The following is a 57,671-nucleotide window of genomic DNA, read 5'->3' on the forward strand; positions in this document are numbered from 1 at the left end:
CCAGGTCGGCCACGCGCAGGGTGCTGGGCTGCAGCTGCTGATCGTTACGGCGCAGCAGGCTGCGGATACGCGCCAGAAGTTCAGGGAATTCGAAGGGCTTGAGCAGGTAGTCGTCGGCGCCCAGGTCCAGGCCTTTGACCCGGTCGGCCAGGCGACCGTGGGCGGTCAGCATCATGATGCGCGTGGCCGATTCGGCGCGCAGCCGCTGCAGCACGGTCCAGCCATCGATTTCCGGCAGGTTGACGTCGAGGATGACCAGGTCGTAGGGCTGTTGGCGGGCCAGGTGCAGGCCGTCGGTGCCGGTGTGTGCGCAGTCGACCACGTAGCCGTTTTCGCGCAGGCCCTGTTGCAGGTAATCGGCGGTACGCAGTTCGTCCTCGATGATCAGTAGGCGCATGGGGGAGCTCGGTGTAAGGAAAGGGGGCGATTCTCGACCCTGTAGTGACATCAGGGTCAAGGGGCAGGATGTTACGGCATGCCTATGGCGCTGCGGCGCAGATAACGGATTTGTAATCCTGCTGTTATCTGGCTGTCTGTCAGGGCCCTTTCGCGGGTAAACCCGCTCCCACAGAACGGCACAGCGTTGAGATCTGTGCGAAGAGGCCCCGACAGGCAACACAAGGCCACATTGCAGGACTGTAATCCGCGCCTCACCTTGCTGTTAGCCGCCCCTCGCTAGGATGGCCGCATCTGATCGGTTATCACGAGGCAAACACGATGAACCTGACCAAATACCTGCTGCTGGCCACCTTGGCCCTGGGCAGTGCCAGTGTCTATGCCGAGGGCGGTGCTGAGCGCTCGAAGCAGTTCTGGCAAGCGTTCCGCGAAGACCAGCAGCGCCTGCACGGTGACAAGCAACAGGCCGTTGCCGAACGCCAGCGCAAGGCGCAAGAGAAGGCCCGTGAGGTGGCCAAGGACTGAGGTAACAACACCTGCGCCGCGACAGCTCCTCGTCGCAGGTGTATTCAGGCGCCCAACCGGGCGCCTTTTTTATTTGCGCGCCAGCAGGGTGGCGCGGCGTGGGGCAGGCAGGCCTTCGATGGTCTTGCTGTGGTCGTTCGGGTCGAGGAAGTCGCCCAGCGACTGGTAGCGCATCCACTCGGTGCTGCGCTGCTCCTCGATGCTGGTCACGCTCACATCGACACAACGTACATCGCTGAAGCCGGCACGACGCAACCAGCGCGCCAGGGCGGGTACCGACGGCAGGTACCAGACGTTGCGCATCTGCGCATAGCGGTCCTCAGGCACCAGCACCTGGTTTTCGTCACCCTCGATCACCAAGGTTTCCAGAACCAGCTCGCCTCCTTTGACCAGGCAGTCCTTGAGCGCCAGCAGGTGCTCGATGGGTGAGCGCCGGTGATAGAACACGCCCATGGAAAACACGGTGTCGAAGCCTTCCAGGTTGGCAGGCAGTTCTTCCAGGGCGAAGGGCAGGTGCCAGGCCGGCAGCTCCGGCAAGTATTGCTGGACGGCCTGGAACTGGCAAAAGAACAGCCAGTTGGGGTCGACGCCAATCACCATGTCGGCGCCGGCACCGAGCATGCGCCACTGGTAGTAGCCGTTGCCGCAGCCGACGTCGAGCACGCGTTTGCCCTTGAGGTCCAGGTGCGGGCCTACCCGCGACCATTTCCAGTCCGAATGCCATTCGGTGTCTACATGCACGCCAAACAGATCGAACGGCCCTTTTCGCCATGGCGACAGGCCCATGAGTGCCTGGCGCATCTGCGCGCGGGTAGCGTCGTCGCAATCGCAGTCCAGGCGCAGCCCGTTGACCAGGTCGATTTCGCTGGGTTGCAGGGCAGGCAGGGCATCGAGTGCACCGCGCCAGCGGTCGAGGTCGCCGTGGCCTTTCTCCAGCTTGGCTTGCAGTTGCGCTTGCAGGCCTTGCGACCAGGAAGCCAGGGGCGTGCCCGCCAGGCGGCGGACGAGGGGGGACAGATCGATCATGGCAGGGCTATCAACGAGGCGAAGTTAAGGCATTGGAACCAGGGCACCACTTTGCTGAAGCCGGCGGCGCGCAGGCGCTGCTGGTGGGCTTCGAGCGTATCGGGCCGCATCACGTTTTCGATGGCGCTGCGCTTCTGGGCGATTTCCAGTTCGCTGTAGCCATTGGCCCGCTTGAAGTCCAGGTGCAGTTCATTGAGCAGGTCCTGCTCTTGCTCATCGGCAAAGCGCAGTTTTTCTGAAAGGATCAGCGCACCACCCGGCAGCAGTGCCTGACGGATGCGCCCGAGCAGTTCCAGGCGTTGGTCGGGTGCGATGAATTGCAGGGTGAAGTTCATCGCCACGACCGAGGCGGGCTCGAAGGGCAGGGCAAGGATATCGGCTTCCAGCACTTGCACCGGCAGCAGCTCCTGGAACATCGAGTCCTGGGCGGTGAGGTACTGGCGGCAGCGCTCGACCATGGCGGCGGAATTGTCCACCGCGATCACCCGGCAGCCGTCGCTGCGCACATGGCGACGCAGCGACTGGGTGACAGCACCCAACGATGCGCCCAGGTCGTACAGTGCGGTGCCTGGTTGGGCGAAACGCGCAGCCAGTACGCCGAGGTTTTCGACGATGGTTGGGTAGCCGGGCACCGAGCGCTTGATCATGTCCGGGAACACGCGCACCACGTCTTCGTTGAAGACGAAGTCGGGCACTTGCTCCAGGGGTTGCGAGAAAAGGCGGTCGGGTTGTTTGCTCACGGCGAATCCAGGCGGCTGGTGATAGGCAGGGGGCGCATTCTAGCCAAACCGCAGCCTGGATGCATGGTCGGCTGACCAGCGCTGTGCGTTCAATTCACCCGGATGGCGCAATCGAAGGTCTGCACCGGGCGTACTTCCGGGGCCCAAGGTTGCTGGTAGACCAGCACCAGATGGCCTTCGCCAGCGGCGCGGGCCTGGAAGCGCCAGGTCGAAATACCCGAGCTGCCGACGATACCGGCGTCTTCCGGCGCGCTGTACACCTCGGGGCCAAGGCTTTGCAGCACGTTGGGTGCCGGGTTCTGAACCAGCCAGCGATAGCCGGTGGTCGGGTTGCTGGGCAGGGTGAGGGTCAGCATCTGACCGACCTGCAGGCGCTTTGGGCATTCACTTTCGGCGTCCAGTTCTACGGGCTGCGTGGGGTGTTGCGTGCAGGCAGAAAGCAGGGCGAAGCTCAGGGGAACGAGCAGACGAGGGGCGGTCATGTTGGCTCCGGGGGCTGACGATGACCTGAGGATAACCGATGATCGACGAGTTTTGTGTTGCCAGTGCCGGCCACTTCGAGGCCAAAGCCGCGAAGTGGCCGTTGCAGGCTAGAACAGGACTTTGGCCACGTCGGCAAAGCGCTTGGCAAAATGCACTGTCAGGCCTTCGCGCAGGTAGTCCGGCAGTTCTTCGAAGTCGCCACGGTTAGGCTCCGGCAGGATCAGTTCGAAGATTTTCTGCCGGCGCGCCGCAATCACTTTCTCGCGCACCCCGCCAATCGGCAGCACCTGGCCGGTGAGCGTCAGTTCGCCCGTCATGGCCACGCCTTTCTTGGGTGCCTGGTCGCGGGCAAGCGACAACAGGGCGCTTGCCATGGTGACGCCGGCACTCGGGCCATCCTTGGGCGTGGCGCCTTCAGGCACGTGCAAGTGGATGAACGCTTCGTTGAAGAAGCCAGGGTCACCGCCAAACTGCTTGAGGTTGGAGCTGACGTAGCTGTAGGCAATTTCGGCCGACTCCTTCATCACGTCCCCCAGCTTGCCGGTCAACTTGAAGCCGCGGTTGAGCGTGTGGATGCGGATCGCCTCGATCGGCAGCGTGGCGCCGCCCATGCTGGTCCAGGCCAGGCCGGTGATTACACCTTTGCCAGCCAGTACCTGCTCACTGCGGAACACGGGTATGCCCAGTGCGGCTTCCAGGTCCTTGGGGCCGATCTTCAGCTTGGCCTCGGGGTCTTCCAGTAGCTTGACCACGGCCTTGCGCACCAGTTTGCCCAGTTGCTTCTCCAGCTGGCGCACGCCGGCCTCGCGGGCATAGCCCTCGATCACCAGGCGCAGGGCGCTGTCGCTGATGCTCAGGCTGCTCTTGGAGACGCCAGCTTTTGCGAGTTGCTTGGGCCACAGGTGGCGCTTGGCGATGGCCAGTTTTTCCTCGGTGATGTAGCCGGACAGGCGAATCACTTCCATGCGGTCGAGCAGCGGCCCGGGGATCGAGTCGAGGGTGTTGGCGGTGCACACGAACAGCACCTTGGACAGGTCCAGGCGCAGGTCGAGGTAGTGGTCGAGGAAGTCGACGTTCTGCTCCGGGTCGAGGGTTTCCAGCAATGCTGAAGCCGGGTCGCCCTGGTAGCTCTGGCCCATCTTGTCGATCTCGTCGAGCATGATGACCGGGTTCATCACTTCGACCTCTTTAAGGGCCTGTACCAGCTTGCCGGGCTGCGCGCCGATGTAGGTGCGGCGGTGGCCTTTGATTTCGGCCTCGTCACGCATGCCGCCAACGCTGAAGCGATAGAACGGCCGGCCAAGGGACTCTGCAATGGATTTGCCGATGCTGGTCTTGCCCACCCCGGGCGGGCCCACCAGCAGCACGATCGAGCCGCTGATTTCGCCTTTCCAGGCGCCCACGGCGAGGAATTCGATAATGCGTTCCTTGATGTCATCGAGGCCGGCATGATGCTGGTCGAGGACTTTGCGGGCATGCTTGAGGTCGAGCTTGTCCTTGCCGTACACGCCCCACGGCAGGGCGGTGGCCCATTCGAGGTAGTTGCGGGTGACGGCGTACTCGGGCGAACCGGTTTCGAGAATGGCCAGCTTGCCCATCTCTTCATCAAGGCGCTTGCGCGCCTGGGGCGGCAGGGTCTTGCCTTCCAGGCGCTGTTCGAACTGTTCGAGGTCGGCGCTGCGGTCGTCCTTGGTCAGGCCCAGCTCCTGCTGAATGACCTTGAGTTGCTCCTTGAGGAAGAACTCACGCTGGTGTTCGCCGATCTGCCGGTTCACTTCGGCCGAGATCTCGTTCTGCAGGCGCGCGACTTCCACCTCTTTGCGCAGCATCGGCAGGACCTTTTCCATGCGCTTGAGCATGGGCACGCAGTCGAGCACTTCCTGCAACTGGTTGCCGGTGGCCGAGGTCAGCGCGGCGGCGAAGTCGGTGAGCGGTGACGGGTCGTTGGGGCTGAAGCGGTTGAGGTAGTTCTTCAGCTCTTCGCTGTACAGCGGGTTGAGCGGCAGCAGTTCCTTGATCGCGTTGATCAGGGCCATGCCGTAGGCCTTGACCTCGTCGGTCGGCTCGGCGGGCTGGCGCGGGTATTCGACTTCGACCAGGTAGGGCGGGCGGTGGTGCTTGAGCCAGTTGCGGATGCGTACGCGGGTCAGGCCCTGGGCGACGAATTGCAGCTTGCCGTTTTCACGGCTGGCATGGTGCACCTTGACCAGCGTGCCGTACTGGGGCAGGGCCGAGGTGTCGAAATGGCGGTGGTCTTCCGGCGGGGTGTCCATGAAGAACAGCGCCAGGCAGTGGTCCGGAGACTTGGCGACCAGGTCGAGGGTTTCGGCCCAAGGTTCTTCATTGACGATGACCGGCAGTACCTGGGCCGGGAAGAACGGGCGGTTGTGGATCGGGATCACGTAGACTTTGTCCGGCAGGTTCTGGCCGGGCAGGGCGAGGGCATGGCCGGGTTCGGCCGGGGTGGTGTGCTCGACTTCGCTGTCTTCGTCGGGGTGTTCCGGGAAATCCTGCTGGTTGCTCATGGGGCACCTGCGTGAATGGCTATGGTGCTTAGATGGGGCGCAGGGGAATCGGTTTCAATGGTAGATGAAGGCAGCAGCCCAGGGGTTTCATCTTTGCTTGCCTGCCCCGGCCTCATCGCCGGCAAGCCAGCTCCCACAGGTAACTCACTATTTTCAAGGGCTGTGGAATATCTGTGGGAGCTGGCTTGCCGGCGATGAGGCCGGTACAGGGGAATGAGCCCCGCAAGCAGGGCTCGATACTTAAGTCAGTAACTTACTCAGCCAATTTGTAAGCGATGATGTAATCGCCCATCTTGGTGCCCAGCGAGCCATGGCCGCCGGCGGTCACCAGCACATACTGCTTGCCATCCTTGCCGGTGTAGGTCATCGGCGTGGCCTGGCCACCCGCTGGCAAGCGAGCACTCCACAGTTCCTTGCCGTTGTTCACGTCATAGGCGCGCAGGTACTGGTCCAGGGTGCCGCTGAGGAAGCCGACGCCACCGGCGGTCACGATCGAACCGCCCATGCTCGGCACGCCAACCGGCAGGCCGATCGGTACCGGGGTGCTGTCGCGGGTGGTGCCGTTCTTGTGTTTCCACACCACCTTGTTGGTGAACAGGTCGATGGCGGCGACATAGCCCCAGGCGGGCGCCTGGCACGGGACGCCCAGCGGCGACATGAACGGGTGCATGGTGACCGCGTACGGCGCGCCGGTATTGGGCTGCACGCCGCTGGTCTCGCTTTCGCGCTTGCTGCCTTCGGCTACCTGCTCGCGCGGGACCATCTTCGACACGAAGGCCATGTAGTTGGGCGAGGTGAACAGCAGTTGGCGCACGGGGTCGACGGACACGCTGCCCCAGTTGAATACACCCACGTTACCCGGGTAGATCAGCGAACCCTGCTCGGAGGGCGGGGTGTACTGGCCTTCGTAGCGCAGTTCGCGGAACTGGATGCGGCACAGCATCTGGTCGAACGGCGTAGCGCCCCACATGGCCTGTTCGGTCAGCTCAGGGCCGAGCAGGTTAAGGTCGGAGCGGGCCTGGGTCGGCGAGGTGTGGTCGCCCTTCACTGCGCCTTGCGGGGTGGGGATTTCGCGGATCGGCACGATCGGCGTACCGTCGCGGCGGTCGAGCACGTACAGGCTGCCTTGCTTGGTTGGCACGATGACCGCAGGCTTCACGCCATCGTCAGTCTTCAGGTGGACCAGGGTCGGCTGGCTGCCCACGTCCATGTCCCACAGGTCGTGGTGGGTAAACTGGTAGTTCCAGCGGACCTTGCCGGTGGCCAGGTCAAGGGCGACCACGCCGGCACTGTACTTCTCGGCACCGGGGGTGCGGTCGGCGCCCCACTGGTCAGGGGTCTGGTTGCCCAAAGGCAGGTAGATCATGCCGAGGTCTTCGTCGACGCTGGCAATCGACCACATGTTGGCTGAGTTGCGGCTGTACATCTTGCCGGCGGCCAATGGCTTGGTGTCGTCCGGGTTGTTGCTGTCCCAGTTCCACACCAGGTGGCCATCGTGCACGTCGTAGGCGCGGATCACGCCTGACGGCTCGTTGGTCGACTCGTTGTCGGTGACGTGGCCACCAATGATCACCAGGTCACGGGTGATAGCGGCGGGCGAGGTGGAGTAGTAGCCGCCGGCAGTGAACGGGCCGATGCCGGTGGTGAGGTCGATCACACCCTGGTTGGCAAAACCTTCGCAGACCTTGCCGTTGTCGGCGTTGATGGCGATCAGGCGGGCATCTGCGGTAGGCAGGTACAGGCGGCGCGGGCAGGCCTGGGCCACGGCCTGTCCAGCGTCGGTAATTTTCGGTACCGGGCTGCCGTCGCGGCTGACGTAGCGGTTTTCGTCATAGTACGAAACGCCGCGGCAGGTCATGTGGGCAAAGCCCTTGAAGGTACCGGTCGGGCTCTTGACCTGCGGGTCGTAGCGCCAGATTTCCGCGCCGGTGTCCGGGTCCAGGGCCAGCAGGCGGCTGTGTGCGGTACAGGCGTAGAGCATGCCGTTGACCTTCAGCGGGGTGTTCTGGTTGGTCAGCTCCACCGGGTCGTTTTCGGTCGGCAGGTCACCCGTTTGAATGCGCCAGGCTTCTTCCAGGCGATAGGCATTCTGCGGGGTGATCTGGCGCAGTGGCGAATAGCGGTCACCATGCTCGGTGCGGCCGTAGGCCTGCCACTCGCCATCGGGCATGGCCGGGGCGGCGCTGGCCATTTCGCTGCTTTCGCGGCCCAGCTCGCCGAACACTTCGCCGGGGTGGGTGAACTGGCTGCCCAGGGCACATGCGCCCGAAGCAACCACGGCAACGCCCAGCAGTGCAGTGTTGGCCTTGCTGGCCGGGCCGATCAACGGGCGACGTGCCCACGGCAGCAGCAGCACCACGCCGATGGCAAACCAGATGGCCAGGCGTGGCACCAGTTGCCACCAGTCCAGGCCCACTTCAAGCAGGGCCCATACGGTGCTGCCCAGCAGCACCAGGCCGTACAGGCCCAGGCCAATGCGGCGCTGGGCCAGCAGCAGGATGCCCGAAAGGGCAAAGCCGATACCGGCGATCAGGTAGTACAGCGATCCGCCCAGCTGGCTCAGCTTGATACCACCGGCCAGCAGGGCCAGGCCCATCAGCAACAGCAGCGCGCCGATCAGGCGAGGTAGCCAGCGGCTTCCTTGGTTGGCACCTTCAGTGCTCATCGTAGGTTCTCCGTCAGGTCAAAAAGGGGGTTAGAAACTGCTCTGGATCTTCAGGCCGCCGACCAGGGCGCCATCGACCTGCGACACCCCGCCCGGGTGGCGGATGTACTGCAGGTTGGGGCGTACCGTGAGCCAGTCGGCCAAATGGATGCCGTAGTACAGCTCGGCGCTGTACTCGGTGTCCTGCACGGGCAGGAAACCGGGGTTGTCGTAGTCGTGGAGGCCGGCGGCCTGGTTGGCCAGGCGGGCGTTCTTGCGGTAGGCAGGGTTGACGTGCACGCGTGCCAGGGCGAAACCGATGTCGTCCTTGGCGCGGGCGTCGAAAGGCCCTTTGTATACCAGTCCTGCCTGCACATAGTTGTCGATGGCATTGGTCTTCTTGTCATGCACTGTGGCGTTGGCGAACAGGCTCAGGCCACGCGACTGGTCGGAGGCCAGCGAGGTTACCTGCTGCTGGGCGCCGAGCCACATGCCGTGCTTGCTCGAACTGCTGCGGTAGGCGGCGCCGCTGAGGGCGGCCGGCTGGCCGTTGCTGTCCTTGAGAACATCCTGTGCCTTGGCATTACTGTAGTAGTAGCCGGCGCGATATTCCCCTTTCAGGCCTTGGATACGTGGGGTCCATACCAGTTCGACCGGTATTACCGCGCCCTGGGTGCCGCTGCCGCTGAGCTTGAAACCGTTACCAGATTCGAGGTTGGAGGGGTTCTGCTCGAACACGCCGACCTGGGTGTAGAGCGTGTCGCTGAGGTTATAGCGCACGCGCAGGGCCCACTGGCTGACCGGCCAGTTGTACCAGATGCCACCCACCCAGTTGCCCACCTGCGAGCCGCAGAAGGCCAGGTTCTGGAAGTCGCAAGGGAAGCTGTTGAAGTCCTCGCCTTCGCCGAAGCGGCCGAATTTCACGTCCAGCGCACCATCGAAGTACTTCTGCTTGATCCACATCTGCGTCAGCCGCCAGGTTTCGCCACGGCCCCAGACTTCCTGGGCCGAGGTGAAGCCGCCAACGCGGGGGTCGTTGATGCGATCGTTGCTGATGTTGTCGCCGTGGCGCTCGGTGATGGTCAGCTGGAATTCGGCGTCTTGCCAGCCGAGGATCTTGTCCAGGTCCAGGTGGCTGCCAAAGGTGAACTGGTCGCTGTAGCGCGCGGTACGGTCGTGGTCGTAGCCACCGTGCAGGTTGCTGCCCATCTCCCCGGTGTAGCCGAGGGTGAAGTCGTAGCCTTTTTCCAGCAATTCGCTGCGCGTGCCGCCCCAGTCGCCGAGCATCCATGGGGAGTCGCTGGCGAACATTTCGCTGGCGCTGACGGGCATCGCCAAGGCACTGAGGGTAAGGCCGATGTAACAGGTTTTGGGCAGTTGGAGCATGAGATAGCGCTATCTTTTGATTATTGAAAAAACGGCAAGCGCACCGAAGGGCATGCCCTTCAATGGATATGGCGACAAGATGGTTTCAGTGAAGCGATTCAGCTTCAGGGGGGAGGATATAGCGGAAGTTGTAAGAAAAAAAGACAAATTGTCGCAGGGGATTGTTGTTCAGCGGGTAACAATGGTCTGAAAGGGGCTGCTTTGCAGCCCATCGCCGGCAAGCCAGCTCCCACAGAATTGCGCTAGCACTGAGGACAGTGCAGTACCTGTGGGAGCTGGCTTGCCGGCGATTGGGGCGCAAAGCGCTCCCGCGATTTCAGAAGGTGGTACGCAACCCCACTTCCACACTGCGCCCCGGTGCCGGTGCGATATCGCGCAGGATCGAGCTGGCATAGCGCACGGTCTGGTCGGTGAGGTTTTCGCCGCGCACAAATGCCAGCCACTGGCTCTGGCCAATGTCGAAGCGGTAACCAACGCTAGCCCCCAGCGTGGTGTAGCCATCGGTGCTGGTTTCGTTGGCCGGCTTGCGGTGCTGCGATGCCGCATGTTGCACATCTACCCGCGCCTGCCAGCGGTCCAGTTCCCAGACCAGGCCGCTGTTCAAGCGCAGCGGGGCGATGCGTGGCAAAGGTTCGCCACTGTCGAGGTTCTTGGCCCGGGTGTAGTCACCGGACAGTTCCAGCGCGAAGCTGCCGTAACGGTTCTCGACCAGCTGCCAGCGGTCCTGGGCCTCGATGCCATAGAAACGCGCCCGCACGCCCTGGTACTGGTATTCCGGGAAACCATCGTGGTCATGATCGTGGTCGTGGTCATCCTCGCCATGGTCGTGGTCATGCCCGCCCTCGCGCAGGTTGCCGGTGCCGATCAGCCCGATGTAGTTGCGAAAGTGGCTGTAGAACACCCCGACACTGCCTTTGTGGGTGCCATTGTCGAAGCGCAGCGCCAGGTCGGCGGAAATGGCCTTTTCCTTGTTCAGGCTGGCGTCACCCACTTCAAAGGCGCCGGTGGCCACATGCGCGCCATTGGCATACAGCTCGTAGAAGGTCGGGGCACGCTCGGTGTAGCCGAGGTTGGCGGCCAGCGACCAGATCGGGTCGAGCTGGTACACCGCACCGGAGGACAGGCTGAAGGCGTTGAAGCTGCTGGCGCTGTCGGCATCGACGAAGTTTTCGTTGCCTTTGGCGTCCGGGTCTACCCGGGTGTGTTCCAGGCGTGCGCCCAGGCTCAGGTTCAGCCGCTCTGTGGCCTGCCATTGCTCCAGCATGAACAGCGCCAGGCTGTCGGTATTGGTGTGTGGGACAAAGGCTTCCTCGCCCAGGGCAGAGAATTCGTTGCGGCTGACCTGGGCACCGATCACCCCCTCTACCGGGCCGAGCGGCTGGTGGCGGGCTTCGATACGTGCTTCGTAGCCCTTGTTCTTGAAGGTGGTGTGCACCTCGCCTTCTTCGATCTCGCTGTGTTCGTAATCTGTATAGCCAGCATCGACCTTGACCGAGCTGAACGGGCCGTCCAGGTCGCGCAGCTCGGAGGCGAAGGCGTAGTGGTCCTGTTTCATGTCCAGGCGCACACCGGGTTCGGCCACCGAGCCGTAATTGCTGTCGTAGCCGCTGTACGAGAGGCCGGCGTACCCGTGATCCCAGTGATAGGCACCACCGACTGCACCGCCGTCCTGACGGCCGTCGCTGTTTTCCAGGCGGTGTTTGCTGCCGGGCTCATCGGCGTCACGTACCTTGGCGCTGCGGGCGTAGCCGGGGATGCGCAGGTCGTTGAACTGGCGGCTGTTGGCATCCAGGTGCAGGGCGAAGGCACCGTTGCCCGCCTCCAGCTTGCCGGCGCTGCTGCGCGTGGTGTCGGCGCCACCGTAGCGCAGCTCGCCGGCACCGTGGATGCCTTCGATCGGTGCATCCGGAATGCGGTTGTCGAAGGTGTTGACCACGCCACCGATGGCGTTGCCGCCGTAGAGCAGGGCGGCCGGGCCACGGACGATCTCGACGCGGTCGACGGTGACCGGGTCCAGCGGCACGGCGTGGTCATAGGACAGCGATGAGGCGTCCAGGGCGCCGACGCCATTGCGCAGGATGCGAATGCGGTCGCCGTCCAGGCCGCGGATCACCGGGCGGCTGGCCCCAGGGCCGAACCAGGTAGAGGCGACACCCGGCTGTTTGTTCAGGGTTTCACCGAGGCTGCCGTGCTGTTGTTGCAGCAGGTTGTCGCCTTCGAGCACGGTGCTGGGGGAGGCCAGCTGGCGGTTGCCCAGCGGATTGGCAGTAATCACCTGAGGTTCGAGTTCCACGGCCTGGCTGGGCGATGCAGCCAGCCAGAGCGCGACGGCAAGGGGGGAGAGGCGAAGCGGTGTGTACAACATTGGGTTGGGGCGTTCCTTGGCAGATGCTTTTTTAATGTTACAACATAACATAACTATTTCAGCACAGAGGTTTTGCCCCTGGCCAGCATTTTTTCTGGCGCCTCGACTGATCCCACCCATCGCTACACTCGTGTAAGGTGCGCATCTTTCCCACGGAGCACAGCATGAGCACGGCCCAACACAACGCGCTGCACGGCAAAACCCTTGAACAGATCCTCACCGAGCTGGTGGCGCACTACCAATGGCAGGGCCTGGCCGAGCGCATCGATGTGCGTTGCTTCAAGAGCAACCCCAGCATCAAGTCGAGCCTGGCCTTTTTGCGCAAGACGCCGTGGGCGCGGGAAAAGGTCGAGCAGCTGTACGTGAAGCTGCAGCGCCAGGCCTGATATGCCGCCGCGCCCCTGGCTGACCGGCATCGCCGTACTGGGCTGGTTCGGCCTGACTGTGCAGGTTTACCTGGTGCTGCTGGCACGCTGGCAGGAACAGGCCAGCCTGATTGGCGGCCTGATCAATGTGTTCGGCTACTTCACCGTGCTGACCAATACCTTGGTGGCGACGGTACTCAGCTATGCGGCGTTCGGTCGTGAAGGCCGAGCCAGGCGTTTTTTCCTGTCGCCGTCGGTGAGTACGGCAGTGGCCGCCAGCATCGTGCTGGTGGCGCTGGCCTACAGCGTGTTGCTGCGCCACTTGTGGCAACCGCAGGGTTGGCAGTGGCTGGCGGACGAGTTGCTACACGACGTGATGCCTTTGCTGTATGCCTTGTACTGGTGGTGCGAGGTGCCCAAGGGCAGCCTGCGGCTATGGCACCTGGCGGTGTGGGCGATGTACCCGGCGGTGTATTTCGCCTATGCGCTGTGGCGGGGGAGCGACATTGGGGTGTATGCCTACCCGTTCATCGATGTGGCGAGCCTGGGGTATGGGCAGGTGATGCTCAATGCGCTGGGGGTGCTGGCGGGGTTCTGGGGGATTGGGTTGGTGCTGCTTGGGCTGGATCGGTGGCGCGGGGTGCGGAAATTTGCTTAGCCTGTGCTGGCCTCTTCGCGGGTAAACCCGCTCCCACAGGTACTTCACAAACCTTTAGGGCAGTGGAGTACCTGTGGGAGCTGGCTTGCCGGCGATAGGGCCAGTGCATGTAACCAAGATCACTCGTCGTCCGCAGTCCCGTCAGCACGCCAGTAGGCCGCAGCCTTCAGCGCATCCTCAGGCACACCTTTCTCCAGCAGCAGTGCCTTGGCCTGGCGGGTCAGGGCTTTTTCCAGCGCCACCCAGCCATACAACCGGCCTTGCGGCAAGGTCAGGTTCTTCACCAGTTCCAGCAAATCTTCTTGCTGGCGACGCACCCAGATGACTTCGACTTGCGCCTTGCTTGGCAGCGGCTGGCGCTCCTGCTCGTCTTCGATCTGGATCACCGCCAGCACCTGGCGGCCAGCCGGCAGTTCGTCCAACCGGCGACCAATTGCCGGAATGGCGGTTTCGTCACCAATCAGCAGGTAGCTGTCGAACATATCCGGCACCACCATCGATGCCCGTGGCCCGGCGATGTCCAGGGTTTGCCCCGGCGTGGCCTGGGCGGCCCAGGTGGAGGCCGGGCCATCACCGTGCAGCACGAAGTCGATGTCCAGTTCATTGGCCACCAGGTCGATGCGCCGCGGCGTGTACTCGCGCATGGTGGGCCGTGCGCCACCGTCCCGGCCCATATTACGGGCCTCGATGGCCTGCTGTTGCTCCGGCGTTTCGGCGAACAGCAGCTTGATATGGTCGTCGCTGCCGACGCTGGTGAAGCCTTGCAGTTCGGCACCGCCGAGGGTGATGCGGCGCATGCGTGGGGTCAGCTCGGTGACCCGCAGTACCTGCAGACGGCGTTGGCGGATCTCGTGGTTGACGCGGTGGATGGTGTCACTCATGGGAAGTCTCCCTGACAGGTTCGGCCGGCCCGGAGGCGATGGCCTTGGCGGTATGGTTGAGCAAGTCGCGGACCCGTTGGATTTCCTCCGGTGTCCAGCGACCGCTGTGCATGTGCAGTGCGTGGCGCAGGTTGCCGACCGCTTCATGGATCTCTGGCGGGCGGTCGTGGCCGCGCAGGGCACGTTTGCTGACTTCGATGCGCATGCGCACGCCGTCCATCGCGACGGCCTGCTCGGCCAGGGCGCTGCGCCCGGCGTCGGTGATGGCATAGAGGCGCTTGCTGCCCTGCACCTGGCCGCTGATCAGCTCGGCCTCTTCAAGAAAATTCAGCGTGGGGTAGATCACCCCAGGGCTTGGGCTGTAGCTGCCGTCGAACAGGTTTTCGATCTGGCGGATCAGGTCGTAGCCGTGGCCGGGCTGTTCGGCGAGCAGGTCAAGCATCAGCAGCTTGAGGTCACCGGGGGCGAAGACGCGTGGGCCGCGCTCGCCGCGGCCGGGGCGCCGCTCGAAGGGATCATGGGGGGTGTGTTCACGCATGGGGGCAGGGCTCCGTCGTTCGCGATATATCGTAAGATATTACTCAAGATATATCTAAAGACAAGCCCTTTAATGCAGATGATTATCATCTATTGATTCGATGCATTCCCCGCTGCGGGTGGTGTATGCAGCGCAACCTGCGGCGGTTTGCATTCATTCGGATTGCCCGGCTGCAGGTATGGCATGAGGATCGGGGCCATGCCCTTGAGCACCTGCACCGGCAGCGCCGAGGTGAATTTGAACGCTTCTGCCGAGCGCCCCGGCACGAAGGCAGTGAGGGTGCCGAAGTGGTTGTCGCCCAGGAAGAACACGAAGGTGGCGGTACGGTTCAGCGAGCGCGAGCCGATCAGCCGACCGCCGGCGCCGAAGCTTTCGATGCGGTTGTCACCGGTGCCGGTCTTGCCCCCCATCACCAGTGGCGTGCCGTCCTGCAGCTTGAAGCTGCCGGAAATACGCCGCGCAGTGCCTGCATCGACCACCTGCGACATGGCGCCTTTGAGTGCGCGTGCTACTTCCACCGGCAGAATCCGCACGCCCCGGTCCGGGTCGGTGATCAATTTGGTCTCATAAGGTGTGTTGGCTGCAAAGTGCAGGGTGTCGATGCGCAAGGTAGGCAGGCGTATGCCGTCGTTCTGGATAATGCCGACAAGTTCGGAGAGGGCGGCAGGGCGGTCGCCGGAACTGCCGATGGCGGTGGCCAGCGAGGGCACCAGGTGGTCGAATGGATAGCCCACGCGTTTCCAGCGCTGGTGGATGTCGAGGAAGGCTTCGATCTCGACCATGGTGCGGATGCGGCTGTCGCGGGCCCCTTGGTGGCGGCTCTTGAACAGCCAGCTGTACACCTCCTGGCGTTCGAAGCGGCTGGCGTTGACCATTTCGGTCAAGGTCGAGCTTGGGTTTTTCAACAGATAGCCAAGCAGCCAAAGGTCCAGCGGGTGGACCTTGGCAATGTAGCCCTGGTCGGGCAGGTCGTATTTGCCCGGGCCATAGGCGTCATACATCTCTGACAGGCGGCCGTCAGTCAGCTTGCCCAAGGCAGCTTTGTCGCCCTTGATGTGGGCACGTACGAAGGCATTGAAGGTTTCCTGGCCTGCTTCGGGGAACAGGTAGCGGTGCACCGCCGCCAGACGCTGCGGGGTCACGCGCATGCTGTCCAGGAAGGTGTCCAGGCGCTGTTGCGAGGTTTTGCGCTGGTATTTCTTCCAGAAGCGCATCAGGTAGTTGGTGCCTTCCTTGTCGGCGAAGCGGGCCAGGTATTCCTGGCGGCGAGGGTCGGCGTCGTCCTTGAGCAGCGGCACGCGGTTGTACGGCTGCTGGTAGGTCACGTAGCGCACCAGGTCGCGCATCAGGCGGATGAACGGCAGGTTGATCGATTCGCGCAGCGCATCCTTGAGCGTCGGGTTGCGGCTGTTGTCTTCCTTGCGGAAGTTGTTGAACACGTGCATGCCGCCGCCTGTGAAGAAGGCTTCACCGGTATTGGCGGAGTATTTGCGCTCCAGCGCGGCGTCGAGCATGGCGTCCAGGCTCTGGTTCTTGCTGTTCTGCGCCAGCCATTCCAGCGACCACTGGGTGATGCGGTCCAGTTCGGCGACATCGACCTTCTTCAGCTCGGCAGCGGGCTTGCCGGCGTATTTGTCGTGCAGCTCGGCAACGATCTCCAGGTAGGTGGTCAGCACCCGTAACTTGGCGGTGGAGCCCAGCTCCAGCTTGCTGCCTTCGTTGATGTCGAAGGGCTGGTTGGTGCTGTCGGTCTGTACCCGTACCCGCGAGCCGTCGGCGGTGCGCTCGAACAGGGTGAAGCTGTAGCTGACCTGGTCGGTGGTCTTGGTGGTGAGCAGGCGTTCGCCGATCAGCCCCATCTGCGCGGCAAACTCCGGGTCGGCAAGGTTTTTCAGGTACTGGCTGACCTGCAGCTGCAGGTCGGCCTGCAGGGTACTGGTGGCCGACACATCGAGGCGGTCAAGGTCGTACAGCGGGCGGTTGAGCATGGCTGCCAGGCGGTTGCGCGCCAGGCTGATGCCCTTGTTGGTAACGATCGGCACGATGGTTGGTTGCGCTACCCAGTCGCGGTAGACCGCCTTGCTGGCCAGCGCGGCTTCGGCCAATGGCTGCTCGATCACATGGTTGGCGGCAAGCACGCGGATGTGCGAATCGGTGAGTTCGGCCAACTCGACCCGGCCCTTGGACAGGTAGTGGGACGGGCGGCGCTGGGCAATCATCAGCGACAGCACCTGGCGCAGGGCAAGGCCGCGTGTAGCCATGCTTTCGGCGTCGCTGGCAGTGGAATTCAGGGCCTGGTTGACCTGGTCGAAGTCGGCGCCGTACCACACCCGCAAGCCTTCGGCCATGCCGTGCACTTCGCCGTGCCCAGGCACGGCCGACAGCGGCACACTGTTGAGGTAGTCGCGCACGATGCGCTGGCGTGCTTCGGTGGTATCCGGGCCGCCCTGATAGGCACGCACGCTGGCAGAAATCATCTGGCGGATTTTCTCGGCACCCGACACGGTCAGGCCGTCCGGTGAGTGGCGGTACTTTTCCAGCTGCGTCGCCAACGTGCTACCGCCCGCGGACTGACCGGGCAAGGCCAGGTACTTGGCCACCTGGCTGTAGGCGGCCTTGGCAAACCGTGGCCAGTCCACGGCCGGGTTGTTGCGCGGGTCCTGGGTATCGAGCAGGTCGCGGTTCTCGATGAACAGCAGGCTGTTGACCATCACCGGCGGGATCGCGGCAAAGTCCGGGTACAGGTGCTGCGGGTAGTTGTACTGGTACAACGTATCGCCGCGGCAGTCGGTGATCGACAGGCCAGCCTGAATCTTCTCGATATAGGGTGCGAACAGCCCATGTTCGACGTAGTTCATCAGCGCGGGTGAGAACTTTACCTGCTCAGTGATGAGGTAGTCGCGCTTGAGCAGGCGTGGCAGGAATTCGCCCAGGGCACTGTAGCCCAGGCGCCTGTCGAACGGCCCCTCACCGGGGTAGATGATTGCATCGCTAGGGCCGGGCTCCAGCGAGTAGGTCAGCGTACCGGCCAGTTTGCTGAACTCGCGCGATTGCAGTTCGGAGGTGCGGAATTCGTCATACGCCGCGAAACCGATGGCCACCAGCGCCACCAGCAGGATGAGGATGATCAGCCGCCACCATAGCCGACGCTGACGGGGGGACTTTGGTTGTGGCGTCTCGGCCGGAGGTATCTCGGGTGCTTCCGTTCTGCTTGGTTCCGATTGCCACAGTGCGCCCATAGTCTTCAATCCGGCCAGGTATTTTCGTCTTGCTTGTCTGAAGCTTAGACGTTGAGCGGGTGAGGTGAAAATTTTGTAGGAGGTGGAGAAGAGCGGTGTAGGGCTATGCGGCTTTGGTGTGGGTTTCTTGATACGGCGATGTTGGTATGGTGCCGGGGCAGCTTTCAGGGCCGCTGCGCCCGCCAGAAAACTTGCTGATTATTCCTGTATATACAGCGAAAATCCCTGCATCGGTCTTCCTATACTGCTCGGCCCCTTCGCCCTGCCGGGCGCTCTATCCCGGCACACGGGCCGGCCCACGAGGCCAGCCTGGCAAGCCAACGCCACGCCTATCGGCATGGCCGGTGCTGCACGAAGGTCAAATCCAATAACAAAATGAGGTTGTATTGCTATGCCAGTCGGCAACCACTCTGCCCATGGCCAGGCCAATGAAGGCGGCCCGCTCAAGCGTGAACTGGGCGAACGGCACATCCGCCTGATGGCGCTGGGCGCCTGTATCGGCGTCGGTCTTTTCCTCGGTTCGGCCAAAGCCATCGAAATGGCCGGCCCTGCCATCATGCTGTCCTACATCATCGGTGGCCTGGCCATCCTGGTGATCATGCGCGCCCTTGGCGAAATGGCCGTGCATAACCCGGTCGCCGGGTCGTTCAGCCGCTACGCCCAAGACTATCTCGGCCCGCTGGCGGGCTTTCTCACCGGCTGGAACTACTGGTTCCTGTGGCTGGTGACCTGTGTCGCCGAAATTACCGCAGTGGCCATTTACATGGGCATCTGGTTCCCCGACGTCCCTCGCTGGATCTGGGCCCTGGCGGCCTTGGGCAGCATGGGCGCGGTCAACCTGGTGGCGGTGAAGGCCTTTGGTGAGTTCGAGTTCTGGTTTGCCCTGATCAAGATCGTCACCATCATCGCCATGGTCCTGGGCGGCATCGGCGTCATCGCCTTCGGCTTTGGCAATGACGGTGTGGCTGTGGGTGTCTCCAACCTGTGGAGCAACGGCGGTTTCATGCCAAATGGCGTGACCGGCGTGCTGATGTCGCTGCAAATGGTGATGTTCGCCTACCTGGGCGTGGAAATGATCGGCTTGACCGCCGGCGAAGCACGCAACCCGCAAAAAACCATCCCGCAGGCCATTGGCTCGGTGTTCTGGCGTATCTTGCTGTTCTACGTCGGCGCGTTGTTCGTGATCCTGTCGATCTACCCGTGGAACGAAATCGGCAGCCAGGGCAGCCCGTTCGTCATGACCTTCGAGCGCCTCGGCATCAAGACCGCCGCCGGCATCATCAACTTCGTGGTCATCACCGCGGCGCTGTCGTCGTGCAACGGCGGCATTTTCAGCACCGGGCGCATGCTCTACAGCCTGGCGCAGAACGGCCAGGCTCCGGCGGCCTTCGCCCGCACCTCGAAAAACGGCGTACCGCGCAATGCGCTGCTGCTGTCGATTGGCGCGCTGCTGTTGGGCGTGCTGGCCAACTACCTGGTGCCGGAAAAGGTGTTTGTCTGGGTAACCTCGATTGCCACCTTCGGTGCGATCTGGACCTGGGTGATGATCCTGCTGGCGCAGCTCAAGTTCCGTGCCGGCCTTTCCACCGCTGAGCGCAAGGCGCTGAAGTACCGCATGTGGCTGTGGCCGCTGAGTTCCTACCTGGCGCTGGGCTTCCTGGTGCTGGTGGTTGGCTTGATGGCGTACTTCGAGGATACCCGTGTGGCCCTGTACATTGGCCCGGCGTTCCTGGTGCTGCTGACGGTGCTGTACTACGCGTTGCGCCTGGCGCCGAAAGACGTGCAAGGTGTGGCCAGTACCGCTTCCTGATCTGAAATAGCCGGGGCCGCTTTGCGGCCCATCGCGACGCAAGGCCGCTCCTACAGGAGATCGCGTATCTCTGTAGGCGCGGCCTTGTGTCGCGATCGGGCTGCGCAGCAGCCCCAGGGGTCTATCAGGCCGCGACTTCGCTGTGCGGTTCAAAGCTGTCGGCCCGGGCCAGTTGCCACATCCGCGAATAGAACTGCCCATTCACCTCGCCGGTCAGCAACTCACCCGGCTTCAGAAACACATGCATCTGCGAGAACAGCTTGATCTCGGTGGCCGAGACGCGCCGCACCAGATGCTTGGCTTCCAGTTGTGCCGGGTGCTCCAGGCCCGCCGCCGCGAGCATTTCGGCCAGGGCACGCAAGGTGTTGTGGTGGAAGTTCAGCACCCGTTGGGCCTTGTCCGGCACTACCAGGGCGCGTTGGCGTAGCGGGTCTTGCGTGGCCACGCCGGTCGGGCACTTGTTGGTGTGGCAGCTCTGCGACTGAATGCAGCCAATGGCGAACATGAAGCCGCGCGCCGAGTTGGCCCAGTCGGCACCAATGGCCAGCACGCTGGCAATGTCGAAGGCGCTGACGATCTTGCCGCTGGCCCCTAGCTTGATCTTGTCCCGCAGGTTCAGGCCCACCAGCGTGTTGTGCACGAACAGCAGGCCTTCGCGCAGGGGGACACCGATATGGTCGGTGAACTCCACCGGTGCCGCGCCGGTACCGCCTTCCTTGCCATCGACGACGATGAAGTCGGGCAGGATGCCGGTTTCCAGCATGGCCTTGGCGATGCCCATGAACTCCCACGGGTGGCCCAGGCAGAATTTGAAACCGACCGGTTTGCCGCCGGACAGCTCACGCAGCTGGGCGATGAACTGCATCATCTCGATCGGCGTGGAGAAAGCGCTGTGGCGTGACGGCGAAATGCAGTCTTCGCCCATCAGTACGCCGCGGGTCTCGGCGATTTCCTGGGTGACCTTGTGTTTGGGCAGGATGCCGCCGTGGCCGGGCTTGGCGCCTTGGCTCATCTTGATTTCGATCATGCGCACCTGCGGGCTTCGCGCCTGGGCGGCGAAGCGTTCGGGGTCGAAGCGCCCGTCCGGTGTGCGGCAACCGAAGTAGCCGCTGCCCAGTTCCCAGACCAGGTCGCCACCATGCTCGCGGTGATAGGGGCTGATACTGCCTTCGCCGGTGTCATGGTGGAAGTTGCCCAGCTTGGCGCCCTGGTTGAGGGCGCGGATGGCATTGGCGCTGAGCGAGCCGAAGCTCATGGCCGAAATGTTGAAGATCGATGCCGAGTACGGCTGGCTGCACTGCGGCCCGCCGACGATGACGCGGAAGCTGTTCGGGTCGGCCAGCGGCGCCGGGCGCATGGAGTGGCCAATGAACTCGAAGCCGGACTCGTAAACGTCGATCAGCGTGCCGAACGGTTTGTCCGAGGCTTCGTTCTTGGCCCGCGCATACACCAGTGAGCGCTGGGCGCGGGAAAACGGCAGGGCGTCGCTGTCGGATTCCAGCAGGTACTGGCGAATCTCGGGGCGGATGGCCTCGACCAGATAGCGGATGTTGCCCAGGATCGGGTAGTTGCGGCGTACGGCGTGGCGCTGCTGCAGCAGGTCGAACAGGCCGAGCAGGCTGAGGATGCCAGTGGTCAGGGTGAACGGCCACAACCATTCGTGGTGGGTGAAGGGCAGGCTCGCCAGGGTGAACAGTACACAGGCGGCGAAGAAGGCGTAGCGACTGAGAAGTGACAGGCTCATACAGGGTCCTTGCGATGGCGCGGTCAGGCTCAGGGCCTGGAGGGCAAACCCCGACCATAGCCAAGTTGGCGGACGCTGCAAATTAAAATCGGGGTAGCGAAAATCATTCTCGCCCAGTAACGCTCAGTACTTGTCACGCAGCAGTTTCTGCCGCCAGCTTTCCTGCTCTTGTGCGCAGGCCTCGACCAGGTACGAGTACCGCCCGGCCACCCGTACCGCCACCGGCACCCCATCGCGATACAACAGGCGGTTACCACTCACCGCTGGCACTTTCGCCCCGGGCAGCAACGAGCCGATCAGGTTCAGCGGGTCACTGGCACTTACTACCAGTAACGCTCCATCCGGCTCGCGACGGCGCACTTGGCGCAGCAATCCCACCGCCTCAGGCAAGGCGAACTGTTCGCCCGCCAGCCCGGCAATGAAGCGCCCGCCACGGATCTCACCGCGCGCCTCCAGCCGGTGATAGCAGCGAAGCAGCTCACGCCAGGGCGGCAGCACATCGCTCTCGCGCTCCAGCATGCGCCAGCAGATAACGCCATAGCGGCGCAGCAGGGTACGGGCGATGTGCTCCAGGCGCTGGTCTTGGTCCGGTGGCGTATCGCTGCGGCGCAGCAGTGCCCAGCGCCCGGCATGCGCCATGCTGCTGGAAAGCGGCGGGTGGCCACGACGGCTGTTGCGCGAGCTGCGTTTGGCTGCAGGTGTGATCAGGCTGCGCAAGCCGGTGAAACTGTCCGCGCCCACCAGGCCCGAGCCCACCAGCTCCTGCAGCGCAGTTTCCAGTTCGCTGGGCAGCAGATGTGCCTCATGCGCCAGTTCATCGAAGAACAGCGCCCCCTGGGTTTTCAGCGCTTCGTGCACACGTTGCGCACGCAGGCCAAGGGCATCCACCGTTGGGGCGGGCGCCAGGCTACGCCATGTGTTCAGTTGGTCGCGCGGTAGCAGCACCAGTGGAGTACTCGATAGGGTACTGCTCGCCACCGTTGCCGCCAGCCGGCTCCAGGCAAACTGCCCGCTGCGGCAGGCATCGTCCAGCCAGTGCGGGCTGTAGTCCTGGATGCGCGAAGGCAGCAGCTCCGCCTCCCAAGCCCCGGCGGCGCCGGGGAACCCCTGCAACTGGCCCAGCACTTCGGCCACCGCCTGCGGGCCACGCAGGCGCTCGTCAGGTGCCAGGCGCTGCCAGTCGAACAGAAAGCGCATGAAGTCCTGCAGGCTGACCGGTTCGATCTCGCGGCGCAGGCGTTTGACCGTGTAGCGGTGAATGCGCGCCAGCAAATGGCGTTCGCACCATTGCAGGTCGGTTGCACCTGGGCTGAAGTGCCCGCGCAGCACATAGCCTTCGGCTTCCAGGCGGGCCAGCGCCTGCTCGATGGCCGGCAACGGCTTGCCCAGCGGTGCCGCTATCTGTGCCGCGGTCTTGGGGCCATGGCCACTCAGGCGGGCACGTAACAGTTCACTCAGGGCAAGGTCCGGGTCGATGGCCTGATCAAAGCCTGGCAGTACCTGCAAGGCAGGCTCCAGCACAGCCTCCGGATACAGCCTCTGCAACAGGCCCAACCGCTCACGCGCCAACCACAGCTTTTCGCCCGCCAGGCGCAAGGCCCGACCGTTTTTGGCCAGTTGCCTGAGCAACAGGTCCCAGCTGGCATTGCCTTGCACTTCCGCTTGGCTGATGGCGCCCAGGCCCATCAGCGCTTCGTGCATTTCGTCGGCATTGCCCGGCTGCGGCCAGGCTTCGGCCGCGACGGCGGCGATGGCATCAGCGTCCAGCGCGCCCAGGTCGTCGCCACTGTGCACTTCGCTCCAGCGTCGGTTGAGTACTGCCTGGGTGCGCCGTTCTTCCAGCGGGGCATCGTCCAGAAAAGCGTACGGCCGGGCATTGAGAATGGCCGAGGCCAGTGGCGAAGGGGCGGGCAGGTCGCGGCTCAGCAAGCGTACCGCCCCGCTTTCCATGCGTCGCAACAGGGCCAGCCAACCTTCGCTGTCCATCGCCTCGTGCAGGCAGTCGTCGAGGGTTTGTTCGACCAGCGGGTGATCGGGTACCTGCCGCTCGCCGGCGATGTTCTCCAGGCAGGCGATCTGGTCTGGGAACACGGCGGCCACCAGGTCCTCGCTTTTCATGCGCTGGATCTGTGGCGCTACCTTGCGTCCGCCCACGAAGCGCGGCAGGGCCATTGCAACGCCGGCGTTCCAACGCCAGCGTACGCCAAACAGCGGCGCATCCAGCAGTGCCTGCACAAGGACCGCCTCGGCGTTGCGGCTATTCAGGTAATGCCATACCTCGTCCAGGGCGAAACTGTGGCTGGTCGACAGCGACAGCACGATGGCATCCTCGCTGGCGGCGGCCTGCAGCTCGAAATTGAAGGTGCGGCAGAAGCGTTTGCGCAGGGCCAGGCCCCACGCGCGGTTGATGCGGCTGCCGTAGGGCGAATGGATGATCAGTTGGGTCCCGCCGGACTCATCGAAAAAGCGCTCCATCACCAGCGTTTCCTGCGAGGGCAGGGCGCCAAGCACCTCGCGGGTGCGGGCCAGGTAGTCGAGCAACTGGCTGGCGCTGTCTTCGCCCAGTTCGAAGGTAGCCTGCAACCATGCCAGTACCTCGACCCTGTCGCCGTCAGCCTGGGCCAGTTGCTGGTCGATTCGCGCTTGCAGCCGGGCCACGGCGGCAGACAGCTCATCACTGCGCCCCGGCGCTTCACCCAGCCAGAACGGAATGGTCGGCGGCAGGCCATGGGCATCTTCCACCCGTACGCGGCCTGGCTCGACGCGCAGGATGCGATAAGAGGCGTTGCCCAGCTGGAAGATATCGCCGGCAATGCTCTCCACGGCAAAGTCTTCATTGACGCTGCCGATGTTCAGCGCCTGCGGTTCCAGCAGCACGGTGTAGTCGGCGTTGTCAGGGATGGTGCCGCCGCTGGTCAGCGCCGTCAGTTGGCTGCCCCGACGGCCGCGCAGCGTGCCGCTGACCGCATCGCGGTGCAAATAGGCGCTGCGGATACCTTGGCGGCCGTTATAGCCCTCGGCGAGCATGGTGAGCAGCGCCTGGTAGTGGCGCTGGTCGAGTTCGGCGTAGGGCGTGGCCTGGCGCAGGCAGTCGAACAGGGCTTGTTCGTGCCAGTCCTGGTTGCTGGCTTCGGCCACGATCTGCTGGGCCAGCACGTCCAGCGGTGCCCGGGGTATGTGCAGCTCGTCCAGTTCGCCTTGGCGCACGCAGTCCAGCAGGGCCACGCATTCGATCAGGTCATCGCGTGAGGTGGGGAACAGGCGCCCCTTGGGCACGCCGTCAACCTGGTGGCCGGCGCGGCCAACCCGTTGCAGGAAGGCGGCAATCGAACCCGGCGAGGCGATCTGGCACACCAGGTCGATATCGCCGATATCAATGCCCAGCTCCAGCGAAGCGGTGGCTACCAGCACCTGCAAATGGCCGCTCTTGAGCCGCTGTTCTGCATCCAGGCGCAACTCCTTGGACAGGCTGCCATGGTGCGCGGCTACCGCCTCCTTGCCCAGTCGGTCGCTGAGGTGACGGGTGATGCGCTCGGCAAGACGCCGGGTGTTGACGAATACCAGCGTGGTGCGGTGTTCGCGGGCCAGGGTGGCCAAGCGGTCGTAGACCAGGCCCCAGACATCGTTGGCCATCACCGCGCCCAGTGGCACTGGCGGCACTTCGATGGCCAGATCGCGTTGGCGCGCATGGCCTACATCGACGATGGCGCAGGGGCGCCCGTTACCGGCCAGAAACTGTGCAACCCGCTCGACCGGGCGTTGTGTGGCGGACAGGCCGATACGCCGCAGTGGCCGTTTGCTCAAGGCTTGCAGGCGTTCCAGGGTCAGTGCCAGGTGCGCGCCACGCTTGTTGCCGGCCAGTGCGTGGATTTCGTCGACGATTACCGTGTGCACGTTACCCAGGCCTTCACGGCCTGAAGCAGAGCCCATCAACACGTACAGCGATTCGGGGGTTGTCACCAGAATGTGCGGGGCCAGCTTGCGCATGGCGGCACGTTCCTTTTGCGGCGTGTCGCCCGTGCGCACGGCCGTGGTGATGCGTGGGGCTTTCAGGCCTTGATCTGCGAGGGCCTGGCTGATGCCTTCGAGCGGGGCTTGCAGGTTGAGGCGGATGTCGTTGGACAAGGCCTTCAGCGGCGAAACGTAGATCACCTGGGTTTGCGCGGGCAGTTCGCCTTGGTGCTCCAGGCCTTCACGGAACAGTTCGTCGAGCACCGCCAGGAAAGCACTGAGGGTTTTGCCCGAGCCAGTCGGCGCGGCGAGCAGCATCGACTGGCCGGCATGGATCAGCGGCCAGGCTTGTGCCTGGGCTTCAGTGACCGTAGCAAAATGGCGACGGAACCAGGTGCGCACGGCAGGGTGGAACAGCTCGAGCACCGGGTGGTGTTTGGCGGGCAGGTTCATGTGTTGGTTATGGAGGGTGTGGGGCGGGTTGGCAAGGGGCCGTTCGTCGCGGATGCTATGTTGCCTGCGCCGGCCCTATCGCCGGCAAGCCAGCTCCCACAGGTATCGCGCCAGCTTGAGACATGTACGGTAACTGTGGGAGCTGGCTTGCCGGCGATAGGGCCGGCGCAGGCGATATCTTTTTTGATTTCTTCAAGTGAGCTGATCCATGCCGAACATAATCCGCATCGCCGCCGCCCTGCTGATCGACCCCCAGGGCCGCACCCTGCTGGTGCGCAAGCGCGGCACCGGGGCTTTCATGCAGCCAGGCGGCAAGATCGATGCCGGTGAAACGCCGGTGCAGGCACTGGTGCGTGAGTTGCACGAGGAACTGGGCCTGCACATCGACCCGGCCCAGGCCGTGCACCTGGGCAAGTTCAGTGCCCCAGCCGCCAACGAGCCAGGCTTCGAGGTGCAAGCGGAACTGTTCCGTGTCGACAGCGCCGCAGCCGTGGTGCCGGCGGCTGAAATCGAAGAGGTGGTCTGGCTGGCCGCAGATCAGGCGCCCGTCATGCAACTGGCACCCCTGACCCACGACCTGATCCTGCCGCTGTACCGCCAGTTGCTCAACGCACCGCGCTGACACCATCGAGGGTGGCGAAGGAGGTGTCTTTGGCCGTGAGCAAAAAATCGCGCATGTAGGGTGCATCGAGCATGTCGGTGCGCACGGCGGCATACAGGGTGGCGAACAGGCCTTTCTCGCCCAGGCGCTTGCCCTTCACGTAGCCCCGCGAGCTGTACTCGTGCAGCGCCCAGTGCGGCATGCCGCACACCCCACGGCCGCTGGCCACCAACTGCATCATCATCACCGTCAGCTCCGAGGTGCGCACGGCGGCCGGTTCGATGTCGGCCGGCTCCAGAAAGCGGGTGAAGATGTCCAGGCGGTCGCGCTCCACCGGGTAGGTGATCAGCGTCTGGTCAAGCAGGTCTTGGGGCACGATGTAGGGCTTGCTGGCCAGCGCATGCTGGTTGGCCACTGCCAGCATTGCCTCGTAGGTGAACAGCGGCACGTACGTGATGCCCGACAGGTCCACCGGGTCGGAGGTCACCACCAGGTCCAGGTCGCCGCGGGCCAAGGCCGGCAACGGGGCGAAGGCAAAGCCGGAGGCCAGGTCCAGCTCCACTTCCGGCCAGGCGTCGCGGAACTGGTCGATGGTTGGCATCAGCCACTGGAAGCAGCTGTGGCATTCGATGGCCATGTGCAGGCGCCCGGCTGTACCGCCGGCCAGGCGCGCGATGTCGCGCTCGGCGCCGCGCAGCAGGGGCAAGGTGGCATCGGCGAGTTGCAACAGGCGTAGCCCGGCACTGGTGAAACGGATCGGCTTGGTCTTGCGCACGAACAGCGGCAGGCCCAGGCGTTCTTCCAGTTCCTTGAACTGGTGCGAAAGCGCCGACTGGGTCAGGTGCAGGCGTTCGGCGGCCTCCACCAGGCTGTCGGCTTCGCGCAGGGCATGAAGGGTTTTCAGGTGACGGATCTCCAGCACTGCTGACTCCGGGGTGTAGGTTTGAAGAAACAGGGAATGAGTTGAGTTTCTCTCATGTTGCTGCGGCTGTCGACTGGGCGTTCGGCCGCACCGCCTGGCGGGAGTCATGAAACTGTCACCGAACTGTGGCAGCGCGCTCGCACAGAATTCATCAGACTCGCGCTCTACTGGGGATCTGCATTCTGGTGTTTCTCTCATGCGGGCTTTTTGGCTTTTTGTTTTTTTCCTATTCAGCGTACCTGCGAGTTTCGCCGAACAGCGTTGTGACCCCCATGTGCCGGTGCAGCGTGCCGAGCTGGGCGCGGTCAGCGTGGTGTACCAGAGCGTCGGGGCGCAGCGGGACCCGGCCTTGTTGCTGGTGATGGGCTTGGGCGGGCAACTGATCCATTGGCCGGACGATGTGGTCGAGGCCTTGTGCCGCCAGGGCTTTCGGGTGATCCGTTATGACAACCGCGATGTTGGCCTGTCGCGCTGGAACCAGATGCCTCCGTCGGCCAACCTGACGGTCGAGCTGTTGCGCTACAAGCTGGGCCTGCCGGTGGCAGCGCCCTACACGCTGACGGATATGGCCGATGATGGCTTGCGCCTGATGGACGCGCTGGGTGTGCGCCAGTTTCATGTACTGGGCGTGAGCATGGGCGGCATGATCGCCCAGCACCTGGCGGCCATGGCACCCGAGCGCGTGCGCAGCCTGACCTTGGTCATGTCCAGTTCAGGGGCGGCTGGGCTGCCGGCGCCGGATCCGGCATTGGTGCAGTTGCTGGCCCGGCGCAGCGCGCCAAACCGCGAAGTGGCCATCGAGCAGCAGGCCGACCTGCTGGCGGCACTGGGCAGCCCCGAGGTGCGGGACGACCGGGCTGTGTTGCTGCACCAGGCGGCAGTCGCCTACGACCGGGCGTTCAACCCCGACGGGGCCAAGCGTCAGATCATGGCAATACTGGCGGAGCCAAGCCGGGTCGAGCTTTTGAACCAGCTTCGTGTGCCGACCCTGGTGGTGCATGGCACGGCCGACCCGTTGTTGCCGGTGATGCACGGCGTGCACCTGGCGGCGCACATTCAAGGCAGCCAGCTGCGGCTGATACCGGGGCTGGCGCACCGCTTCCAGGAGCCGTTCAAGGCGCCGCTGCTGGGGGCCGTGTTGCCTTATTTGCAGGCGCACAGGCAAGGGGTCACGCACATCGCAGGGCTCTGACTCCGCGCTGGCTTCTTCGCGGGCTTGCCCGCTCCCACAGGTCCCGCACCAATCTCAGGCATTGTGGAGAACCTGTGGGAGCGGGCAAGCCCGCGAAGAAGCCAGCGCGGACTTTGATCAGTGCATCCGCACCCACAAGGTCACCAGCACGGTCGCGGCTATCAGCCACGCTACCGTGGCCAGCGCCATCGACGCCTCCAGGCGCAGGCGGTCGACCAGCACATACAGGGTTGCCAGATACACGAAGTACGGAATGATCGACCACATGCCGAACAGGATGGTGGTCTTCAAGTCGGCAATGCTGCGCCCCTTGCCAACGATATAGTGCGCAATCAGGGCAAAGGTGGGAAACAGTGGCACCAGCCCGGCGATGTAGTAATTGCGCGTCTTCGACAGCACCGCCAGCAGCAGCACCACGCCAGCGCCCAAGGCAGCTTTGAATACCAGATCCACGTTGTCTTTCCAGTTTGGGTTGAGGTCAGCCGAGGCCGTACTTTTTCACTTTGTCGAACAGCGTGGTCTTGGCCATGCCCAGCTCCTGGCTGGCCTGACTCAGGTTGCCGCCCGTGCGCTGCAGGGCATCGCTGAGCAGGTTGCGCTCGAACGCCTCCACCGCTTCGGCAAAGCCCAGGCCCTGGCTGGCGCCGCCGCTGGGGCCTTTCTTGAACGCTGGCAGGCCAAGGGCATAGCGTTCAGCCACGTTGCGCAACTCGCGCACATTGCCCGGCCAGTCGTGGGCCATCAGGCGTGACAGGATCTGGCTGTCCAGCGCCGGTGCTTCACGGTCGAAGCGCAGTGCGGACTGCTGGAGGAAGTGCTCGAACAACTGCGTGATGTCTTCACGGCGCTCGCGCAGGGGGGGCAGCTCCAGGGTTACCACGTTCAGCCGGTAGTACAGGTCGCTGCGGAACTGGCCGCTCTGGCCCATGCTGTCGAGGTCGGCCTTGGTTGCGGCGATCACCCGGCAGTCCACCGGGATGCTCTGGTTCGAACCTAGCCGCTCAAGGGTGCGTTCCTGCAGTACGCGCAGCAGCTTGATCTGCAGGTTGATCGGCATGCTCTCCACTTCATCGAGGAACAGCGTGCCCCCGTTGGCGTGTTCGATCTTGCCGATACGGCGTTTGCCAGCGCCAGTGAAGGCGTTGGCCTCGTGGCCGAAAATTTCGCTTTCGAAGAGGTTTTCTGGCAGGCCGCCACAGTTCAGCGCCACAAAGGGCTGGCCCTGGCGCCGGCTGAAATCGTGCAGGCAGCGGGCGACCAGTTCCTTGCCGGTGCCGGTCTCGCCTTCGATCAGCACGTTGGCCGAGGTATCGGCGACGTTGGCAATCAGTTCGCGCAAGTGTTCCATGGCTGGCGAACGACCGATGATGCGCCCCTCCAGGCTGCTCTGCTCGGCCAGTTGGCGGCGCAGGGCCACCACCTCGCGTGACAGCCCGCGATGTTCGAGGGCGCGGCGCACCACGTCGACCAGGCGTTCTGGGGAGAACGGTTTTTCCATGAAGTCGTAGGCGCCATTGCGCATGGCGCCGACCGCCATGTCGATATCACCGTGACCGGTAATCAATACCACCGGCAGGCTGCGGTCACGGGCCTTGAGGCGGTTGAGCAGCTCCAGGCCATCGATGCCCGGCAGGCGGATATCGCTGACGACGATGCCGGCGAAATCGTCGCCGATGCGTTCCAGCGCTTGTTCGGCGCTGCCCACACCCTCGCAGGCGATGTCCTCCAGGGCCAGTGCCTGCTGGCAGCCGAGCAGCACATGCGGGTCGTCTTCGACAATCAGGACGGTAAGAGGCGCTTGGTTCATGGGTGCTCTGCCGATTCGCTAGGGGGTGAGACCAGGGGCAGGGCCAGGACGAAGGCCGTGCCGCCGGTGGCGGGGTGCTCGACGTTGAGGCTGCCCTTGGCGGCGGCGGCAAGGCTTGCCGACAGGGTCAGGCCCAGGCCCAGGCCATGTTCGCCCGGTTTGGTGGTGAAGAAGGGTTCGAACAGGTGCTTGCGCGCCTCGGCGTCGATGCCGTGGCCGTTGTCGCGCACCTGCAAGCGGTACTTCTCGCCCTGCAGCTCGCCTTCCAGCCACAGCTGGGGCAACGGTTGCGCTGCCATGGCATCGAGGGCGTTGCCGATCAGGTTGACCAGAATCTGCTCCAGGCGGGTCTGGTCGATGGCCAGTTGCTGGTCTTCGAACTGGTGGTGCAACTGCAAATGACAGGCGCTGATACGGTTGGCCAGCACCTGCAAGGTGGCCTCCACCGCCTTGGCCAGCGAGGCCTGGCCGCTGTCGTCACCCCGTCGGGCGAACGAGCGCAGGCTGGCGGTGATGCGCCCCATGCGATCGATCAGGTCGTTCATGGTGCGCAGGTTGGTGCTGGCGGTTTCCAGTGCCCCGCGTTCGAGGAAGCGCACGGTGTTGCCAGACAACGTGCGCAGCGCGGCCAGAGGCTGGTTCAGCTCATGGGCAATGCTGGTGGACATTTGCCCGATGGCGGCCAGCTTGCCGGCCTGCACCAGCTCATCCTGGGCGTGGCGCAGGGTCTGCTCGGCATGCCGGCGCTCGCGAATCTGGCCTTTCAGGCGTTCGTTGCTGGCGCGCAGGTCTGCCGTGCGTTCGGCAATGCGCCGTTCCAGCTGGCTGTTGGCTTCCTCAAGGGCCTCGCGGGCCGCCAAGCGGGTGGCGATGACCTTGCGTCGCTCGTTCCAGGCAATGCCGAGGATTGCCAGCAAGGCAAAGGCCACGCCCACCAGGATGCCCTGCACCATGGACTCGCGGCGCAGGTCCTGCAGCGGGGTCAGCAGGGTGAAGTGCCAGGGTGTATCGGCCAGGCGCCGGGTCTGGGCCAGGTAGGCGACTTCGTGCTGCTTGCCCTGGGCAGTTTCGCTGTTGGCCGGGAAGGTCAGTTTTTCCACGCCATCGGCCAGGGTTTCCCGGGCCAGTGGCTGCAGTTCGTTGAGCGGCCACCAGTAGTATTGCAGGCTGCGCGCCAGGCGCTCCTTGATTTGCGGGGTCAGCGGGCGCACCGATTTCAGGCGCCGGGCCGGGTCACTGGAAAGGATGATGATACCGTTTTCGTCGCTGACGAACGCCTCCAGGCGGGCACGCTGCCAGCGCTCCTCCAGCGTGTCCAGGCGCACCTTGATTACTGCCACGCCAATGATCTTGCCGTGCTCTTCAAGCCCATGGGCCAGGTAATAGCCGGCCTCCCCAGTGGTGCTGCCGATGCCGTAGAACCGCCCGGGCTCGCCGCGCACGGCGGTCTGGAAGTAGGCGCGGAACGACAGGTCTTCACCGAGGAACGAGTCGGCGTCGCGCCAGTTGCTGGTGGCCTGTACCCGGCCATTGGTATCGAGGACGAAAATGGCGCGGCTGCGGCTGCGCCTGTTCAGGCCCTCAAGGTATTCGTTGACCGCCTGACGGGAGCCGCCATCCGGGTCGGTGAGCAGGTGCGAGACGCTGTCTTCCAGCTCCAGCAGGCTCGGCAGGTAGGTGTACTTGCTGATTTCGCTTTCGACCGTGCGCGCGTGCAGCTCCAGCTGGCGTTCGCCGTTTTCGCTGAGGGTGCGAATGCCGTTGCTCTCGCTGATCAGGTAGCCAGCCAGCCCTAAGCCGACCATCAGCAGGATGATCAGTGGCGGTAACAGCAGTTGGCGGATCAGACGGGATTTCACGGCAGGCTTGGCAGGGCGAAGTAGCGAGGGGTCGCATTTCATCACAGTGGCCTTGTCACGACCAGCATCCGCTGCCCGGTGGGTCCCGTGGCAGCGGATGCTGTGGCCGGTTTAGTGCTGCAGGATCTTGCTGAGGAAGTGCTGGGTGCGCTGGTCGCGGGCGCTTTGATCGCCGAAGAACTCTTCTTTGGTGCAGTCTTCGATGATGCTGCCCTTGTCCATGAAGATGACCCGGTTGGCAACCTTGCGGGCAAAGCCCATCTCGTGGGTCACGCACATCATGGTCATGCCTTCGTGGGCCAGTTGCACCATCACGTCCAGCACCTCGCTGACCATTTCCGGGTCCAGTGCCGAGGTGGGTTCGTCGAACAGCATGACGATCGGGTCCATTGACAGCGCGCGGGCGATGGCCACTCGCTGCTGCTGGCCGCCGGAAAGCTGGCCAGGGTGCTTGTGCGCATGCGCCGACAAGCCAACCCGCTCAAGCAGGGCGAGGCCCTTCTTGGTGGCTTCTTCCTTGCTCCGGCCCAGTACCTTGATCTGCGCGATGGTCAGGTTCTCGGTGATGGTCAGGTGCGGGAACAGCTCGAAGTGCTGGAACACCATGCCCACCCGCGAACGCAGCTTGGGCAGGTTGGTTTTCGGGTCGGAGATCGACGTGCCGTCGACCACGATGTCGCCCTTCTGGAACGGCTCCAGCGCGTTGACGCATTTGATCAGGGTGGACTTGCCCGAGCCCGACGGGCCGCACACCACCACCACTTCACCTTTCTTGACCTCGGTGCTGCAATCGGTCAGTACCTGGAAGTCGCCGTACCACTTGTTGACGTTCTTGATGGAAATCATACGGTGATCCTTTTTTGCAGGCGCTTGACCAGCCACGAAGCGGAGAAGCTGATGATGAAGTAGACGACGCCGGCGAAGATCAGGAACTCATGGGAGCGCCCGATGATATCGCCGTTGGAACGTGCCGAGTTGAGGAAGTCCACCAGGCCCACGGTGTACACCAGCGAGGTGTCCTGGAACAGGATGATGCTCTGCTGCAGCAGCAGCGGGGTCATCTTGCGGAAGGCCTGGGGCAGGATGATCAGGCGCATGGTTTGCGCGTAGTTCATGCCCAGCGCTTGCGCGGCGCCCATCTGGCCTTTGGAAATCGACTGCACGCCGGCACGCACGATTTCGCAGAAGTACGCGGCCTCGAACATCATGAACGCCACCACGCAAGAGGTGAACGCACCCACTGGCGTGTCTTCGCCGGTAATCCAGCGCAGCACGAACGGCACCGCCAGGTAGAACCAGGTGATCACCAGCAGCAGCGGGATCGAGCGGAAGTAGTTGACGTAGGCACCTGCCACACGTGACAGCAGCTTGCTCGACGACAGGCGCATCAGCGCCAGGATGGTGCCCAGTGCGATACCGCCGACAACGCCCATGACCATCAGCTGCAGGGTCATGACCATGCCTTCCCAAAGGGCAGGCAGGGCCGGGATGATTTCGCTGAAATCCATGTCCATTTACTTGCCCCCCACGGAAATCAGGCCAGGCACGGCGACTTTCTTCTCGACCATGCGCATCAGCAGCATCAGGCCCATGTTCAGGGTGAAGTAGATCAGCGTGGCCAGGGTGAACGCTTCGAACAGGTTGGCGGAGAACTCGGCGGTCTGCTTGGTCTGCGCCAGCAGCTCCATCAGGCCGATCAGCGACGCCACCGAGGAGTTCTTGAAGACGTTGAGGAACTCGGAGGTGAGCGGCGGAATGATGATCCGGTAAGCCTGCGGCAGCAGCACGTTGTTATAGATTTGCGGGAGGCTGAAGCCCATGGCGCGGGCAGCGGCTTCCTGGCCTTTGGGCAGCGCCTGGATACCGGTACGCACCTGTTCGCAGACCCGGGCGGCGGTGAACAGGCCCAGGCAGACGACTACGCTGATCAGCGCCGAGGTGGTCGGGTTGAGGTCCTGCTTGAACCATTCCTGCAAGCCTTCCGGCAGCAGGTCCGGTACCAGGAAGTACCAGATGAACAGCTGCACCAGCAGTGGCACGTTGCGGAACAGTTCTACATAGGCGGTAGCGATGCCCGATACCAGGCGGTTCGGCACGGTACGCATGACACCGAGGAGCGACCCCAGCAGCAGCGCGATGATCCAGGCGGTGATGGCGATGGCGATGGTCCAGCCCAGGCCGGTGATGTACCAGTCCAGATAGGTTTCGCTGCCCACGCCGGTGGACTTGAAGAACACGCCCCAGTCCCAGTTGTAATTCATCGGGATTTCCCCTCAGACGGTTGTTTCACGGGCACCTTCGAGCATCCGGGGGCGCTTGGCGCCCTCGGATGAAAGGTTAGACACTAATGAGTGGCCTGCAGAATTGATTCGTGCTGTTGCGCACCAGGCCACTATCTGAGGATCAGGACTTCTTCTCGTCCGCGGCCTTGTCGGTCGGCTCGGCGATCAGCTTTTTCAGCTCGTCGCTCATCTGGAACTGCAGGTTCAGGCCTTTAGGCGGGATTGGCTGCATGAACCACTTGTCGTAGCTCTTGTTGACTTCGCCCGACTTGAAGTAGCCCACGATGGCGTCGTCGACCGCCTTCTTGAACGCAGCATCTTCCTTGCGCACCATGCAGCCGTAGATTTCGTACGACTGCGGGGTGCCGGTGATGACCCAGTCGGCTGGCTTGCGCGCCTTGGCCATTTCACCGGCCAGCAGCGCGTCGTCCATCATGAAGGCCACGGCGCGGCCGCTTTCGAGCATGTTGAAGGCTTCACCGTGGTCCTTGGCGGAAATCACGTTCATCTTCATCTGCTTGTCGGCGTTCATCGCCTTGAGGATGCGCTCGGAGGTGGTACCGGCGGTGGTCACCACGTTCTTGCCGGCCAGGTCCGGGAAGTCTTTGTATGCAGGCTGACCGTCCTTGACCTTGGTCAACAGGCGGGTGCCGACTTCGAAGATGCCGACCGAGAAGCCGACTTGCTGCTGGCGCTCGACGTTGTTGGTGGTGGAGCCGCATTCAAGGTCTACGGTGCCGTTCTGCACCAGCGGGATGCGGGTCTGGGAGGTGACGAGGTTGTACTTGACCTTGATGTCCGTACCCAGTTGCTTCTTCAGGGCGTCGACGACAGCCAGCTGGATGTCATGCGAGTAGCCCACGGGCTCGGGTTTGCCGGCCAGGTAGGAAAACGGGATGGAGGAGTCGCGGTGGCCCAGGGTGATGGTGCCCGAATCCTTGATCTTCTTCAGGGTGCCAGTCAGTTCTTCGGCCATGGCCGGCGAAGCGATCACAGCGGCCGCGATGGCGGCGCCCAGCAATTGACGAACGATACGCATCAAATTTTCCTCGACGGGTTTGTTTTTTTTATGGAGCCGTTGGCGGACTCTTTCGTTCAACGAATACAGCATGAAGCGATGTGCATTCGGCTTCCAAGTGTAGAGCATGACTCGTGCCAAGCTCTGACAATGATCATAACCCCGCGCAAAGCCTGGGCATGAACCCTGTGTGAAGGTTTTTGAGCATTCTCCTGTTGTCGGATCACCGAACGAGGGGCGGAATTTCGTTCGGCTATCCGAACGAGTGACGGCGCTCTCAACGTGGCGCGCCAGCATTAAGTAACACCCGTCACGGAAAGCGAACTGGTGAGCTTGCGGCTTCATCCTCTGGAGCTCCTGCCGTGTCCGTGATCCCGATTCCTTCCGATTCCGTCGACGCTTTCATTGCCCGCCAGATGGCGGCTTGGCTGAAAACGGCCGATGCCGACCTTTTGCTGACCTTGCACCGGGCGCTGCGCACCCAGCAGGCAGCAGCCGAACGTGTGAAAAACAGGTTGGCCAGCATACCCAGCCTGGAGGCCTTTGCCACGCAGCTGCTCGAACCGGCATTGCGCGCCGAGGGCGTGGCCGACGTCGATGTGCGCAGCATGCAGGTATACATCGAGGATGATGTGCCGATGCCCAGCGCGGCGCCACGCCTGCATACACCATGGCGCACGGTGTACAGCGTGCAACCTTTACTCACGGCCGCGCTGCACAACTTTCACGAAGCCGATACCGTGCCGTCACTCCTTCGGCGTGCCCATCTGCTGGACGCCCAGGGGCGCACGCTGGCGCTGACGTACGAGGCGTTTGCCCGCTGCTGCAGGCAACTCGACATTGGTGGGCAGTATCAGCAAAAGTTGCGCGCCCAACTGTTTCCGAAAAGCCGGCCGCCAACGCCTGAAAACCTGGTTCGGGAAGCGGTCCAGCGGATGCTTGAGGAGAGCCTGCGGGCGAAGATGGATGTTGCGGTGCGCATGGCCCGCATCAAGTCCGAGCTGGACGAAGTCGACTACCTGCGCTTGTTGCCTGTGGTCGCCGCCAAACCTGTCGTGCCTGCGGTCACTGGCGTTGTCACACCGCGTCAGCTGTACCTGCTGGGCAAGCGTATACATGGGGTGGTCACGCTGGAGGTTCGCGAACACGCGGACGGGCCGCTGGAAGGCATCATCAGCTGGATACCACAGGACCCGCAGCGACCGGTGGCCAGGCACGCTAGCTGGGACGCTTTGTACCGGTGGTTGGCCAAGCGCCTGCGTGCGCCCCACTATCGCTCGTTTTTCCGTCGTTTCATCCGTGAGCGCGACCGGCCGACCTTCATCGCAACCCTTGAGCGCTTGATCGAGGCGAGCCATGGGCAAGCGCCAGCAGTTCTGGATGGACGCAATTTCGCCATCGAGACACCGCTGTTTGTCTACATGCGTGGCTTGCAGGTAGACAAGATGCTCGATGACGCAAGGGTCTTGGCGGTCCCGACCGCTGACGAAACCGCAATGGAGCGCCATCAGCGCCTGGAGGCCCTCAAGAGCGCGGGGCTCGATACGTTGAACCTGGCGGCACTGTTCATTCCGATACTGGGGGAGGTGATGTTCGCCGTGGCGGCGGTGGATGTGGTCAGCGAAGTGTACAAGGGCTATGCGGACTGGCGCATCGGCGACCGTCAGGGGGCGCTCGATCACCTCATGGGCGTGGCGCAGAACCTGGCGGCCGGCGCCGTGGTGGGTGCTGTGCATGCGGGAGTAGGCCGAGCCCTGGAGCGTGTGCCGTTTGTCGATGCACTGAGACCCGTGCACGAGGGCGAGGGCCGTGCGAGGCTGGCGCACTGGCCGCCCTCTGCTCATTACCTGGATGGCGGTGGTGCGCTTTTGCGCAGGTTTGACGGGGCCTTCGCGCTGACGTCTGACCAACGTGCTGAAACGCTCCTGCGTATCACCGGCTTTGACCAGGACCAGTTGCGCCATCTGCACCTGCAAGGGAAGCCCGCACCCGCTCGTCTGCGCGATGCCCATGAGCGCTACGAACTCCACGCATCGGAGCCTCGCCTGCAGGGGCGCGCGTTCGAACGTGAGCTAGCCGCGGGGCAAAGCACGGCATCGGCCGCCGGTGCTTTGCTGATCAAGGTATTCCCCGGTTTGTCGGTGCGTGGCGCCGAAGAGATCATTGCATCGGCCAACGGTGCGCAGATCAAGGCGTTGCTGGAAAGCGGCCGGGTGCCGCTGGCCATGGCCGAGCGTGCCCGTTGGTACTTGCGCGAAAGCCGCGTGGACCGTGCCTTGATGGGATTCGAGCACGAAGGTGCCGTGAATGCCGATACCCAGCGCCTGGTACTGGAATGGATCGCCCACCGGGCACCGTGGCCGGCTTCGGTGCGCATCGAGCTGCGGCTAGGGGAGGCGGGAGGTCGTCTGGTGGCAGCCAGCGGGGACGTCAATGCAACTGACCTCAGAACCATCATCCACACCGAACAGGGTTATCAATTGGCCGATGCCCACGCCCCGGTACTGGGCCAAGGCCTTTTGCCATGCCTGATCCACACGCTGGATGAAGGGCAGAGGGCCATGCTCGGCGGGCGCCAGCTCACGGCCCACGAACTTGGCGACCGGGTTGCGCGCCTGGCCAGCGCGGATCGGGAGAGGACGGCAAAGTTGATGGGGCTGGCGCCTGTCGCAGAACGTTATAGCCCGCCACAGCGAATCGATAGCCGCGTCGGTTATGCGTTGAGTGGAGGGGGCGAAAGCAGCCGGCGGGCAATCCGTAGCGGCATACATGACATCTTCCCGACCTTGACCGACGCACAGCTGGACGCTTATCTGCGCGACCTGGCAGACCGCGGGGTTGGCCTGTGGGACCACCTCAGCCAGCTCCAGCGGCAGTTGCATGGCTTGCGCGAGGCGCTCGACACCTGGCAACGACAGCGCGTGAGCTTCATGGACGGCCTGCGCCGCCAGCGTGTGGTGAATCAGATCAGGCGCACCTGGCGGCGCAAGACCGCTGGCCTTGCCGGTGACGACTTTTCGCTGCATATCGACGGCGAAGAGGTGGGCAGCCTGCCGAGCTTGCCGGCGGGCATCGAGTTTGGCCATGTTCGACGCCTGACGCTGCGCAACATGGGCCTTGAGCAGATCGATGAGGATTTCCTGCGCAGATTCACCCACCTTCGCGAACTCGACCTGCGCAACAACCAGTTGACTCGTTTGCCCGTTGGCCTGGAGCGCTTGACCGAACTGCGCAGCCTGCGTCTGGCGGGTAACCAGATAATCGTCGATACCCCAGGCAGCCAAAGGCTGGCGAGCCTTTCGTTGCTCCAGGTGCTCGATCTGAACTACAACCCGTTGGGCCAGGTGCCTGACCTTTCGGGCTTGCGCCACTTGCGTGAGGTATCGCTGCGCGCTACCGGGCTGCAAACCTTGGCAGACGAAGACATGATGCCCTGGCGCGGCCTGGTGGACATGCGTGAGAACCAGATTCGCCAGGTCAACGGGCACCTGCGCACACTGGGCGCGCGACTGCAGCGCCTGTCGCTGCATGACAACCCTCTGGACGAGGCGAGCGAGGCGTCGATTGCCAGCAGCCTCAGTGACTCGCCGGTCCACCGCAGCAGCTCCTACCATCACGCCATTGCTGATGTTGGCGCGTTTGAGGAATGGTTGGGAAGTGCTACCGAGGCGGTACGCACCCGGCGCATGCACATCTGGACCCAGCTGAGCGAGGAGCCGCAGTCGGCAGACCTGTTTCGTTTTCTAGCAGATTTCGCCAGCTCCGACGACTTCCTCGACCACCCGCGTTATTACCGGGCAAGGGTATGGCGGATTCTGGAACTGTGCACGGACAACACTGACGTGCGCGAAGCCGTGTTCTGGCAGACCCAGGGGCGCCGGACCTGTGAGGACCGGCTGCTGCTGATCCTCAGTCAGCTGGAAGTCAGGGCGCACATTGCCCTGAATTCGACAGGTGATGGTTCAGTCATGCAGGCGGAGCAGACCTTGTTGCGCCTGGGGCGTTCGCTGTATCGCCTGGATCAGGTGGACAGCATTGCCGCCCGACATATTCAGGACCTTCGCAGGGACCCGTATGCTGCCGTGGATGATATTGAGGTGTACCTCGCCTACCGCGTCAACCTGGCTGACCGGCTTGGGCTGCCGGCGCAACCCGGGCACATGAACTACCCCGAACACAGCCGTGTCACGGCAACCCAGGCAAGGCGTGCGGGGGCTCAAGTGCTGGCTGGAGAGAACATCGAGGTGCTCAGCCGCGCACTGGCTGAGCGCGATTTCTGGCATGAGTATGTGCGCAATCGTTCCCCTGAACGCTTCGAGGCGCTGGCAGCGCCCTTTCATGAGCAGCTGGAGCAGGCCGAGCGCGAGACTGGGGCAGCGGGTGAGCAGCACTATCTGGAACGCGCCGCGGCTTTGATGGCGTCGCTCAATGCCCAGGAACGCGCACTGTACCTGGAGCTGGCCCGGGAGGCGTACCAGCGGGAAGCCTGAGGGCGGCGACCGCATGGCGGTCGCCCCGCAGGTTCAGGCGGCGTTGCTGCGGGCGTCGCCTTGAGCCAGGTAATCGGCCAGCGCCCGCTGCTCGCTGGGGCTGGTGAACAGGCCGAGTTTGCTGCGCCGCCACAGGATGTCCTGGGCGGTGACGGCCCATTCGGTTGCGCGCAGGTAGTCGACTTCGCGGGTGAACAAGCCACCACCCATGGCCTGGCCCAGGTCTTCCGGGCCCTGTGCGCCGTCCAGCAGTTGCCAGGTGCGGCTGCCATAGGTCACCGCCCAACGTTTGGCGATGTCCACTGCCAGCCATTGATGCCGTGCCAGCAGCGCTTCGACCAATGCCTGGGGCGTGCTCATGTCTTCACCGCCGGGCAATGGTGCGTCGGCAGTCCAGCTTTTGCCCATCTCGCTGAAGAACGGCTTGAGTTCGCTCATGGCCGACTCCGCCAGCTTGCGGTAGGTGGTCAGCTTGCCGCCAAACACCGACAGCAATGGCGCCTCGCCAGACGCTGCGCTAAGCGCAAGGGTATAGTCACGGGTGACGGCAGACGGGTTGTCTGATTCATCGTTGCACAGCGGGCGCACGCCGGAGTAGGTGTGCAGGATATCGCCGTGGCTGAGTTGATGGTTGAAGTGCGCGTTGACCACCTTCAACAGGTAGTCGGTTTCCTGTTCGGTGATCGCCACCTTGGCAGGGTCGCCGCTGTACTCGCGGTCGGTGGTGCCTATCAGGGTGAAGCGGTCCAGGTAAGGGATGCAGAAGACGATGCGCTGGTCTTCGTTCTGCAGGATGAAGGCATGTTCCCCTTCGTACAGGCGCGGCACGATGATGTGGCTGCCCTGGATCAGGCGGATGCCGTACGGCGCATCGAGCTTGAGGTCGTCCTTGATGAAACTGGCAACCCATGGGCCAGCGGCGTTGACCAGTGCCCGGGCGCGAATGCTCTGCAGGCTGCCATCGGCATGCTGCAACTCGACCTGCCACACGCCGTCCACGCGCTCTGCGCGCAGGCAGCGGGTGCGGGTATGGATGTGCGCGCCGTGCTCACGGGCGGCCATGGCATTGAGCACCACCAGCCGCGCATCGTCCACCGCGCAGTCGGCGTATTCGAAACCGCGCGTGATCGCCGGCTTGAGCGGGTAACCCGGGCCGAAGCGCAGGCTGCGCGAGGCACCCAGGCGCTTGCGTTTGCCCAGGTGGTCATACAGGAACAGGCCGGCGCGGATCATCCAGGCCGGGCGAAGGTGTGGGCGATGTGGCAGGACGAAACGCATCGGTCTGACGATGTGCGGCGCCTTCGCCAGCAGTACCTCACGCTCAGCCAAGGCTTCGCGTACCAGGCGGAACTCGTAGTGTTCCAGGTAGCGCAGGCCACCGTGAATCAGCTTGCTGCTGGCCGATGAGGTGTGCTGGGCCAAGTCGTCCTTTTCGCACAGGAACACCTTCAGGCCGCGCCCGGCAGCGTCGGCAGCGATGCCCACGCCATTGATGCCACCGCCGATCACGGCGAGGTCATAGCAGTCGGCGAATGGTGGCTGGGACGAAACGGGCTGGGTCACGGGCAAGGCCTCCTGGGGGCTGTTCACATCGAAAGTGAACATTGATGTTCGTTTACGAAAATACTAGCGCAACAGAACGCCCGTCGCCAGCCAGTCTTTATAGAAAAAACTGATCAAATGACAATAAAGTGAACATTTTCGAAAATTTCGGCTGTGCGGTCTGAGGTTTGTGGGTGCATGCCACAAATGTTGCGGCAAGCCCCCGCCAGCCCTCAAACCACTTCGAGGCGGATTTTGTACTGGTTCAGCAGCTGAGTGAGGGTGGGGGTAGGCGCCTGGTCGGTCACCAGGCAGTCGACCAGGCTGATCGAGCCCAGGCGCACCATGGCGTTGCGCCCGAACTTGCTGGAGTCGGCGGCAAGGATCACTTGCCGGGCATTGGCGATGATCGCCTGGGATACCCGCACTTCCTGGTAGTCGAAGTCGAGCAGGCTGCCGTCCTCGTCGATGCCGCTGATACCCACCAGGGCGAAATCGACCTTGAACTGGTTGATGAAGTCGACACTGGCCTGGCCGACCACTCCACCATCCCGGCGCACCGTGCCACCCGCCACCAGCACTTCGAAATCGTCCTTGGCCGCCAGGATCGCCGCCACGTGCAGGTTGTTGGTAATGACTTTCAGGTGGTTGTGGTTGAGCAGTGCGCGGGCGATGGATTCGGTGGTGGTGCCGATGTTGATGAACACCGAGGCATTGTCGGGAATCTGCCGGGCCACGGCGTCGGCGATACGCTGCTTTTCATCGCGCATCTGGTCGGCACGCATGGCGTAGGCAGTGTTCTCGATGCTCGAGTCATACGCCGCGCCACCATGGTAACGGCGCAGCAGGTTGAGCTCGGCAAGCTGGTTGATATCTCGACGGATGGTCTGCGGCGTAACGACGAACAGCTGCGCCATTTCTTCGATACTGACGTAACCGCGCTCGCGCACCAGTTCGAGGATTTGTTGTTGGCGGGGGGGCAGATTCATGGGCGGTCCTTTGGGGCAGCCGGACAAATTCTGCAATGATGCCGTAGGAAGGGGATGACGGCCAGTGGACGATTGGGGCCGCGTGGCGGCCCCGATGTGCTTTACGCCTCGTGATCTTCCCAGTCACGGGTACGTTCGACGGCTTTCTTCCAGCCGGCGTACAGCTTCTCTTTTTGCGTTTCATCCAGCTGCGGGCTGAACTCGCGCTCGATGATTGCCTTGTCGCGCAATTCGTCCAGGCCGCTCCAGAAGCCGCAGGCCAGGCCGGCCAGGTAGGCGGCGCCCAAGGCCGTGGTTTCGCGCATTTGCGGGCGCTCTACGCACGTACCGAGGATGTCGGCCTGGAACTGCATGAGGAAGTTGTTGGCCACCGCGCCACCGTCCACACGCAGTTCGGACAGGCGCTGGCCGCAGTCCTGCTGCATGGCATCGAGCACGTCGCGGGTCTGGTAGGCGATCGACTCCAGTGCGGCGCGGATGATGTGGTCCACTTTCACGCCACGGGTCAGGCCGAACAGCGCACCACGGGCGTACGGGTCCCAGTACGGTGCACCCAGGCCGGTGAAGGCCGGTACCAGGTAGACGCCGTTGCTGTCCTTGACCTTGCTGGCGAAGTATTCGGTATCCAGGGCGTCGTTGACGATCTTCAGTTCGTCACGCAGCCACTGCACGGTGGAACCCCCGTTGAACACCGCGCCTTCCAGCGCATAGGCCACCTCGCCGCGCGGGCCGCAGGCGATGGTGGTGAGCAGGCCGTGGGACGACTTGACCGCCTGTGCGCCGGTGTTCATCAGCAGGAAGCAGCCAGTGCCATAGGTATTCTTGGCCTGGCCCGGCTCCACGCACATCTGGCCGAACAGCGCCGACTGTTGGTCACCGGCAATACCGGCGATGGCAATGCCGCTCTTGGTGTGGCCGTACACTTCGGAAGAAGGACGAACCTCGGGCAGCATCTGCCGCGGGATGCCGAGGATCTCCAGCAGCTTGTCGTCCCACTGCAGGCTATGGATGTTGAACATCAGCGTGCGCGAGGCATTGGTGTAGTCGGTGACGTGCACCTTGCCGCCCGAGAACTTCCAGATCAGCCAGGTATCGATGGTGCCGAACAACAGTTCGCCACGTTCGGCGCGTTCGCGGGCGCCCTCGACGTTGTCGAGGATCCACTTCAGTTTGGTGCCGGAGAAGTAAGGGTCGGTGACCAGGCCGGTGGTGTCGCGAATATAGTCTTCATGGCCGTCGCGCTTGAGCTGGGCGCAGATCTCGGTGCTGCGGCGGCACTGCCAGACGATGGCGTTGTAGACCGGGCGGCCGGTTTCCTTGTCCCACACCACGGTGGTTTCGCGTTGGTTGGTGATGCCGATTGCGGCTACCTGGGCATGACTGATGCCTGCCTGTGCCAAGGCCTCGACCATGGTCGCGCTCTGCGTGGCGAAGATCTCCATCGGGTCGTGCTCGACCCAGCCCGCTTGCGGATAGTGCTGGGCGAACTCGCGCTGGGAGGTGCCCACCACATTGGCGTCGCGGTCGAAAATGATGGCACGCGAACTGGTGGTGCCCTGGTCCAGGGCGATGATGTAGTTCTTGTCCTGGGTGTCTGTCATGGTCGTAGGCCTTGCAAGAATAGGAGGTCAGGGCTGGGCGGGTTGCCGGCATCAATTGGCTTGAGTATCGCCCTGGCGATTGTCATTTGTCTCAGGGTTCGCGGCACTTGCCATTGGCAAGTTGCGGGCAATCAGGCCGCGATAGGTCGCGGCACCCAGGCAGGCGCCAAGGATCGGTGCGAACACCGGAACCAGGAAATACGGTATATCCCGACCGCCAGTGAAGGCGATTTCACCCCAACCGGCCAGGAAGGTCATGAGTTTTGGCCCGAAATCGCGGGCAGGGTTCATGGCAAAACCGGTCAGCGGGCCCATGGCGCTGCCGATCACCGCGATCAGCAGGCCGATCAGCAGCGGGGCCATGGCGCCGCGTGGCAGGCCGTTGTTGTCGTCGGTCAGGGCCATGATCACGGCCATCAGGATAGCCGTGATGACGACTTCAACCAGGAATGCCTGGCCGATTGACAGCGACGGGTGTGGGTAGGTGGAGAACACCGAGGCCAGCTCCAGGCTGGCTTCGCTACCGCGCAACATGGCGTGGGCCTGTTCGAAATCGAAGAACAGGTTGCTGTACAGGGTGTACACCAGCGCCGCGCCACAGAACGCGCCGCATACCTGGGCCAGCATGTAGAAGGGCAGCTTGCGCTTGTCGAAACCCGCGAACAGGGTGAGGGCTATGCTCACCGCCGGGTTCAGGTGCGCGCCGGAAATGCCGGCGGTGAGGTAGATCGCCATGCTCACGCCAACACCCCAGATGATGCTGATCTCCCACAGGCCGAAGCTGGCGCCGGCGACCTTGAGTGCGGCAACGCAGCCGGTGCCGAAGAAGATGAGCAGGGCAGTGCCGAGAAACTCGGCCAGGCATTGGCTGGACAGCGTGGGTTGGCGTAGAGCAGTCGTCATGTATGACCTCGTTTTTTTTGTTGTGAGGCGCGTGGCGCTCGACAGCAAAGCCCGGTGTCGATCCCCATTGACCCCGGGCAAGTACAGGAAGCGCACCTTAAAAGTGCGCCATTTGTTCAGAAGCGAAAAAATATAGACAAGAAACGCTGATGTCAAAGGTCGAAAGTGAACGACCAGTCACGAAATGGTCGCTAAAATCGGCTGCGGATCCCCGTACTAGAGGTGCGCGATTGCGGTGCGCTGGCTGGGTTGTGGGATTTGTCCTAAAGTAGCCGCCGAGCCGTCCCCAGACCGGAGCCTTTGCATGACCCCCGCCCTAGACCTGTTGAAGAAGCATCGCGCCGACCACCGTGTGCACAGCTATGAGCATGACCCCAAGTCGGCGTCTTACGGTCTGGAGGCGGCTGAAAAGCTCGGGCTCGACCCGCAGCAGGTGTTCAAGACCTTGCTGGCCAGCAGCGAGAAAGGGGAGTTGCTGGTGGCGGTGGTGCCTGTGGTGGGCACCCTGGACCTCAAGGCCCTGGCCCATGCTGCCGGGGTAAAGAAATGCGAGATGGCAGACCCGGCGGCGGCGCAGCGGGCTACGGGTTATCTGGTAGGTGGTATCAGTCCGTTGGGGCAGAAGAAGCGCCTGCGTACGTTCATTGACGAATCAGCGCAGAATTTTGCAACCATCCATGTCAGTGCTGGGCGGCGTGGGCTGGAAGTGGAGTTGGCGGCGGCGGTGCTGGCCGAGCATACCCAGGGCAAGTTTGCCGGGATCGGCAGAGGTTGAGCACACCGGGGCTGCTGTGCAGCCCTTCGCGGGCTTGCCCGCTCCCACAGGGATATTTGAGGCGAAACCTGTGGGAGCGGGCAAGCCCGCGAAGGGCCGCAAAGCGGCCCCAAGGATCTGGTTTCAGGTCGCGGAACTGTACCGACGCACGCCATTCTCCTGGCGCGGCAACTGCGCCGCGACGCTACCCGGCACCGGGAACAGCACCAGGTGATCGGCCTTTACCGCAATCCCCACCTCTTCACCGACCTGAAGGTCGTTATGGCTAGGGAAGATCGCTTCCAGCTGGCTGCCGGTCGGCAGTTGCAGGCGGTACAGGGTCGATGCCCCCAGGAAGCTCTTGCCGACGATGTTCGCCTGTAGCGCGCTGCCGGGTGCATGCACGATATCGTCGGGCCGCAGCAGCACGTCTACCGAACTGCCGGGCGCCATGATGTAGGCACGGTTGCCGCGCAGTTCACCCAGCTCGGTATTGACGGCCTCGTGGCTGCTCATCTGCCCACGGATGAAGTACCCCTGGCCAATGAAGCTGGCCACGAACGGCGTCTGTGGTTCGTGGTAAAGGTTGTAGGGCGTGTCCCACTGCTCCAGGCGGCCTTCTTTGAACACACCAACCTGATCGCTGACGGCAAAGGCTTCTTCCTGGTCATGGGTAACCAGGATGGCGCTGGTGCCACGGCTTTTGAGGATATCGCGCACCTCATGGCTGAGGCGCCGGCGCAACTCCACGTCAAGGTTGGAGAACGGCTCGTCGAGCAGCAGCAACTGGGGTTCGGGCGCCAGCGCGCGGGCCAGGGCGACCCGTTGCTGCTGGCCCCCAGATAGCTCATGCGGGTAGCGCCCGCCCAGGCCGCCCAGCTTGACCAGTTCGAGCATTTCTTCGATGACAGCGGCCTGGCGTGGGTGCTTGGCGATGCCAAAGGCAATGTTCTGTGCCACGGTCAGGTGCGGGAACAGCGCGTAGTCCTGGAATACCATGCCGATGCGGCGCTTTTCCGGGGCCAGGGTGAACCCTGCGCGGGAAATGACTTCGCCGGCCAGCTGGATCTCGCCTTCGTGCACCGGTTCGAAACCGGCAATGGCGCGCAGCGTGGTGGTTTTCCCGCAACCGGATGAGCCCAGCAGGCAACCGATGTCGCCTGCGTTCAGGTGCAGGTTGAGGTTCTGGACGATGCGCTGGTCGCCGTAGCCGCAGGCGAGGTTGCGCAGGTTGAGCAGTAGGGGTTGACTCATGCGTGGTGGTAAGCCGGTTCTACAAGGAATTCGAGAAGCGCCTTCTGTGCATGCAGGCGGTTTTCAGCCTCGTCCCAGGCGACCGAACGTGGGTCGTCGAGCAGGTCCTGGCTGATTTCCTCGCCACGGTGGGCGGGCAGGCAGTGCATGAAGAGGACATCGGGTGCCGCCAGGTCGAGCAGTTCGCGGGTGACCTGGTAAGGCGCGAAATGCGCCAGGCGCCGTGCAGTTTCCTCCTCCTGACCCATGGAAGTCCAGACATCGGTGACCACAAGGTGCGCGTCACGCACGGCTTGCTTGGCATCACGGATGATCTGCACGCGGTCGCCGCCCAGCGCCATGAAGCGCTGATCCGGCTCGTAGCCTTCGGGGCAGGCGATGCGCAGCTGGAAATCGAACTGCCTGGCGGCCTCGATATAGGAGTTGCACATGTTGAAGCCGTCGCCGATCCAGGTCACGGTCTTGCCCTGGATAGAGCCGCGGTGCTCGAGGAAGGTCTGCATGTCGGCCAGCAGTTGGCACGGGTGCGACTCGTCGGACAGGCCGTTGATTACCGGCACGCGCGATTTGGCGGCGAACTCGGTCAGGGTGCTGTGGGCGTGGGTACGAATCATCACCACATCGACCATGCTCGACAGCACGATGGCGCTGTCACCGATTGGCTCGCCACGGCCCAGCTGGGTGTCGCGTGGCGACAGGAAGATGGCCTGGCCGCCCAGCTGGATCATGCCGGCCTCGAACGACACCCGGGTACGGGTCGAGGATTTCTCGAAGATCATGCCCAGCACGCGGTTCTTCAGGGGCTCGAACAGCACGCCTCGTTTGCGCAGGTCCTTCAGCTCGATGCCGCGGCGGATCACCCCGAGCAATTCGTCGGTGGTGAAGTCCAGCAGGGAGAGAAAGTGCCTAGCGCTCATGATTGACTACCTTATCTGCAACGGTATGCAGGTCGACCGTATGGTTTTTTTTGACAACGGGAGTGACCTGCGGCGTAAGCCGCACGGGGCGGACGAAAATAGGGAAAGGCGCAATACTATAAGTAAATGTCGCCTGAAGCCAAGGGGGAATCAGCGGCCTGATTGCAAAGGGTGTTGCAAAGGGTGTTGCAAAGGGTGTCTCCACCCGTCGGCCTGTGCTGTTTTTTATTTGCTACACGTGTTGTACAGGGCTTGCTGGCAATTTGGCAAATCGCTGTCGCAAATCGTGTGCCTGATGTCGGTGGATTCACGCGGCGAAGCGCGCTGGCCGGGGGCAGTCGCCGGGCGCATAGTCACTGTTCGACAACAACAAGGCAGAGGCGGCCATGACCAAGACCCTGCATCACCGTGCCTGTCACCTGTGCGAAGCAATCTGCGGGCTGAACATCGAAGTCAGCCATGAAGACGACGGGCGGGCGGTAATCAGCTCGATCAAGGGCGACCCCCAGGACCCGTTCAGCCGTGGCCACGTCTGCCCCAAGGCTGTGGCCTTGCAGGACATCCAGAACGACCCTGACCGCCTGCGCCAGCCCCACAAGCGGGTAGGGGAGCGTTGGCAGGCCATCGGCTGGGACGAGGCCTTTGCCATGGCCGCCGAAAAGTTATGGGCGGTCCAGCAGGCTCACGGGCGCAATGCCGTGGCGGTTTACCAGGGCAACCCGAGCGTGCACAACTACGGTTTGATGACCCACAGCAACTACTTCCTCGGCCTGCTCAAGACACGCAACCGTTTCTCGGCCACCTCGGTGGATCAGCTGCCACAACACCTGGTCAGCCACCTGATGTATGGCCATGGCCTGCTGCTGCCGATTCCGGATATCGACCACGCCGACTTCATGCTGATTCTTGGCGGCAACCCGCTGGCCTCCAACGGCAGCATCATGACCGTGCCCGATGTGGAAAAGCGCCTCAAGGCCCTGCTTGGCCGGGGCGGGCGCCTGGTGGTGGTCGACCCTCGGCGCAGCGAAACGGCAGCCTTGGCCGATACCCACCTGTTTATCCGTCCGGGTGGGGATGCGGCGCTGTTGTGCGGCGTGCTCAATACCCTGTTCGAGGAGGGCCTGGCGCAAGGTTCGCACTTGCCCATCAACGGCCTGCAGCAGGTGCGCGAAGCGCTTGCACCCCTCAGCGCCGAAGCCATGAGCACGCATTGCGGCATTGCCGCCACGCAGATCCGCCAGCTGGCACGGGACTTCGCTGCGGCAGAAAAGGCCGTGTGCTATGGCCGCATGGGCGTTTCCACCCAAGCCTTCGGCACCCTCTGCCACTGGCTGGTGCAACTGATCAACCTGGTGACCGGCAACCTTGACCGCGAAGGCGGCGCGTTGTGCACCGAGCCTGCTGTCGACCTGGTGGCCACCATCTCGGGCGGTCATTTCAACGCCTGGCAGAGCCGGGTCTCGGGTTTGCCCGAGTACGGTGGCGAGCTGCCCGTGGCGGCCCTGGCCGAGGAGATGCTGACACCTGGCGAAGGGCAGGTACGCGCCTTGGTGACAGTGGCCGGCAACCCGGTGCTGTCCACCCCTAACGGTCGCCAGTTGGATGCGGCCCTGGAAGGCCTGGAATTCATGCTCAGCATCGACCTCTACATCAACGAAACCACTCGGCATGCCGACCTGATCCTGCCTTCCACCTCCTCGCTGGAAAACGACCACTACGACAGCACCTTCAACTTGCTGGCCGTGCGCAACGTCACCCGCTTCAACCGGGCGATCCTGGCCAAGCCGGACGGGGCGCTGCACGACTGGGAAATCTTCGTCGGCCTGGCCCAGGCGTTTGCCAGGCATGCCGAGCTTGAACTGAAACCGACCTGGGCACCTGCGCAGATGATCGATCTGGCCTTGCGCAAGGGGCGCTATGGTGACGAAACGCCTTGGCGGCTGTCACTGGCAACGCTGGACGATCACCCTCACGGCCTTGACCTCGGGCCTTTACGCAGCAACCTGGCTGCGCGCCTGGCGACTACCAGCAAGGCTGTCGAAGCGGCACCCCAGGTATTGCTGGACGACCTTCACCGCCTGACGCAACTGGCACCGCCCGTGCCGGGTGAGCTGCTGCTGATCGGCCGCCGCCACGTGCGCAGCAACAACTCATGGATGCACAATTTCCACCGCCTGGTGAAAGGCAAGCCTCGCCATCAGCTGTTGATGCACCCGCAAGACCTGCAACAGCGACAGTTGCAGGACGGCCAGCGGGTGCGTATCCGCTCCCGCACGGGTGATCTTGAAGTCGAAGTGCAGGCCTGCGAGGACATGATGCCCGGTGTGGTCAGCCTGCCCCATGGCTTCGGTCACGGTCGTCAGGGCGTGCACATGCAGATCGCCCAGGCGCAGCCCGGGGTGAGCGCCAATGACCTGACCGACGAGCGCTTGCGGGACCAGGTTTCCGGCAACGCTGCGCTCAATGGCGTACCCGTGCAGGTGGAGGCCGCATAAGGAACAGCAAGGCCGAGCACGCTGCTCGGCTTTCCGTTACAATGCGCCACCGTGCCGACAACAGCGTCGCAAAGTTAAGCCGAGGTGCTACATGGATATCATCGAAACGATCAAAGAGCAGATTGCCAACAACACCATTCTGCTTTACATGAAAGGCTCGCCGAATGCCCCGCAATGCGGGTTCTCGGCCAAGGCATCGCAAGCTGTGATGGGTTGTGGCGAGAAGTTCGCCTACGTCGACATCCTGCAGAACCCGGAAATCCGTGCCAACCTGCCAAAATATGCCAACTGGCCGACCTTCCCGCAGCTGTGGGTAGCCGGTGAGCTGGTTGGCGGTAGCGACATCATGCTGGAAATGTTCGCCAACGGTGAGCTGCAAACCCTGATCAAGGAAGCGGCTGCCAAGGCCAAGGCCTCTGAAGCCTGATTTCCGGCAAGCATAAAAAAACCCGCTGATCGCGGGTTTTTTTATGGGGCGAATACTTACTCTTCGCCCATCTGCGATTGCAGATAATTTTCGATGCCAATCTTGTCGATCAGACCCAGTTGGGTTTCCAGCCAGTCGATGTGCTCTTCCTCGGATTCGAGGATGTCCTCGAGCATGTCACGCGAGCCAAAGTCGCCAGCGGTTTCGCAGTGGGCGATAGCTGCCTTCAGGTCGGCCAGTCCTTTCTTTTCGAGCTTCAGGTCGCACTCGAGCATTTCCTTGGTGTGTTCGCCGATCAGCAGCTTGCCCAGGTCCTGAACGTTAGGAATGCCTTCGAGAAAGAGAATACGCTTGATCAGTTTGTCAGCGTGCTTCATCTCGTCGATGGATTCTTTGTACTCGTGCTTGCCGAGTTTGTTCAGGCCCCAATCTTCGTACATGCGTGCGTGCAGGAAGTACTGGTTGATCGCGACCAGCTCGTTTCCGAGGATCTTGTTGAGATGCTGGATGACGCTTACGTCGCCTTTCATTTCGGGTTCCTGCCCTGTAGAAGTGTGCCAATACAGTGAAGTTTGAGCCCGATACTTAAGAGTGTCAAACCTAAGTTATTGAATAATAAATGAAAATTAATAGGAATAAGAATGTTTGTGAACCGCGTTGGAGCGCTAACTTATTGAATTCAAGGCATAAAAAAACCGGACACGGGGTCCGGTTCTTCGAAATAGGGGCGTCAGGCCGCGGTAAATTCCACGGGGTAGGGCAGGGCTGCCTGGCTCACCTGCAGCTCGGTCAGGGTCTCACGGACCACTTCCTTGGCCAGGCAGGCGCATTTGCCACACTGGCTTGCGACATTGGTCGCGGCTCGCACTTCCTTGTAACTGCAGCATCCTTCATAGATCGCATCGCGGATCTGTCCGTCGGTAACGCCGACACAAAGACACACATACATAAGGGCTGACCATCGCTGGTTGAGTCGATGGGTTGGAGCTTAATGTTAATGAGAATGCTTGTCAAAGGACTTTCTGTAAGGGCCGCGCTTGAGCGACCGGTGGTTGCCTGCCTGATGGATTCGGCCTGTCATCAGAAGCCGTGTATGATGGTCGGCCTTTGTTGGATGTCGGGCAAGCCCGTCTGGCCCGGCAAACGGTTTTTCACCCTCATCAGGAGATTACAATGAGCGTACTCGTTGGTAAGAAAGCCCCCGATTTCACCGTTCCTGCCGTGCTGGGCAATGGCGAGATCGTCGACAGCTTCAACCTGGCTTCGGCCATCAAGGGCAAGTACGGCCTGGTGTTCTTCTACCCGCTGGACTTCACCTTCGTCTGCCCGTCCGAGCTGATCGCCCTGGACAACCGCATCCCGGACTTCCAGGCGCGTAACGTCGAAGTGATCGGCGTGTCGATCGACTCCCACTTCACCCACAACGCCTGGCGTAACACCCCGGTCAACAACGGCGGCATCGGTCAGGTGAAGTACACCCTGGCTGCCGACATGACCCACGAAATCTGCAAAGCCTACGACGTAGAGTCCGAAGGCGGCGTAGCCTTCCGTGGCGCCTTCCTGATCGACACCAACGGTGTTGTCCGCTCGCAGATCATCAACGACCTGCCACTGGGCCGTAACATGGACGAGCTGCTGCGCCTGGTTGACGCCCTGCAGTTCCACGAAGAGCACGGCGAAGTCTGCCCTGCCAACTGGAAAAAAGGCGACAAAGGCATGAACGCTTCGCCAGAAGGCGTTGCTGCCTACCTGAGCGAGAACGCCGGCAAGCTGTAATTGCCCCTCGTATAAAAAAACCGGCCTTCGTGGCCGGTTTTTTTATGCCGTCCTGTGCCGGCCTCTTCGCGGGCGCGCCCGCTCCCACCGATTCTCTGCATGCCTGACGGCAAAGGTGAACCTGTGGGAGCGGGCATGCCCGCGAATGCTTTTGTAGATCAATCGTTGAAATCGCGCCAGCCGCCCATCTCTTTCCAGCGGTTGACGATGCCGCAGAACAGCTCGGCCGTCTTCTCGGTGTCATAACGCGCCGAGTGCGCTTCACGCCCGTCGAAGTCGATGTCCGCGCTCTGGCAGGCTCGCGCCAGCACGGTCTGGCCATATGCCAGGCCCGCAAGGGTCGCGGTGTCGAAGCTGGAGAACGGATGGAACGGGTTGCGCTTCAGGTCGTTGCGCGCCACCGCCGCATTGAGGAAGCCCAGGTCGAAGCTGCTGTTGTGGCCGACCAGGATCGCCCGCTTGCAGCCATTGGCCTTGAGCGCCTTGCGTACACCGCGGAAGATATCCGTCAGCGCGCTTTCCTCGCTGACGGCCATGCGCAGCGGATGGTCCAGCTTTATGCCTGTGAACTCCAGCGCGGCAGCTTCAATGTTGGCACCCTCGAACGGCTCCACCCGGTGGAAGTAGGTGTGCTCGGGGAACAGGAAGCCTTTTTCGTCCATGCCGATAGTGACGGCGGCAATTTCCAGCAGGGCATCGGTGGCGCTGTTGAAACCACCTGTTTCCACATCCACCACTACCGGCAGGTAGCCGCGGAAGCGCTCGGCCATCGGGTGGCGCGTACCGCTGCTGCCTTGGGCGTCCATGTCGTCTTCGTAGAGGTCTTCGCTCACACGTTTTGCTCCAGCAGGCGCCAGCGCAGTTTTTCACCGGCGCGCAGCGGGATTACGGTCTGCTCGCCAAACGGCAGGCTGTCCGGGGCGGTCCATTCTTCACGCACCAGGGTAATGGTGTCAGTGTTTGCCGGCAGGCCGTAGAAGGCCGGGCCGTGCAGGCTGGCAAAGCCTTCCAGCTTGTCCAGCGCGTTACGCTGTTCGAACGCTTCGGCGTACATTTCGATGGCCGCATAGGCGGTATAGCAACCGGCGCACCCGCAGGCGGCTTCCTTGGCGTGACGGGCGTGCGGTGCCGAGTCGGTGCCCAGGAAGAACTTCGGGTTGCCGCTGGTGGCCGCGTCCAGCAGCGCCACCTGGTGGGTGTTGCGCTTGAGGATCGGCAGGCAGTAGAAGTGCGGGCGAATGCCGCCAACCAGCATGTGGTTGCGGTTGTACAGCAAATGCTGCGCGGTGATGGTCGCGCCAACGTTGGCCGGGGCCTCGGTAACGAACTGCGCGGCATCGCCGGTGGTGATGTGTTCGAACACCACTTTCAGCGTCGGGAAGCGCTCGACCAGACGACGCATGTGCTCGTCGATGAAGCGCTTCTCGCGGTCGAAGACGTCGATCTCGCTACGGGTCACTTCGCCATGCACCAGCAGCGGCATGCCAACTTCCGCCAGCGCCTCGATGGCCGGGAAGATGTTGTCGATGCTGGTCACACCCGAATCGGAGTTGGTGGTAGCGCCGGCCGGGTACAGTTTGGCGGCGTACACGATGCCGCTGGCCTTGGCCGCGCGGATGTCTTCGGGGCTGGTGCGGTCGGTGAGGTACAGCACCATCAGCGGCTCGAAGCGGCTGCCGGCAGGGCGGGCGGCCAGGATGCGCTCACGATAGGCACCGGCCTCGTCGGCATTACGCACCGGAGGAACCAGGTTAGGCATGATGATGGCACGGGCAAAAGTGCGCGCCACGTCGCCAACGGTGTGGGGCAGGACGGCACCATCGCGCAGATGGATGTGCCAGTCGTCGGGGCGCAGGAGGGTCAGGCGATCGGACATTGGGGATTCCAGGCGGGTCGAACTCAAGCCCCAATGCTACCGGAAAACCCTGGGGCGAGCACGGCTATCAAGTTTTCCGGACGGCGTCCGATAGCCTGCAGGTAAGCCGTCAGAATTTGTGGAGCCGCCCGTGCGCCAGCGTTACCTCACCCTGTTGACCCTGTTCGCCAGCCTGCCGGCCGGCGCACTGACTTTCCAGACGCGCATGGAGAACATTGCCTGGAAGGTCGAGGGGGATCAGTTCGAGTGCCGTCTGATCCAGCCGATAGAAGGTTTTGGCAGCGGCGAGTTTGTGCGCCGGGCCGGTGAACAACCCGTGTTCCAGCTACGTTCGGACAGCAACGTACTGGGCGCAGGTACAGCCAGCCTGCTTGCGGCGGCGGCGCCGTGGCAGCCTGGGCGGGGTGATATCAACCTGGGCAACGTACGCATGGCCCGCACCGGTGTGCTGTTCAGTTCCTCCCAGGGCCAGGCCAGCCGCCTGATCAACGGCTTGCTCGACGGGCGAAGCACAGTGGTGCGCAACTACACCGGTGAGGCCGGCAGGCCGATGGAAGTGCGTGTGCTGCCGGTAAGCTTCGCCAGGGCTTACAGCGACTACCAGGCCTGTGCCGGCAAGCTGCTGCCAATGAATTACGACCAGGTGCGCCAGACCCAGGTTGGTTTCCCGGGGGGCGGCACCGAGCTGGACGCGTCGGCGCGTGCACGGCTGGATGTGATCCTGGATTACATGAAAGCAGACCCGACGGTGAACCACATCGAGCTCGACGGCCATTCCGACAACAGTGGCAACCGCCTGACCAATCGTGACCTGTCGCGCCGTCGCGCGCTAGCGGTGGCTGACTACTTCAAGGCCCATGGATTAACTGAAGAACAGATCAATGTGCGCTTCCATGGCGAGCAGTACCCGTTGGTGAAAAACAACAGCGCTGCCAACCGGGCGCGCAATCGCCGGGTGAATATTGAACTGGACCGGGTGGCAGTGGTTGAGAAACCCGCGGAAAAACCGGCTGAACGAGCGGCGCCTGCCGCCCCGCCCCCAGCACCAGCCAGCCCGGCGGCTGCCGCGTCGGGGGCGAAGGCGCCCTGAGATCGGTGTGCCTTCAGGTGTATGGAAAGAGATTGCATCAGGGCTACCAGGCGATCGCCACAACGTTTTCAGCGCCTATCAGATCGAGCGCCGCGCGGGCGGCGCTCGATCTCATAGGCGCTAGAGATGCTGAGGCATGCACTTTGATGCCCCGATACCATCCTGAGCCCCGCCCCCTGGATAGCCCTGAAACCCCCGTCGCCCTTCCGACAGTTCCTGTCGCTTTGTCGTCAGAAGCTGTCGCCCCACTGTAAATTTATCCGTAAGGCCGTTAGAATCGATCCCTTTCCGTACAACCCCGTGGAGTGATGGCATGGCGGACGTAAAAAAGGTCGTACTGGCGTATTCCGGCGGCCTTGATACTTCGGTGATTCTCAAGTGGCTGCAGGATACCTACAACTGCGAAGTGGTGACTTTCACCGCTGACCTGGGTCAGGGCGAAGAGGTCGAGCCGGCCCGTGCCAAGGCCCAGGCAATGGGTGTTAAAGAGATCTACATCGACGACCTGCGCGAAGAGTTCGTGCGTGATTTCGTGTTCCCGATGTTCCGCGCCAACACCGTCTACGAAGGCGAGTACCTGCTGGGTACTTCCATTGCCCGCCCGCTGATCGCCAAGCGCCTGATCGAAATCGCCAACGAAACCGGCGCTGACGCCATTTCCCATGGCGCTACCGGCAAAGGCAACGACCAGGTTCGTTTCGAACTGGGTGCCTACGCCCTGAAACCAGGCGTCAAGGTCATCGCCCCGTGGCGTGAGTGGGACCTGCTGTCCCGCGAAAAACTGATGGACTACGCCGAAAAGCACGGCATCCCGATCGAGCGCCACGGCAAGAAGAAGTCGCCGTACTCGATGGACGCCAACCTGCTGCACATCTCCTACGAAGGCGGTGTCCTGGAAGATACCTGGACCGAGCACGAAGAAGACATGTGGCGCTGGAGCGTCTCGCCTGAGAACGCCCCGGACCAGGCAACCTACATTGAGCTGACCTACCGTAACGGTGACATCGTTGCCATCGACGGCGTCGACAAGACCCCGGCCACCGTTCTGGCCGACCTGAACCGCATCGGTGGTGCCAACGGCATCGGTCGCCTGGACATCGTCGAAAACCGTTATGTCGGCATGAAGTCGCGTGGCTGCTATGAGACACCTGGCGGCACCATCATGCTCAAGGCCCACCGTGCCATCGAGTCGATCACCCTGGACCGCGAAGTCGCTCACCTGAAGGATGAGCTGATGCCGAAGTACGCCAGCCTGATCTACACCGGCTACTGGTGGAGCCCGGAACGTCTGATGCTGCAACAGATGATCGACGCCTCGCAGACCAACGTGAATGGCGTGGTGCGCCTGAAGCTTTACAAGGGCAACGTCACCGTGGTCGGCCGCCAGTCGGACGACTCGCTGTTCGATGCCAACATCGCCACCTTCGAGGAAGATGGCGGCGCCTACAACCAGGCGGACGCTGCCGGCTTTATCAAGCTGAACGCTCTGCGCATGCGCATTGCTGCCAACAAGGGCCGTTCGCTGCTCTGATTGTTGGCGCGTGTCGTAAAAACCCCGGCCCAGGCCGGGGTTTTTTTATGGGTGCAGAAAGTGCCCGGGTTCAGCGCTCGTCATTCACGACATCGCCCTCAAGTGCACTGATCGACAGTTGCGCACATTGGCATCTGTCCAAGTTGCAAAAGCGCCAGGTTCGCGCCGGCAGGGGGGGGTGGGCAAGTGCAGAGAGGACTTGCTGCTCCATCATGCGGTTGGCGTCGGGGCCGGAAAACATGAACGTGACAGGCTCGCCCTGAACCCCTTCGCGGGCAGCGCTGGCCATGGCAGGGGTGGCCACGGTGTTTGTAGGCTGCGGATTGTCGTACGACATTCTGTCGGGTGACGGGCTGTAGAACGACTTGTAGTTGAAATTGAGTGTCAGGAAAAACAGTGCAGTCAGAAAGAACGGGAAGCCCACAAGAAACCAGGTGTAGAGCGTTTGGCTGGACTCGCTGAGAAACGGCAGTGTCGCAAGGGCCGAGGCTTCGATAATACCCGCGAAGATGGCAATGATCGTCAGCGGGGCGACAGGTTGTGCTTGGGTCATTTGGGCCGTCTCCAGCGGTTTTCCCCATCTTTACCTTACCGTTGCGCTCAACTAAAGACTGGA

At 63.0% G+C, this 57,671-nt stretch carries 45 protein-coding genes (1 of these 45 only partly in view); 13 read left to right on the forward strand and 32 right to left on the reverse strand.

Annotation, left to right across the window (positions count from 1 at the left end; all coding sequences use genetic code 11):
- Positions 1–397, reverse strand: the 5' portion of a protein-coding gene (locus N805_RS27700; protein ID WP_019471441.1) for a heavy metal response regulator transcription factor. It extends 278 nt beyond the left edge of the window; 397 of the gene's 675 nt are visible here — the first part of the coding sequence; its start codon is at positions 395–397; its stop codon lies off the left edge, out of view.
- A 320-nt stretch (positions 398–717) separates the two neighbouring features.
- On the opposite strand from N805_RS27700, the gene N805_RS27705 reads away from it, so the two are divergent.
- Positions 718–921, forward strand: a complete 204-nt coding sequence (locus N805_RS27705; protein ID WP_019471442.1) for a hypothetical protein — start codon at positions 718–720, stop codon at positions 919–921.
- A gap of 69 nt (positions 922–990) precedes the next feature.
- On the opposite strand, the gene cmoB is transcribed toward N805_RS27705, so the two are convergent.
- The 7 genes from cmoB to N805_RS27740 form a co-directional block, all read right to left on the reverse strand.
- Positions 991–1,947 carry a tRNA 5-methoxyuridine(34)/uridine 5-oxyacetic acid(34) synthase CmoB gene (gene cmoB, locus N805_RS27710; RefSeq protein WP_019471443.1) on the reverse strand — a complete coding sequence of 319 codons (957 nt, stop codon included), beginning with the start codon at positions 1,945–1,947 and terminating at the stop codon, positions 991–993.
- Complete coding sequence (gene cmoA / locus N805_RS27715; protein ID WP_019471444.1) at positions 1,944–2,687, reverse strand: carboxy-S-adenosyl-L-methionine synthase CmoA; 744 nt, start codon at positions 2,685–2,687, stop codon at positions 1,944–1,946. Before cmoA ends, cmoB begins: the two co-directional genes overlap by 4 nt.
- Before the next feature lie 89 nt (positions 2,688–2,776).
- Positions 2,777–3,169, reverse strand: coding sequence for a protease inhibitor I42 family protein (locus tag N805_RS27720; protein ID WP_019471445.1), 393 nt, complete (start codon positions 3,167–3,169; stop codon positions 2,777–2,779).
- A 108-nt stretch (positions 3,170–3,277) separates the two neighbouring features.
- Positions 3,278–5,695, reverse strand: coding sequence for an endopeptidase La (lon, locus tag N805_RS27725; RefSeq protein WP_019471446.1), 2,418 nt, complete (start codon positions 5,693–5,695; stop codon positions 3,278–3,280).
- Positions 5,696–5,948: 253 nt separating this feature from the next.
- Positions 5,949–8,360: a glucose/quinate/shikimate family membrane-bound PQQ-dependent dehydrogenase gene (locus N805_RS27730; RefSeq protein ID WP_019471240.1), complete on the reverse strand. Its 2,412-nt coding sequence runs from the start codon at positions 8,358–8,360 to the stop codon at positions 5,949–5,951.
- 30 nt (positions 8,361–8,390) lie between these two features.
- Positions 8,391–9,725 carry a carbohydrate porin gene (locus tag N805_RS27735; RefSeq protein ID WP_019471239.1) on the reverse strand — a complete coding sequence of 445 codons (1,335 nt, stop codon included), beginning with the start codon at positions 9,723–9,725 and terminating at the stop codon, positions 8,391–8,393.
- A 316-nt stretch (positions 9,726–10,041) separates the two neighbouring features.
- The gene (locus N805_RS27740) at positions 10,042–12,090 is read right to left on the reverse strand and encodes a TonB-dependent receptor (RefSeq protein WP_019471238.1); all 2,049 of its coding nucleotides are present in this window, start codon (positions 12,088–12,090) and stop codon (positions 10,042–10,044) included.
- 164 nt (positions 12,091–12,254) lie between these two features.
- Here N805_RS27740 and N805_RS27745 point away from each other — a divergent pair, with 164 nt between their 5' ends.
- The gene (locus N805_RS27745; protein WP_016488810.1) at positions 12,255–12,476 is read left to right on the forward strand and encodes a VF530 family DNA-binding protein; all 222 of its coding nucleotides are present in this window, start codon (positions 12,255–12,257) and stop codon (positions 12,474–12,476) included.
- A 1-nt stretch (position 12,477) separates the two neighbouring features.
- Positions 12,478–13,113: a Pr6Pr family membrane protein gene (locus N805_RS27750; protein WP_019471237.1), complete on the forward strand. Its 636-nt coding sequence runs from the start codon at positions 12,478–12,480 to the stop codon at positions 13,111–13,113.
- 119 nt (positions 13,114–13,232) lie between these two features.
- Here the strand turns inward: N805_RS27750 and N805_RS27755 are convergent, their stop codons facing one another.
- The 3 genes from N805_RS27755 to N805_RS27765 all read right to left on the reverse strand — a co-directional run bounded on the left by N805_RS27755 (position 13,233) and on the right by N805_RS27765 (position 17,771).
- Positions 13,233–13,994: a siderophore-interacting protein gene (locus N805_RS27755; protein WP_019471236.1), complete on the reverse strand. Its 762-nt coding sequence runs from the start codon at positions 13,992–13,994 to the stop codon at positions 13,233–13,235.
- A complete protein-coding gene (locus N805_RS27760) occupies positions 13,987–14,532 on the reverse strand; it encodes a PadR family transcriptional regulator (RefSeq protein ID WP_019471235.1) in 546 nt (181 codons plus the stop codon). The genes N805_RS27755 and N805_RS27760 overlap by 8 nt, the downstream gene beginning before the upstream one ends.
- Positions 14,533–14,621: 89 nt before the next feature.
- Positions 14,622–17,771: a transglycosylase domain-containing protein gene (locus tag N805_RS27765; protein ID WP_019471234.1), complete on the reverse strand. Its 3,150-nt coding sequence runs from the start codon at positions 17,769–17,771 to the stop codon at positions 14,622–14,624.
- Between the two features lie 391 nt (positions 17,772–18,162).
- On the opposite strand from N805_RS27765, the gene N805_RS27770 reads away from it, so the two are divergent.
- The gene (locus N805_RS27770) at positions 18,163–19,581 is read left to right on the forward strand and encodes an amino acid permease (protein ID WP_019471233.1); all 1,419 of its coding nucleotides are present in this window, start codon (positions 18,163–18,165) and stop codon (positions 19,579–19,581) included.
- Positions 19,582–19,705: 124 nt separating this feature from the next.
- On the opposite strand, the gene N805_RS27775 is transcribed toward N805_RS27770, so the two are convergent.
- Together N805_RS27775 and N805_RS27780 are read right to left on the reverse strand one after the other, a co-directional pair.
- Positions 19,706–21,325, reverse strand: a complete 1,620-nt coding sequence (locus N805_RS27775; RefSeq protein ID WP_019471232.1) for an FMN-binding glutamate synthase family protein — start codon at positions 21,323–21,325, stop codon at positions 19,706–19,708.
- 123 nt (positions 21,326–21,448) lie between these two features.
- Positions 21,449–25,729 (reverse strand): DEAD/DEAH box helicase, encoded by a 4,281-nt coding sequence (locus tag N805_RS27780; RefSeq protein WP_019471231.1) that lies wholly within the window; start codon positions 25,727–25,729, stop codon positions 21,449–21,451.
- A gap of 208 nt (positions 25,730–25,937) precedes the next feature.
- On the opposite strand from N805_RS27780, the gene N805_RS27785 reads away from it, so the two are divergent.
- Complete coding sequence (locus tag N805_RS27785; RefSeq protein ID WP_019471230.1) at positions 25,938–26,351, forward strand: NUDIX hydrolase; 414 nt, start codon at positions 25,938–25,940, stop codon at positions 26,349–26,351.
- Here N805_RS27785 and metR read toward each other — a convergent pair.
- A complete protein-coding gene (gene metR / locus N805_RS27790) occupies positions 26,335–27,252 on the reverse strand; it encodes a transcriptional regulator MetR (RefSeq protein ID WP_019471229.1) in 918 nt (305 codons plus the stop codon). The genes N805_RS27785 and metR overlap by 17 nt on opposite strands.
- A 196-nt stretch (positions 27,253–27,448) precedes the next feature.
- Here metR and N805_RS27795 point away from each other — a divergent pair, with 196 nt between their 5' ends.
- Positions 27,449–28,444 carry an alpha/beta fold hydrolase gene (locus N805_RS27795; protein WP_019471228.1) on the forward strand — a complete coding sequence of 332 codons (996 nt, stop codon included), beginning with the start codon at positions 27,449–27,451 and terminating at the stop codon, positions 28,442–28,444.
- Positions 28,445–28,561: 117 nt separating this feature from the next.
- Here the strand turns inward: N805_RS27795 and N805_RS27800 are convergent, their stop codons facing one another.
- From N805_RS27800 to N805_RS27830, 7 genes are all read right to left on the reverse strand, one after another.
- Positions 28,562–28,897 carry a GlpM family protein gene (locus N805_RS27800; protein ID WP_016498198.1) on the reverse strand — a complete coding sequence of 112 codons (336 nt, stop codon included), beginning with the start codon at positions 28,895–28,897 and terminating at the stop codon, positions 28,562–28,564.
- A 25-nt stretch (positions 28,898–28,922) separates the two neighbouring features.
- Positions 28,923–30,200, reverse strand: a complete 1,278-nt coding sequence (locus tag N805_RS27805) for a sigma-54-dependent transcriptional regulator (protein ID WP_230685744.1) — start codon at positions 30,198–30,200, stop codon at positions 28,923–28,925.
- Between the two features lie 47 nt (positions 30,201–30,247).
- Positions 30,248–32,152, reverse strand: a complete 1,905-nt coding sequence (locus N805_RS27810) for a sensor histidine kinase (protein WP_019472051.1) — start codon at positions 32,150–32,152, stop codon at positions 30,248–30,250.
- A gap of 69 nt (positions 32,153–32,221) precedes the next feature.
- Positions 32,222–32,956, reverse strand: coding sequence for an amino acid ABC transporter ATP-binding protein (locus N805_RS27815; protein WP_019472052.1), 735 nt, complete (start codon positions 32,954–32,956; stop codon positions 32,222–32,224).
- Positions 32,953–33,624 (reverse strand): amino acid ABC transporter permease, encoded by a 672-nt coding sequence (locus tag N805_RS27820; RefSeq protein WP_016488795.1) that lies wholly within the window; start codon positions 33,622–33,624, stop codon positions 32,953–32,955. Before N805_RS27820 ends, N805_RS27815 begins: the two co-directional genes overlap by 4 nt.
- Positions 33,625–34,371 carry an amino acid ABC transporter permease gene (locus tag N805_RS27825; protein WP_016488794.1) on the reverse strand — a complete coding sequence of 249 codons (747 nt, stop codon included), beginning with the start codon at positions 34,369–34,371 and terminating at the stop codon, positions 33,625–33,627.
- Between the two features lie 142 nt (positions 34,372–34,513).
- The gene (locus tag N805_RS27830) at positions 34,514–35,431 is read right to left on the reverse strand and encodes a glutamate/aspartate ABC transporter substrate-binding protein (RefSeq protein ID WP_019472053.1); all 918 of its coding nucleotides are present in this window, start codon (positions 35,429–35,431) and stop codon (positions 34,514–34,516) included.
- A gap of 341 nt (positions 35,432–35,772) precedes the next feature.
- On the opposite strand from N805_RS27830, the gene N805_RS27835 reads away from it, so the two are divergent.
- Positions 35,773–39,900 carry an NEL-type E3 ubiquitin ligase domain-containing protein gene (locus N805_RS27835; RefSeq protein WP_019472054.1) on the forward strand — a complete coding sequence of 1,376 codons (4,128 nt, stop codon included), beginning with the start codon at positions 35,773–35,775 and terminating at the stop codon, positions 39,898–39,900.
- A gap of 33 nt (positions 39,901–39,933) precedes the next feature.
- Here the strand turns inward: N805_RS27835 and glpD are convergent, their stop codons facing one another.
- From glpD to N805_RS27855, 4 genes are all read right to left on the reverse strand, one after another.
- On the reverse strand, positions 39,934–41,463 hold the full coding sequence (gene glpD, locus N805_RS27840) for a glycerol-3-phosphate dehydrogenase (protein WP_026034525.1): 1,530 nt from the start codon (positions 41,461–41,463) through the stop codon (positions 39,934–39,936).
- Positions 41,464–41,675: 212 nt separating this feature from the next.
- Positions 41,676–42,431, reverse strand: a complete 756-nt coding sequence (glpR, locus tag N805_RS27845; RefSeq protein ID WP_019472056.1) for a DNA-binding transcriptional repressor GlpR — start codon at positions 42,429–42,431, stop codon at positions 41,676–41,678.
- 101 nt (positions 42,432–42,532) lie between these two features.
- Positions 42,533–44,032, reverse strand: coding sequence for a glycerol kinase GlpK (gene glpK / locus N805_RS27850; RefSeq protein WP_019472057.1), 1,500 nt, complete (start codon positions 44,030–44,032; stop codon positions 42,533–42,535).
- Positions 44,033–44,083: 51 nt separating this feature from the next.
- Positions 44,084–44,935, reverse strand: a complete 852-nt coding sequence (locus tag N805_RS27855; protein WP_019472058.1) for an MIP/aquaporin family protein — start codon at positions 44,933–44,935, stop codon at positions 44,084–44,086.
- 304 nt (positions 44,936–45,239) lie between these two features.
- Between N805_RS27855 and ybaK the strand changes: the two genes are divergently transcribed.
- Positions 45,240–45,710 carry a Cys-tRNA(Pro) deacylase gene (gene ybaK, locus N805_RS27860; protein WP_019472059.1) on the forward strand — a complete coding sequence of 157 codons (471 nt, stop codon included), beginning with the start codon at positions 45,240–45,242 and terminating at the stop codon, positions 45,708–45,710.
- A 123-nt stretch (positions 45,711–45,833) separates the two neighbouring features.
- Here ybaK and N805_RS27865 read toward each other — a convergent pair whose 3' ends face one another.
- Positions 45,834–46,943, reverse strand: coding sequence for an ABC transporter ATP-binding protein (locus tag N805_RS27865; protein WP_019472060.1), 1,110 nt, complete (start codon positions 46,941–46,943; stop codon positions 45,834–45,836).
- Complete coding sequence (gene argF / locus N805_RS27870; protein ID WP_019472061.1) at positions 46,940–47,860, reverse strand: ornithine carbamoyltransferase; 921 nt, start codon at positions 47,858–47,860, stop codon at positions 46,940–46,942. The genes N805_RS27865 and argF overlap by 4 nt, the downstream gene beginning before the upstream one ends.
- A gap of 386 nt (positions 47,861–48,246) precedes the next feature.
- Between argF and N805_RS27875 the strand changes: the two genes are divergently transcribed.
- Positions 48,247–50,355, forward strand: coding sequence for a molybdopterin-dependent oxidoreductase (locus N805_RS27875; RefSeq protein WP_019472062.1), 2,109 nt, complete (start codon positions 48,247–48,249; stop codon positions 50,353–50,355).
- 91 nt (positions 50,356–50,446) lie between these two features.
- Positions 50,447–50,782 carry a Grx4 family monothiol glutaredoxin gene (gene grxD, locus N805_RS27880; protein WP_019472063.1) on the forward strand — a complete coding sequence of 112 codons (336 nt, stop codon included), beginning with the start codon at positions 50,447–50,449 and terminating at the stop codon, positions 50,780–50,782.
- Positions 50,783–50,838: 56 nt separating this feature from the next.
- On the opposite strand, the gene bfr is transcribed toward grxD, so the two are convergent.
- The gene (gene bfr, locus N805_RS27885; RefSeq protein ID WP_016488782.1) at positions 50,839–51,312 is read right to left on the reverse strand and encodes a bacterioferritin; all 474 of its coding nucleotides are present in this window, start codon (positions 51,310–51,312) and stop codon (positions 50,839–50,841) included.
- A gap of 200 nt (positions 51,313–51,512) precedes the next feature.
- A complete protein-coding gene (locus tag N805_RS27890) occupies positions 51,513–51,731 on the reverse strand; it encodes a bacterioferritin-associated ferredoxin (RefSeq protein ID WP_016488781.1) in 219 nt (72 codons plus the stop codon).
- A gap of 224 nt (positions 51,732–51,955) precedes the next feature.
- Here N805_RS27890 and N805_RS27895 point away from each other — a divergent pair, with 224 nt between their 5' ends.
- Positions 51,956–52,558, forward strand: a complete 603-nt coding sequence (locus N805_RS27895) for a peroxiredoxin (RefSeq protein ID WP_012273884.1) — start codon at positions 51,956–51,958, stop codon at positions 52,556–52,558.
- Between the two features lie 158 nt (positions 52,559–52,716).
- Here N805_RS27895 and rnt read toward each other — a convergent pair whose 3' ends face one another.
- Entirely contained in the window at positions 52,717–53,364 is a 648-nt protein-coding gene (gene rnt, locus N805_RS27900; protein ID WP_259374970.1) for a ribonuclease T, read from the reverse strand.
- 23 nt (positions 53,365–53,387) lie between these two features.
- Positions 53,388–54,434, reverse strand: coding sequence for a dihydroorotase (pyrC, locus tag N805_RS27905; RefSeq protein WP_019472065.1), 1,047 nt, complete (start codon positions 54,432–54,434; stop codon positions 53,388–53,390).
- Between the two features lie 130 nt (positions 54,435–54,564).
- On the opposite strand from pyrC, the gene N805_RS27910 reads away from it, so the two are divergent.
- Positions 54,565–55,524, forward strand: coding sequence for a flagellar protein MotY (locus N805_RS27910; protein ID WP_019472066.1), 960 nt, complete (start codon positions 54,565–54,567; stop codon positions 55,522–55,524).
- Positions 55,525–55,837: 313 nt separating this feature from the next.
- Positions 55,838–57,055, forward strand: a complete 1,218-nt coding sequence (locus N805_RS27915) for an argininosuccinate synthase (RefSeq protein ID WP_019473395.1) — start codon at positions 55,838–55,840, stop codon at positions 57,053–57,055.
- 70 nt (positions 57,056–57,125) lie between these two features.
- Here N805_RS27915 and N805_RS27920 read toward each other — a convergent pair whose 3' ends face one another.
- Positions 57,126–57,608 carry a hypothetical protein gene (locus tag N805_RS27920; protein ID WP_019473396.1) on the reverse strand — a complete coding sequence of 161 codons (483 nt, stop codon included), beginning with the start codon at positions 57,606–57,608 and terminating at the stop codon, positions 57,126–57,128.
- Between the last annotated feature and the right edge of the window lie 63 nt (positions 57,609–57,671).

This window comes from Pseudomonas putida S13.1.2, assembly GCF_000498395.2.
Classification (GTDB): domain Bacteria; phylum Pseudomonadota; class Gammaproteobacteria; order Pseudomonadales; family Pseudomonadaceae; genus Aquipseudomonas; species Aquipseudomonas putida_Q.

Coding starts and splice junctions, on each gene's coding strand:
- lon (WP_019471446.1), bottom strand. CDS start 5,695: ATGAGCAACCAGCAGGATTTCCCGGAACACCCCGACGAAGACAGCGAA.
- N805_RS27775 (WP_019471232.1), bottom strand. CDS start 21,325: ATGAGCCTGTCACTTCTCAGTCGCTACGCCTTCTTCGCCGCCTGTGTA.
- argF (WP_019472061.1), bottom strand. CDS start 47,860: ATGAGCGCTAGGCACTTTCTCTCCCTGCTGGACTTCACCACCGACGAA.
- N805_RS27755 (WP_019471236.1), bottom strand. CDS start 13,994: ATGAGTGACACCATCCACCGCGTCAACCACGAGATCCGCCAACGCCGT.
- N805_RS27820 (WP_016488795.1), bottom strand. CDS start 33,624: ATGGACATGGATTTCAGCGAAATCATCCCGGCCCTGCCTGCCCTTTGG.
- N805_RS27735 (WP_019471239.1), bottom strand. CDS start 9,725: ATGCTCCAACTGCCCAAAACCTGTTACATCGGCCTTACCCTCAGTGCC.
- N805_RS27785 (WP_019471230.1), top strand. CDS start 25,938: ATGCCGAACATAATCCGCATCGCCGCCGCCCTGCTGATCGACCCCCAG.
- N805_RS27770 (WP_019471233.1), top strand. CDS start 18,163: ATGCCAGTCGGCAACCACTCTGCCCATGGCCAGGCCAATGAAGGCGGC.
- N805_RS27825 (WP_016488794.1), bottom strand. CDS start 34,371: ATGAATTACAACTGGGACTGGGGCGTGTTCTTCAAGTCCACCGGCGTG.
- N805_RS27855 (WP_019472058.1), bottom strand. CDS start 44,935: ATGACGACTGCTCTACGCCAACCCACGCTGTCCAGCCAATGCCTGGCC.
- grxD (WP_019472063.1), top strand. CDS start 50,447: ATGGATATCATCGAAACGATCAAAGAGCAGATTGCCAACAACACCATT.
- N805_RS27830 (WP_019472053.1), bottom strand. CDS start 35,431: ATGCGTATCGTTCGTCAATTGCTGGGCGCCGCCATCGCGGCCGCTGTG.
- N805_RS27760 (WP_019471235.1), bottom strand. CDS start 14,532: ATGCGTGAACACACCCCCCATGATCCCTTCGAGCGGCGCCCCGGCCGC.
- pyrC (WP_019472065.1), bottom strand. CDS start 54,434: ATGTCCGATCGCCTGACCCTCCTGCGCCCCGACGACTGGCACATCCAT.
- N805_RS27745 (WP_016488810.1), top strand. CDS start 12,255: ATGAGCACGGCCCAACACAACGCGCTGCACGGCAAAACCCTTGAACAG.
- N805_RS27915 (WP_019473395.1), top strand. CDS start 55,838: ATGGCGGACGTAAAAAAGGTCGTACTGGCGTATTCCGGCGGCCTTGAT.
- N805_RS27875 (WP_019472062.1), top strand. CDS start 48,247: ATGACCAAGACCCTGCATCACCGTGCCTGTCACCTGTGCGAAGCAATC.
- ybaK (WP_019472059.1), top strand. CDS start 45,240: ATGACCCCCGCCCTAGACCTGTTGAAGAAGCATCGCGCCGACCACCGT.
- N805_RS27890 (WP_016488781.1), bottom strand. CDS start 51,731: ATGTATGTGTGTCTTTGTGTCGGCGTTACCGACGGACAGATCCGCGAT.
- glpR (WP_019472056.1), bottom strand. CDS start 42,431: ATGAATCTGCCCCCCCGCCAACAACAAATCCTCGAACTGGTGCGCGAG.
- N805_RS27895 (WP_012273884.1), top strand. CDS start 51,956: ATGAGCGTACTCGTTGGTAAGAAAGCCCCCGATTTCACCGTTCCTGCC.
- bfr (WP_016488782.1), bottom strand. CDS start 51,312: ATGAAAGGCGACGTAAGCGTCATCCAGCATCTCAACAAGATCCTCGGA.
- N805_RS27780 (WP_019471231.1), bottom strand. CDS start 25,729: ATGAACCTGCCCGCCAAACACCACCCGGTGCTCGAGCTGTTCCACCCT.
- N805_RS27810 (WP_019472051.1), bottom strand. CDS start 32,152: ATGAAATGCGACCCCTCGCTACTTCGCCCTGCCAAGCCTGCCGTGAAA.
- N805_RS27765 (WP_019471234.1), bottom strand. CDS start 17,771: ATGGGCGCACTGTGGCAATCGGAACCAAGCAGAACGGAAGCACCCGAG.
- N805_RS27920 (WP_019473396.1), bottom strand. CDS start 57,608: ATGACCCAAGCACAACCTGTCGCCCCGCTGACGATCATTGCCATCTTC.
- N805_RS27865 (WP_019472060.1), bottom strand. CDS start 46,943: ATGAGTCAACCCCTACTGCTCAACCTGCGCAACCTCGCCTGCGGCTAC.
- rnt (WP_259374970.1), bottom strand. CDS start 53,364: ATGGACGCCCAAGGCAGCAGCGGTACGCGCCACCCGATGGCCGAGCGC.
- cmoB (WP_019471443.1), bottom strand. CDS start 1,947: ATGATCGATCTGTCCCCCCTCGTCCGCCGCCTGGCGGGCACGCCCCTG.
- N805_RS27750 (WP_019471237.1), top strand. CDS start 12,478: ATGCCGCCGCGCCCCTGGCTGACCGGCATCGCCGTACTGGGCTGGTTC.
- N805_RS27705 (WP_019471442.1), top strand. CDS start 718: ATGAACCTGACCAAATACCTGCTGCTGGCCACCTTGGCCCTGGGCAGT.
- N805_RS27740 (WP_019471238.1), bottom strand. CDS start 12,090: ATGTTGTACACACCGCTTCGCCTCTCCCCCCTTGCCGTCGCGCTCTGG.
- N805_RS27815 (WP_019472052.1), bottom strand. CDS start 32,956: ATGATTTCCATCAAGAACGTCAACAAGTGGTACGGCGACTTCCAGGTA.
- N805_RS27795 (WP_019471228.1), top strand. CDS start 27,449: ATGCGGGCTTTTTGGCTTTTTGTTTTTTTCCTATTCAGCGTACCTGCG.
- glpK (WP_019472057.1), bottom strand. CDS start 44,032: ATGACAGACACCCAGGACAAGAACTACATCATCGCCCTGGACCAGGGC.
- N805_RS27720 (WP_019471445.1), bottom strand. CDS start 3,169: ATGACCGCCCCTCGTCTGCTCGTTCCCCTGAGCTTCGCCCTGCTTTCT.
- N805_RS27730 (WP_019471240.1), bottom strand. CDS start 8,360: ATGAGCACTGAAGGTGCCAACCAAGGAAGCCGCTGGCTACCTCGCCTG.